Here is a 55,377-nt window from a genome sequence, read left to right as displayed (position 1 = left end):
ATTAGGGGGTTAACCCGATTATTTTTTGTTTAAAGGAATGTATGAGAGTGCAAAAAATAATTATTCTCAAGCTCTTATGTGTTTTAGGGTAGCAGAGAGAATGTTGGACAATGTTGAGGATGAAATAGAAAAAGCAGAGTTTCATTATAAACTAGGCAACCTCTATTACTTCACTAAAACAACCTTACTCTCTTTCCATCACCTTTCAATAGCTAAGAGCATCTATCAAGCCTATGAAGAATACAAAATACAGTCTATTAACTGTACTGTGCTGCTTGCACTTAACTACATAGATGATGGAAGGCTTATGAGAGCTGAAAGGATGTTAAAAGCCTCTGCTGATAGATTAATCAAGATGAATGAGTATCACTTATTATCTGCTGTTTATTATGATTTAGGCTTTTTAAAAATCCAAGAGGACAAACATACTGAGGCTATCCAATACTTTAACAAGTCTTTTGAAACAAATGATCTGAAAAAGAATGCTCCCATAATGTACTTGCAGTGTATTTATGAGTCAGCAAGGTCAAATTATAAATTAGGAAATGTGGACAAAGCTCTTGAATGGGTACAAAAAGGTTTTGAATTTTCGCAAGAGACAAACAATATAAATTTTTCTTTGAAGTTTTCTGTTCTCAATATTTGTTACACGGCTCCTCTTGAGGGTGTGGATCAAGTCAAAGAATTTATCAACAGACTGGAGGCAAGAGAGGCTTATGTAGACATTGAGGCACTAGCTGAGGATGTGGCATATGTTTATATAGCTTTAAAAAATTACAAAGATTCCACATACTTCTTGGAAAAAGCCATAAAATCAAGTAAACTAACAGGAAAGGAGGTTTTATAATGAAAAAATTGGCGGTAACAGCTTTCATCACTGCAACTCTTGGGCTTGTTTTAGCAGGTGCTACAGGATTCATTAATGAAACATTCCACACAGACAACACAATCAACTTACTTGCATCAAGGGGAGCGGGTTCATAGCCACACAAAACAAAAAAATACAGAGAGGCTTATACAGTCTCTCTGTACCCATCTGTATTCACTTCTATAAAAAAAGAAACATGCGCTTAAGGATCTCAATAAATAAAGCACATTTGTTGTTGACACAACTTAAGAAATTTCAAAAAAGACAACTATGATTTGGTTGTCTTTTTTTGTTAATTGACTTAATCAATGTAATGCATTACATTGACAAGAAGTATACCATTGACTATAATAAATGGTGAAGCAACGACACAATAAAACAACATAATAATGATATATTAGTTAGATTAATGAAATGCATTACATCTTAGACAAGGAACATAAGCCATTTTATTAAGCAAAAGTATTGCAAATTAGTTTTATTTTATAAAAAAATGCATAAAATAAAAAAGACCCGACTGCTGGGAACAGTCGAGTCAATCGCACAAAGCAGGCCAATAGCGGCCAAAGCTCTTTTGTGTCTTTTCTATTGAAATAGACTACCCCTGTAACTTTCCAGGTCTCAAGGGTGGTCTATTTCTTTTTTAGATATGTCAACAATGCCAGAATGAACATTCCGAACATAAACATCAAAGTTAAACTCTGATAAGTTGACATTTTTCTCACCCCCTTTCTATCGGGAGTGAGCCAGACCGCCCTTGAGTGAGCCGCTTTGTACAGCATTTAGTATACCATATAACTGGGTTTTTGGGAAAATTTTATTATCTAGAGGTAAAATTTAGATTAAGTAAAAATGTGACCTCTACATAATAAACTAAAAGAGGGGAAAAGTCCCCTCTAAGCTGAGTTACATTTGTTTTAAAAAATCTCTAAGCACCTGCAGCAAAACTGTGGCGTCCTCTTTGTTCATATCCATGACCTGTTCAGTTGCTATCCCATCGTTAACTTCAAATTTTAAGATAGGCTCCATTAGAGTAGTTGTTGATGCTTGATCGACATTAGCCTCAGTATTCGAATTATCAGGAGAAGGAGTAGCATCATCTGAAACTACAGGGGGAATAACAAGGCGAAGTGTTATAGACTTATCCTCACCAGTGTCAATTTTGACTTCCGAAAAGTTTGAAGGGTACGGGGAGTATGTAATTGTTGTTTTCATCAAATCAGCCCTTTACGATTATTCTCTTGGCTCTTCATATTCCATTGCTTGTTCGCTATCAGAGATACCTTTTGTTGTTGGGTCTTTGATGATTCCTAAGAAAGACAAGTAAATTAAGACTGTATCTACAATGCCAAGAGAGATTTTAAGCGAGTTGTCTAATTGAGATAAATCGATGTCCATTATACCCAAGCCAACTAACCCTGCAATTAATCCCTGTATCATAACTGCAGTTTGTGAAGCTAATGCAGTAAGAAAAAGCTTATTATTGAAACGAACCTTCCAGTTGATTTTAGTCATAATATCAATCTCCTTTTCTTATTTAAGTCCAAAATGTATAAGCAACCATGCACCGACTAATGTTGCAATCACGGTTGGTAAAACTTTGTACATAAGATCTTTACCGAACTGACCTGGGTCGATTTTTCTATTGGAATCTGATTGCTCAAGAATGCCCACTCGATTATCGAGCTTTTCATATGATTTGCTTAAATTTTTTAAGCTGTTATTCATCTCAGTCAATGTGACAAATTGTTCTCGCGATTGTTTTTGAGCATCTTTGTTTATTTCGATTTGTTGTTCCATAAGGGTTGTTAGTCGACTCATGTCTTCAGTTCTTGCTTCTAAATTTGTAATTTTTTCTTGATGATTTTTCATTTTTTCTTCTAAGACACTTAGTCGTGTATTTACATCTACTTCAGCCACAAATTCAACCGTCCTTTATCCTTAATAAAGAAGGTGTACGTCATCCCACGTTGTTCACCTCCAAAAGAAATAGAGGATATTCATTGATCAATTTAGATCAACAAATATCCTTAAAGATAATTAAAGATCAGTTAGACTCTTGTTCCAAACTGACCTGAAACGTAACCGCGTTTGCCATTGTAAATGACTTCCCAATAGCCTTTAGGGTTATTTTTCCCTTTCACTGATCCAGAAATGTCAATTTTGCTGCCAAGTTTAACTGTACCGATATTTTTGGAGTTATTACGGTCAGGTTTGTCCATTACAATTGCAGCATTTGACACTCCTACAATTTTAATTTTTCCCACTGATTTAATGGAAGAAGAACCAGAGCTGGATTTGGAAGCTGTTGATTTAGAAGGGGAGGAGGCCGCTTTCACATTGCCTGAAACTTCAACGTACTTGTCAGAAGCAGTGATGTAATATGTAGCTCCTTTAGAGTTTTTAACCTTGTACTGATAAGCACTTCCAACCTTCACTTTTTCAACAACAGTAGGGAAACCATAGCCTTTATTTACCGTGCCAACAACATCTTTGTCTTCCCATGAAGGTTTAGAATAAAAACGAAGTCCGTCAACTTTTGATTTAAGGGAACCACTAGCAGCAGAAGATGATGAAGAAGAATTTTTGTTGCTTGAAGGTGCTGTTGAGTTGGAAACTGTCTTATTCCCAAGTAGGCTATCAACTTTTTTACGGAATGCAGCGAGCTTGCTTGAGTCACTTACCCAAGGAGCAGGGCAGTTCTTGTTCGTTACATCATAGTGACGGACGATTTTATCTGTAGACAATTTGAATCTTTTACAAAGATCAGCAACCAATTCAGCAGCGTTCTGCACAGTTTCATCATGAATTGTACCGTTTTTCTCTACGCACATTTCAACACCAATTGCTGTTTGGTTAGCATTTGGTTTAAGGAAGCTCACATAGCATCGATTTTGATCGTGTGCATGATAAGCCATTTCGTTTTCGGGGATAATGTATTGTGCTTCGTTTCGGTCTACGAAATAGTGTGCAGAAGCGTATCTTTCCGCGGCAATACAAGTGTCATTAAAATAATTTCGTTCATTTAGCGCCGTAGCACCATTGGTTGCAGTCCAGTGCATCACAATTCCTTTCACGCCAGACAATTTAATACCAGGACGAGTAAATTTGTTTACTTTAACGAAATTTTTCACAACTTTAACCAAATTAAATCACTCCTATTTGTTTTTGAGCATTAAAAAAGAGACTGGGGGGATTCCCAATCTCTTTCATTCTCACGTATGCTCTTGTTTTCTCTGTTTTGCTAATATGTATTTTGAATAAAATCTAAATTTTATTTAAAATTGAATCACCTCCTTTAAGTCTTACCTTTTAGCTTAGCAACTTCATCCTCTAAAGTTTTCAATCTCTCAAACAATTCAGATGCGGTGAGAATGTTTTTCCCATCTGTGACCGCAACAGTGTAGATGTCTTCCCATTTATCTTTCTTTTTGTTGTAGAAACTTAATGTATTCATCTGAACCTCCAATCGTCCAAGCGACTTATCTAATAAAGCAAATTGCCACTCCATATCCATCCTTTTTAAAGTATGGTTTTGTAATCTCCATAACTCTCCAAGTGGAGTTCTCTGATTTTGTAGCTATTCCGTTATTTGCTTCAATGCAATCTCCAACTTCGACAGTTCCATCAATGCGAATATACACCTGTCCAACAAGTCCTACGATATTCCATTCAGGTCTTTGTTCTCTTGGTATATAATCTTTTTTTGACTTCCATTCAGGGTTTTCAACAGGCATTTTGACGTATTCGCCTGTTTTTTCATCAAGAACATCTTCATAAATAAGACCGCCGAACTCATTTTTTAAATAACGATCTTTCCAATAAACCTCAGCGCTTCCAAGTACAGTTCCTGCTGTTTCAGATATAACGCCGAGCATAAATTCAGATTTTTGAGCAGGTCTTATTTTATTTTTTTCAAGGGTAACGATGGTTCCAGAAGGTATGCTTTTGCCATCAAGGCTTTCAAAATACTCCGCGTAGTCACTGAATGTTGCTCCACCATTGATCTTCCCTGTGGCGGAGATGTCTCCATTCATAGAGTTAAGCATCCACTTTATATTTGAACGTGAAGGGGTTTCTCCATATCCGCCAACAACCATATAGCGATCATTTCCTCCGAGCTTAACCCCACCAGAAGACAGAATGGTTCTAGAGACATTTTCACCTTCAATATGGGAATCATTCGAAGACATGACTGTGCTACGGGAACCATCAACAGAGCTTCCGCCAGATGAAGAATAAACCCCTGTTCGAACTCCTTTAGCCTTTGCTCCTCCAGTTGTTCCAATAGCTGCAGATGCTTCTCCAGTAACTTCTGGCGTACCTGAAGAAGCGGCGATAAAACCCGTCGATGTTTTAACATGTCCAGAAGTAGTGGCAGCTCTTGTCCCACCTTTAAAGTTGTTTGGAACATATGAGTAATCATAGCCAGCGATTGTTGAAGCTTTGCCATACTTTTCAGCAGTGACTCCAAATATGTAAGCTTGAGAATTCGAGCAATAAACACCAACACTATCTTTCCGACCATACCCGATTAAGCTTGCATTGGTTAATTTTACATTCTCTGTTTTGCTGCCGATTCTTACACCGACTCTCGCTGATTCAAAGGAATTGATATTGCTTATATTTACGTTGTCAGATTTTTGACTTCCTCCGATCACGTAAATGTCTGCTTCAGCCGTCTTGAAGCCAGAAACGGAAATATTGTTTAAATTAATGTTTCTAGATTTAAATTGAGTTGCAATTGCAGGGTTTCCTTTGTAGTCATAAGAGGGATCTCCAATTGCTGTGAAGTTGTTTATATTGACGTTGCGAAATGCGGAGATAACCAGAGCTCTTGGAGACAGTCCTTCATATAAACTGTTGAAAATAGGGTTAAGAACTCTACAATTTGTAGCACTAACATTAAAAGCACTTTTTGAAACTGGATCTGAAGAGCGGTGGAATCCAATATGTCTGAAGTCAAAGCCTCGGATATCATTCTCAGAGGAACAATTTACAAAATGAACATCTTGGGCTGCAGGTGCTAAAGCGTGCGCTTTTACTTCAAAACCTCTGCAATTTTTTCTACTATAACAGTTCATAAGCCATGCATGTTTAGAACCATCATCGATTTCAAAACCATTTGTGTTACTGCCTCCAGCACGGTGAGCCGAACCATTTCCATCATATGAGTAACAATTAGAGATGAAAATGTAGTCGGAAAAGTGAGTTGTGAATCCATCATCCCCAAAGTTCCAAGCTGTACAATTGTCGATCCAAACGTACTTAGAACCTTTAGGCTGATAGTATTCAGCACCATCTGAGGAAGAGTTGTACTTTGGAGAGGTGACATCAAAACCATGAAGACCAGCATCTTTGGCGTGAACTTTATTAATCCAAACAAATTGACTATTGGTGATGTTTACGCAACTTGCATTTGGCCCCGATCCTATCTTGTTGTCTTTTTTATTTAAATTCCAATCAACGAGAAGATTTTCGATCTGGATATATGAGTTACCATTTGTATAATCTTTGTTTGTGATGACATGTGTAGTAGGAGGGGTTTCAGGGTGAAGTTTAATCACTGACTTCATACCATTACCATAAAGTTTTGTGAAAGAGGGAAGTTTAACTCCTTTGACCATGTATGTGCCATCAGGAACGTAAATACTTGAAAATCCACTTCCTATAGCTTTCTCAAATGCAGCGGTATCATCAGTTACTCCGTCTCCTTTTGCTCCAAAATCTTTAACATTAACGCTTCTCATATTGAATTCATTAATGATTTTATCAACCAGGGTGTCACCAATAACCTTAAACTTTGATACATCGCCAATAATCTTTTCGACGTTGCTGATCTTATCCGAAACATTGGTGATTTCTTTTTGAAATTCAATTTTGACATTGATGATATCTTGTCTAACGTCGCCGATATTGCCTAATACCTCTTTAAATTTTTCTGTAATCATTGGGGCTGTCCATCTTTCCCCGTCTGAACTTATTGCTTCAAGTTCAATAGAGACCCACTTTTCCAAGAGTGGATCATAATATTTTAAATAATTCATTACATACCTCCTGAATTGCTATTCGATCTTGAGCCATATTTGATTGGTAAGGGGGGCAGTCTCTGATTTTTTGATTCTTGCTGCAAATGGAGAGACAGGGGCTTGAAGCCATAAGTGATTAACGTTGTTAGGAGGGACTTCGCTGACGATTACATTGAATCCATCATAGGCATCTGACACATCAATATCGATCCAGTCAAAGCCATCCCATCTCCATTCAATGTGTGTGTCTTCAGCAACAACTGTCCAACCGATTTGAGGGTTTGGATATGTAGTCATGATATCTGTGTATGTATAAACTTTAGGGAGGTATATCTTCCTTGTGTTAGCCACCACATCTTCATAATCTGAAGTAGCATACTTAGTCCATTTTGTAACTTCTCTTGATTCCTCAGTTGCTTCTTCGCATTCTTCCGTAGCTTTTCGAGTTCTTTCAGTCAATGAGTCGAGTGTTTCTACAACTTCATTTCCGTCGCGTTTTGTCCAAATACGTGAGCCTGGGAAGTAATAAGCACCTTCACCGCTGTATTTAAATTGAAGAGATTTCCCTTCATTTGAGGCATTAAAATAGACAACTCCATTAAGGTAATCAACCCTAAAGTAGTCGTCTTGTAACTCACCGTCTTCAACTTCTTTCCACATCTTGTCATCCCCAAAGACTTCAACCCGCATTTCCCTGTTGGGGACTTCCGTTAATTGAGCTTTTCCGTTATAAACCACCTGTGTTTCATTGTAAAGCTGGTAAGGATCATCAATCGATCCTTTTCTCTTCTTAGAAAGAATAGGATCATTATAAAGTTTTGGAGTATCTTCCAAAGGATCACCTCCGTATTAATTTTGTTTGAATGCTTCCCAGATATATTTAATGTTTAATTTATTTCCACGAGTGTTACTATCTGAGCCGGTAATAAAATAATTCAAATCCAATGACCCATATGTTTTATCGCCGCCTTTAAGGAAGGAACCTACTTCTCCATTTTGAATTGAGTAGCCACCTAAACTGTTTTGAATGATAAGTGTTGAATCAGTAGGGGAAGTAGAATAAATCTTGACCAAAGTAGGAATGAAGTTTAAACTGATTGTTCTGCTTTGCTTTCCGTCACCGATGTACTCTCCTGTTGCATATTGAGGGGAAGAGGGGAGATCAGACTTGAGAACATACGCAGATGAGTCATAACCGCCGAGTTGAGTTGCACTTCCTGTAATTGAAGCATTAATTGTTCCTGTTTCATCTCGAACAGCTATTGTATTAGGAGTTGAAGCCAATTCAGCAGTGTAGCCATTCAAGGATTCAGCAGATGTGACGGATTGCTCAATCCACTTTTCACCGTCAAAAAATTCCTGTTTATTTGTTTTTGGATTGATCCAAACAGTGTTTACATCCGGATTTTCTGGTCTTTCCTCAGAAACAGCTTGAATTAATCCATTCACTCTCCCTTTGACCTCAGCAATAGCAGAAGGGAGGTAGGGGTTTTCAGAAGCATGTTTCGATTGAACAATATCTGAAAGAATAGCTCCTGATCTTTCAATATCAGCATCAACTCTTCGATAAGCTCTTACACCAAGCGTGTAGTATTTATTTGATGCTAATCCCGTGAATTTATAGGAACGCTTATCATATTTGACGTTGACTAATTCCTCATGGCTCATTTTAGAACCGAAAACATATTCGTCAGAGGATTCGCTGGAATAGAGATATACTTCAAATCCATCTATGTTGTACTGATCTTCATCAGATTTTGGATACTCCCATTTCAACACAATGTCAACTGATCCATTATCGTTGTATTCATGAGAGATCGCTGTTCCATCTGATTTAACTGTAGGGGCGGCGACAGGAGTAGAAATTCGATCATTCCTGATGTTGAAGTTTTCCGCAGTCTTCATCCAATCAATTTTTCTAACAGCATAATCATTGTCGATGTGATTTATTGTATAAACGAGCTTAACCATTTTCTCTTTTACAGTCTCAACACGTTTTGAGTTTGAAATAGTCAAATTGATTTTATTGGATTCAAAATCAAAACTCATTTCGATTACTTTTGTTTTAACATCGATGCCTAAACGGTCGTGTTGAACTCGAATAATATCTCCAATAGAAAGCCGATTCCAGTTTTGATGTTCACTTATGATGCCAAAGAAGTTTACAATACTCATTGTGATATTGACTGGTGGGGTATTTCGTTTCTTCATTTCCTCCAGACCAGCTTCATAAAGATCAGTTTCATCATAAAGGTTGTCATTTGACCATTCTTGTTCATTGATAAACTCAGCCAACTCTTCTTTGAGTTCATCACTAAGATGACTTTCGAGAGTCAACTTTCCCTTTAAAAGTGTAATTTTATCTTGAATATCGGTAAGCAGCTTCTCTTCGGCTTTGATTTCATCCTTTTTAGCTGCAATCTCTGCTTCTTTTGTATCTCTTTCTTTAATCAATTCAGCAGTGGGATCTTTCGCTTCAGTTGCGACTACAATCTTATCCAAAATAACTTGAAGCTCTAAATCAAGCTGCGCCTTTTGAGCTTTCAATTTGGCCAATTTCTTTTCTTCTTCAGTTTGTCGAGCAAGAAGGGAGGAGAACGATTCTGTTTGAGAATCGATAAACTTATTAAAGTCAAGAATTGCATGACATAATTCATCACTCATCTCATAGCTATGAGATATTACATTTCGATCTTTATCTCGTTCAAAAGGGTAGAGGTAGTATGTAAAATCTTCAATGTATGCTTGTCCAGTTGGATTGGCCGCGTTAATTGAAAGATCATCTTTACCAGTCACATAAAGCCTAGTGCAAACTTCTTCAAGTTCCTCAGTATCTTCAATGGTATCTAAGTATTGGCCGTACTTAATTCTCATTCCTTTATATTTTGATACTTCATCTTCAGTATAGAAATGAACCTTTTTTTCTATAGTGTCAAACACCGGAACAGCTTCAAACGTTTCACAAATTTTCATTAGAAAATCTAACTTGGTTGATGATGTGATATCAAAACTCCTGAATTTTTCATTGAATAGTGGATTGATATACCCGGCTTTCCAGTTCGTATTTGCAAAACAATCATCAGTTACCTGTTTCATGTTATAGGAAGTGACTTCGTACCTTCTGACTTTCCGGTAGCTTAATTGATGAGCCAAAGACATACAAGTAAATGTAACTGATTCATTTTCTGCCCCTGATTTTTGCTTAGTTTTGATGATAAACCACTCATCCTTGAAATTATAGGCAGACAATTTCACCAGTCTACGGAGCTTTAATCTCTTTAGATGGGGGTTCTTAACCCATTGTTTGTCTATCTCAATTTTCAAAGGCACAGTGAAGGAAAGCTCATTAATTTCGCCTAACTTTATAGTCAAATTAACGTTTGAGACATCAACCAGGTTGGCGATTTTCTTTTTATTTGCTTTGGCTAGGGAAAGTTTGGGCTTTAATAAATTGAATGATCTTGATACTTCTTGAAACAGTACTGCCACCTCCTAACGATATTTGAATCTATAGTTGAAAAGAATTTTACATCTGCCTGTCACTCTAATCCGGTTCATTCCATAGCCGAGTTGAAGGTATTCTTCATTAAAATTGTCGTAACGCTCATCACCATATTTCGATGAATCAACGATTTCTTTTTCACCAGTAACTGCAATGATTTCTCCATCATCAAGATCAACAAACTTAGAAGGGGAGGAGAAGTTACTTAGATTTTCAATTTGAACATCGCCTTTACCGATCTTTTGAATTTTAAACGATGGAACAATGGTGCATTCACCTTTATTGTTGATTTCAATTGTAATGTCTTCCTTAGAAGCATCGTACAATGGAGTGGTTATCGATCTACTGTAGGCATAAGGGGAATCGCATCGCATTGTTAACCTGACATAGCCCTCTTTGCTTGCGTTATGAACTAAATCATTTGTATCAACAGGCATAGCATAATAAACGATGTCTAAGTTTTCACTGAAAGATAAAGGCTGGTATGTATCAACATCCAGCCATCGTTTAATGTCAGCGAGTCTTTTATCATTCCAGTAATCTACAATATAAAAATTAAGGTTGAATTGTTTAGGATCGCGTTTTTTTCCTTCATAAAAGGGAGTGTCATTTCCTTTTATGGTTGTCTCGTTTATTGAAGAGGTAGCTAGAAATGTTTCTTCAACTAAACCGCCTTCAGTATTGACATTTTCAATCCCCATATCTGTTGATTTTCTATCTCCGAAGAAAAAGTAACGGCTCTCTCTTATCACTGATGTTTCTCACATCCTTTCTAAAAAGAAAGAGCCGACAAATTTTGCCGACTCTAAATTTTCACTCCTCTAGCTGATGCAATGTTATACACTTCTCCTAAGAATTTCTCTGCATCAGCCTTAGAACCAGTCATTTTATCCACGTTAAAGTTAATATTGATTGTTTGATTGCTTGTCGTTTGATTAGGTGCAGTAAAAGGGGAAGGGAGCGTAGCTTTTGTTGGAATGTCTCCGAAGATGTTTCTAGTCAGCTCAACAATTTTCAGGACATTGCTTGTATCAGATTTGTTCAATACAAGCTCTTGCTCATGAAGCATAGCAAGCTTTCCTGAGCTTCCCCATTTTCCGGTATACCCACCAACATCAAAAGAGGAAACCTTCTTGCCAGTTTTATTTCCGGCAATCACGACATTTAAAGCATTGGAAGCTTCTTTAAGTTTATCGATAAGGTTGTTTGAAATACTCTTACCGATGGAATCCATGTTGCTGTTGATGAACTTAGTGAATTCATTAAGCTGTTTAGCAATATCGGTTATCTTACCATCCAAAAGTTTTTTCTCAAGTTCCTTAAAGGCTCGATCATCATTAACAAGGTCATCATACTTTTTGTTGATTGATTCTTCATCTTTTTCAAGCTGATCTTGGAGTGCTTCCTTTCGTTTCGTGTTTTCACGATCTTTCAGAAACTCTTCAAGGTCTTGCTCTTGTTCCTGAAGCTGTTTATCCAAATCCTTTAATTTTGCTTTGGCTTCATCAGAATCATCTAAAGACAGCTTATTGATTTGATCTTTTGTTTCCTGAATGGATTCCTGTTTCTCTTTAAGGGACTTCTGGAACTTGGCTTCATCGTCTTCTTTGTCAATTTCATCAATGATGTTTTGAGTTGCTTTTCGATGGGCTTCAAGTTCAATATCACGCATCTTTTCGTACATTTCTTTATAAATAGAAACGACTTCATCTGCAAGTGATTTGTAAATATCCTTAATGGACTTCTTGGTGTTATAAAGCTCAAGGTTGTAGTCCTTTTGTTTATCTTTCCAGTTTTCAATTTCCTCTGTGATTTGTTTCTGGATATCAGGAAAACCTTTAGCTGCCTTTTTCTGTTCCTCAAGCTGTTTGATGTACTTTTTGGCTTCAGCTTGTTGCTGTTGAATCAATTTTACTTGCTGACTGTAGTACTTGACTTTTTGATTGTCATCCTCAGTCATCTGAATCTTGATATCAACATCTTTAAGCTTACCCTCAGTTTTCTTGACTGATTTCTCGATGTTGTTGAGCACTTGATCAACTTTAGATTGAACAAGCTGACCTTGTAGCTCTCTGACTTGATCCTCAAGGGAGATTAAATCTAATTTGGCCTGTTTCAGTTCTTCTCTAAGCTGATCACGTTGAGCATAGTTGAGCTTTTTGTTTGTTTTAAGCTCTTTGTTAATCCAATTGAGCTTTTCCTGTTGAATTTTCCGCTGCTCATCGACAGCTTTCTTTTGCTCGTTAGTGTATTTACGGAACTCTTTGCTGTCGGTGAGGTAGTGTTTAGCTAAGGATTCGTTTTTAGCAATCTTAACTTCTAAATCTGATTTGCGTTTATCAAATTCATCGAGCTTAGATTGAACTAATTCATATTGGAGCTCTTGAATTTGATCATTTACTGAGTCTAAATCACCTTGTAGACCGATTAGATCAGACTTTGCTTGGGCAATAGCCTGTTGTCTTTCAGCTTCAGATTGAGATAGGTCAGACGTCAAACCTTTCATGTACTTTTCTGGATCGATTGGTATTCCGTTCTGCTCAATCTGTAAATGAAGGTGATTTCCTGTTGAATGCCCAGTGCTTCCGACTTTACCTATTGTTTGACCAGCAGATACAACATCGCCTTTTTTGACTTTAAGGCCTTTCTGCATGTGCATGTATTTTGCAACTGTCCCATCATCCTGTTGAATGACAACCCAGTTACCTGCTGTTTTAGAATAGGCAGCGGTAATGACTTTCCCAGCTTTCAAAGCTTTAACAGGAGTACCTGCTTTAGCTGCTAAGTCTAATCCTTTGTGGGGGGAGGAGCGGAGACCACTTTCTTTTTGGCCAAACTTTGAGCTTACTCTGAATCCATTTGCGCTTGTATAGTAATTAGCGATTTTTGATGTCGCAGTTGATAAGCTCTTATTGTAGTTAGAAAGAATGATCTTAACGTAATTTTGTGTTTCTTTGAAAGGAGGGATACCTCCATATTTAATAACGTTACCCGGCCCCGCATTATAAGCAGCCAGCGCTTTTTCGATGTTGCCGCCAAATTTATTGAGCATCTGAGCGATATATTTTGTACCGCCCATGATGTTTTGATAAGGATCATACGCATTGTTTACACCAAGGCTCTTAGCAGTACCAGGCATGAGTTGCATTAAGCCCATTGCTCCAACGCCAGAACGAGCTTTTGGATTAAATCCAGATTCCTGTTTAATAATCGCGGCAATTAGAGCTGGATCAACACCGTATTTACTTGCTGCAGCATTGATGTAAGAAGAATACTTACCTGAATATGAACCACCAGAATAATAAGAACCAGATGATGATCCAGAAGAGGAAGAGGAACTAACAAGTCCAGTTTGAGGAATGTAACCAGATTTGATTTGCTGTTTAAGCAACTTGATCTGATCTTGCATTAGCTTTTTCTTACGTTCTAATGCTTTGATTTCCTTATTGATCGCATCGCGATATTTTTGCGACCATTTCGGATAGTCGTTGGTTTGTTTGTTGAATTTCTCGATTTCCGCGTTTACTTTTTCAAGTGCTTCTTTGTATTTATCAACGACGTATTTGGATTTCTCGGTTTCTTTACTGGCTTTTTCTTGTTCGTCTGAGTATGTTTCAAGAGAGGTTCCGACTTCATCTAGAGAAGTAGAAGTGATTTCAGAAATCTTTTCAATGTTTTCAAGGCTATCTACAAATTTCTTGTAATTTTCGTAGTTTTCCTTTGCTCCACTTATATGTTGAATGCCACCGTGATTTATGTTTTTTAGGGCTTCCTCATATGTTTTTTTAAATTCAGCAAGTTGTTCCTTAGCTTCTTTTAAAGAGTTAACTTTAATCGGATCTTTAGATCCATCTTTAGGCATCATAGATGTGAATTCATTGGCTTGAGCTAATATTAATTGCTTGACGGCATTTATTTTGTCTTTATAAGCTTTTATGAATTCATCTCTGCTTTTTATTACAGCTTGGCGGTTAATATGAACCATGCCATTTTCTACTTTAATTGCCTTACTCAAACTTTTTTCTTTTTGAATAAGTTTCATTGCTTCAGCGGCTGATATACTTTTTCCTTCAGCCATTTTTTCAAGAAGGTCATTATAAATAGAAACTTTATCAGCTACTTCATCATAACCCTCTTGTTGAAGCGTGGATGCAGCATAATCACTTTGTTTGGAGTCGATTAACTCTTCAATAATGTTTAAGGTTGCTTCTAAATCACCTTTGGCATCTTTAAGTTTTTGACTTAAATCTTCAACTTCTCCAGTTAATTCATTTACACCTTCGCCATTTTCATCCCAAGTAACTTTTGCTGATTTAGCAGCATCTTTAGTTGAATTAATTGAATCTTTCAGATCATCATAGGAAAGAGCAAATTTATCAATTTCTGACTTTCCTGATCCATATGTTTTTAGAAGTTCCTGAAGACCGGAGTTCGCTTTTTCAAAGGCATTTTTATCACCTTTCTCCAAAGCGTTTTGGATATCATCCATTAAAGAAGCAACGCGTCGTGAAAAGGAATCAAGTTCTTCCGGTTCAAGTTTTGTGAAATCTATAGAATTGAAAGCATCTTTGAGTGATTTTGTAACCTCTGGGTTGATCTTGGCCTTATTAAAAGCATCAATGGTTTGAAGAACATCTTCACGTATTTTAGCTGCAACACTGGACAGATCTTGCTGTGCACGAATAGCTTCTTTTTCGTATTTATTTGCTTCATTTTTATAATCCAAATCAGACATAAAGGGATTCGTGATTGTATCAAAGAAGTTTCTATTTTTCGGATCGCTCATCTTGTCCATTTGCTTGGATATCTGTTGGTACGATTTTATTTCGTCCTTCAGTTTTTGAATATTGTTTAAGCTATCCTCAAATGTTTTCTTTGAGTTGTTCCTTATGTCTTCTTTATTTAAATCGGCAAGTTGTTTTGTATATTCGATTGCTTCTTTTAATGCATCATTGTTTTTAATGATGGCACTGCCTTGGTCATTATAGCCTGAGATCAAATTTGGAAACGTCTGAGCCAATTGTTGTGTCACTTGAAGGTATTCTTGTTCTTGATCAGCGGAAAGGGTACCTTTATCTTTTGCTTTTTGAAGTTCCTGATATTTTTTGATAAGTTGATCAGTTTGTTCTTTGTTGGTTGTTATAGCTTCAACGCTTTTCTTTTGGGACTCTTCAAATTCCTCTTGCTTTTGCTTAGCTTCTGAAAATGCTGATACGATTTTTTCGATAGCAAAGCCTATAGCCATGAAAGCAGCAATAGGAAGAGCTGCACCAGCAAGAAAAGCTCCTGCAGCTTTAGCTGTTGTACCAAGTGTTGCAAAGGATATCTTTAATGCTTCGATAGATGTCCTGGCAGTAACAGTCGAAATAGAAAAAGTCCTTATGCGAGCGGGCAAAGTTGAAAATAATTCAATTAACTGTCTACCGCTTGCCAAAGTGCTTGTTCTTAGGGTGGAATTGAAGAGCAAAAAAGCCGTAGTGGCTGCTCCCAACACCTGTGGAAGAAAGCCGATTGTCTTTGTAATATCTGCTCCAACTTGGACGAGACCCTTTAGGGATTCTGTTAGCGCAACAATTCCATCTGAAATTACCGCATCACCCGCAGCTAAACTAAGTTCTGTCCATGCGTTTGATAGGCGGTTGATTCTAGCTTGTAGGCTGTCTGAATATTTTTCCTGTTCTTTCCATGCACTCCCGGTCGATCGGGCGGCTGTAGTTGCTGAATCTTGAGCAATCGAGAAGTTGTTCATTAAAGCGTTAACCTTTGTACCGTTCCTTTCGGAATATTTAAACGGAGTAGACCATATCTTTGCCTCTTTTTTAACTAAAGGGCAGCCAGCGCTTCGTAAGCAGGAATTTCACCTGCAAACTACTCCCAAAAGGGATGGTCGTTGCACCTTCATTTGCATGTACTTCGCAGCATGATGCAAACACTTGGCACAGGGTCATCATATCAACTCTGACTTAGATTTTCCCTGTTAGCAATGTGATTAATAAGTCATTTCCTACTTAAATCTAAGCGATCACATTACACCCTAACTTAGGTTCACTGACTTTTCACTAGCTAATTACTTAACTAGGCGACTATTGATTAATCGAGAAAGCTGATAAATGCCTGCTACACCAATACTTGTATTTTGTTTTTGAGCATCGCTTAATGAGTTCCATTTATTGGCAACTTCTTCGATTAGTTCACTTGAACTTTTGGCTTCTCCTCCAGCTTTTTTGACGGAGATTCCAATTTGATCTAAAGCTTTTATAGAACTTTCATTGTTTCCGATCCTTGCGAAAATTGTTTTTAATGCATTCCCCACTATGTTACCAGATTCACGAGTGGTACTGGCCACTGCTGTGGTATATCCGATTAAATCGTTTAAATCCACCGAAAAGGTTGAAGCGGTCGCGCCAGCCTTCCTAATGGAGTTCGCTAGATCTTGTGTTGTTACCGCATAGTTGTTATCGACTTCATTTAATTTCGAAATTATACCCTCGGTTTCCCGATATTTAAGTAGGGGACTAGACTATATCTTCATCCCAAAGGGATGCTCAGCACTTCGAGCAGTAGCTCATAATCTGTCTGCTCTACACCATTAAGGTTAGTCGTTACACCTTCCTAAAAATAGGCTTGGCACGGTATTGTCATAGGATTTCACCCTTAGAGTTTCACCGTTAGCATCCTTTGTTTAAGGACACACCCCTGAGCAATAGGGTTCACTGAGTTTTCCATACCTCATTGCTAAGGTAGGCGACTAATGTTAATCGGCAATAGAAATCGAATCTTCAGCAGCAACATTAAAGTTCAACATTGCACTTGTTAAAGTATTAACTGTCTCATCTACTGACAGATCTGATACGTTTTGAAGTACTTCAGCAGTTTTTGTGATATTACCCAATTCAGACTCATCAAAACCCATTCTTCCGAAAGAGCTTGTCATTTGAAGGATGTCTGTAATTTTGTTCGAGAGCTGATCTCCAGTTTCAACTGCTTCTTGCAGCATCTCATTAAATTTGTAATCAGGCTCATCCATAACCCGACGAATTTCAGTCATGATTGTATCAATTTGGATGACTTGATCAACTATATTTTGTAAACCCCGAAGCGGTGCATAAAACATGGTCATTCCAGCAGCCCACACAGGTATGCGAGAGAAACTCACTTGTAGTTGTTCACCGAAACTCATCGTCTGTCGTGTTGTAGCAGCAATATTGGATGACATTTCTCTGAATTGCATATTAAGACTTGCCATCTGATTTCTCAAATTGGGAGTTCTTGCAGTTAGCTGATTAACTGAATTCAAATACTGTTGAATCTGCTGATTGCTTGCATTACTTAATGAGTTACCATATCTGTTTTGCAAATTTTGAGTATTTACTTGAGCTTGTCTTCTATAAAGTTCAAGCTGTCGTTCAAGCTCTTTAGTCTTTGCAACGGCCGAAGATTTATCATCAAGCATCTTAAGCTTAGCTCTTAGTGCTTCGATCTGCTCATCTGATTGAGCTAAATTTATTCTTCGACCAAGAGAGGAGAGGGTGACTTCTGAAAGTTGTCCTTGCTCTCTAAGTTTTTGCAAACTTGCTCGAAGTTGATCAATTGCTTTCCTCTGCTGATCCAGATTTGTAACAGTAGTAGAGCTCTTGACATTACCATTTTGGTCAAGGTTATAGGTAATGTCCTTGAAATTATCACGATTTTTCTGAGTTGATCCTGTTTTTACACCTTGAGCATTTTGACGTTCAATTATCTTTTGAACTTGGCCGAGCTTCTGAATTTCAGATGTTAACTTTGCTGTTTCTTGAGCTTCTTGGCGAATCTTTTGATTGCGGTTATCAATTGTTTTGATTTCTCGCTGAAGTATTTCACCATTCTTTTTATGCTGCTGGATTATCTTTTCAGTCGTTCCGTCAGCATTCTTAATGACTGTTTGTGTTTCTTTGACTGTCTGATTGTAATTCTTAAGATTTTTTTGATATGTTTCAACTGCAGAAGAGAATTCTTTGAGGGTTTTTAATGCGGCAGCATCAATGTTTGTTTTGAGCTGAAGGGAGTTTAACTTAGATTGTAATGTTTTAAGCTGCTTGTTGATTTGTTCAACCGATTGAGTAGAAGTATCTGCAACAGGTGTCACTACAATTTTCAATTGTTGACTCAACTAATAATCACATCCTTTCAAAGAGGAGAGAGTGGGGGAGAAGCGGAAATAAAAAACTCTGCATTCAAGCAGAGTCAAGAAAATCACTTATTTTATGTATAGCAGTTCATCTTCTTCATCAATTTCTTCCGTATCCTCAATTTCAAGCCCCATATTAGAGGCTTGAAGGGTAATCTTATCACCGTCAAAATTGGTTAATGTTATTTCTTTCAGCTCTTCAAATTCACCAAAATCCAAAAGGTCATATTCGGTAAATTGTTTAGCTTCATCTTCTGAGTTTCCATGTGTTATTTGGCAAGCGGCTATAGTCAATGTCAAGTGATTAACGTATTTGTTCATTTTTGTCACCAGTCCCTTTTAGTAAATATAAATTAAATCGCTTTGCTTTTAGCCAACTTACCTCGTGTCTTGTTGTGTTTAATAGATTTAATGTCTAACGCAATTTTTTTCAGTAAATCAGATACCACAGAAACAAATGCAAAATTTAAATTTTTCTTATACCTCAATTCCCGCTCAGTTAATACAATTTCAATTTTTCTCATCACTTCAATACGTGAATCAGTTACGGACTTTTTCTTATCTTGTCTTCGATGCTTTGAAGATCGTTTATAATCTAAACGAATTTTATTTTCTTTATAATAAGCAATGCATTCCTTGTATAGATCATGTAGATTCTCAATCCCGCAGTTAGAAAAGGTTTCTTCGAGCATGTCATAATTGAATAATTTTTGTTCTCTAGTCGCATCATCTGCTACATACATTCCATTCATTCTTATTGAAGGAAGGACTTCGTGTGTTACCCATCTTTTGAACTGTTTTGCTTCTGGTTTACGGCTGCCGAGAATCAAAGTGTATAGACCGGGTTCATTCACGATATTTGTGTTACCCTGACGCCCTATGTTGAACATAGCCCGTTCATCATCCTCCAATTTTGATACTGCTTGGGTGGCGTTTTTAATCCCTAAAACATCGCAGACATCTTTCGCGACAAACCAGATTTCACCATCATCTGTTAATGTTCTAACATTGTGTCCTTGGTAGTTAAATACTTTTTCAAATTGATTCATTTTCGATACTCCCCTTTACCAAATTCATCCCAAGATATTTTTACATTATGTACCTTTACTGTTCCTAATCTTTTTCCATTCTTGTGTACAAGAGTTAATTCACTCAAATCAACTCTTTCATCTGAAATGGCGTAGTATGACTCTAAAACAGCCAAATCTTTTTTGTTTGAAAGTGATGCTCTGGAAACTTCCAATTGGATTGTCCCGTACACATGATTTTTACACACTATCTACTCCTCCTTAGCTCGCTACAATGCCACTAATTTTTTGCTTGGACACATGTAGGCCAATCTAATTTTGTGAAACTTATCGTATTAAGTTAAACTCAATTAGTTAAACAAATGATATAACATTTATGGTTTAACGTCAATAGTTAAACTTATGTTTTTATTTTTTGGGATTTGTGCTATTATAGAAAAGAGGTGATAGAGTTTGATTCGATTTAAGCTTGACAAGGTTCTAGATGAACAGAATAAAACAATGTATTGGTTATCAAGAAAGACTGAGATTAGACCTAATACAATAAGTAAATGGGTAAATAATGAGCAATTAGATGATAAAGATAAAGTAAAAGCTATTAACATCGAAGCTTTGGATAGAATGTGCAGTGTTCTCAATTGTAACGTCTCAGATTTGCTAGAGCACATCAAGGATACTCCCAAGAACGATTAAACAAAAACTGTTACAATGATGATATACTCAATAGAAAGAAGTGAATGGAATGGATAATCAAGTTTTGCAAGCTATTCATGAAATGCAAAAGGAAATGAGGGAAGGCTTTAAAAGCGTAAATGAGCGTTTAGATACAATCGATAAAACATTAGCGCGCATAGAGGAAAATGAGCCTGAAGAAATCATGTCCATGCTTAAACTAATCAATAAGAACATCGAAAGTGACCATAGATACAACGACAAGAAGTTCTCTGAGCTTGAAAGAAGGATTCATGCATTAGAGGAACGATTGAATAATTAAAAAAAGTCGCCCAATTTAATGAGCGACTTTTGCAGCATCACGCATGGCCAATTTAAAATATCTAAACCATGTGTCAATTTCTTTTATTGCTTTTTGTACTTCTGGAGAGCTTTTTTTGTGCGCTGTTTTTAAATCGGGGTCATAAAAAACTCCACTAAAAAATGCAATATCATGGTATGGATTATCGTAATCTTCGACTGTAATTCTGAGATGTATGGATTTTATAAATTCTTGTGCTGAACTCGAAGCTGTACCTCCACCTATGATAGCACCGACACCACCGCCAACAGCACCACCAATAGTTGCACCTAAGGCGGTTTCACCTTTAGATACCTTTGTTAATGTTTTATTATCAATAACTATCTCCACATCTGCAATGTCATCAAACGAATATTCCTTTATAGTAGGGGAGACATTTTTGTCGTTTAAATCCTCTAAAGAAATATTCGCGATTTTAAATTTCTTCTTTTTCTCATCAAAAAATATTTTTGACGCATATTCACTCGAAGTGAATACTCTTGAATAATTGTCGTCTTTAATATTTTCCATTGTGTTTTTGCGTAATGTTTGATGATCAATTAATTTACCATCTGAGACGAAAGCCCAAACCAAAGCTAACACAATAGGAATACCTATAATAAATAATAAAATCATATTGAACCACCTTATTCATCAGATACCCACAAGTATGACACAAACAATTAATGAGCGACTTGATTTGTTTTTCGTATGGCTAATTCCAGAACACCTTGCCAATATTCAGCTTTCTTTAATGCATAGGACACAGTGGAGTCATCTTTGTTCCACCCTTTATCAATTCTTCGGTTTAATTTATCTCGGGTAGGGAGGAAGTCAATATAATAAACTGGATTTTCAAAATCTTCATTTGTAATCTTTAACCGAACTCTTTTCACGGTGTTTATGCTTGTGGTATCCGGGGAGCTTACTCCTATAATTGCTCCAACTCCACCAGCAATTGCGCCTCCAATTAAAGCTCCAGCTACTTGTTGACCCCGTGAAGCTTTCATAATCGTTGCGTCATCAATGAGTATTTCTGAATCCACAATTTTATCAAATGGAATAGCAATATCATGAATCATCCCATTTGGAGACATTCTATATATTTTAAATAACTCTTTTTCTGAGTTGAAGGCGATTTTCATTTTCCCGTCAGGATTTATATACGATTTATTTGGAGAAAAATCTAAATCGAACTGCTCAAGATTTCTTCGATCACTTTTTTTTTATTTCTTTTCGTTTCTTTTCATCTTCCTTTTGTTTGTTCATCCCTATAAACCCAATTAAAAAGAAAATAATAAAGCCAGAAATAATCAAAAACGCAGTAAACACACCAAACCACCTCATCAAACAATATGCCTACAGTATACCACAATTTTCTTCCACAGGAATGTTTATCTTGAACAGAAGAGAAACACTATGCACGCAATATTTGACTAATTAAAGTAAAATCGACTGTTGATTCTCGTTCCATATATTGATATATTTGGAATGAAAACAATTGATTAGGAGGTCGAATATGGCAAAAAAGTTTATTAAAACTATTGTCTCACTTTTGATCTTTGCGTTGTTTATGAATGTTCTGAGTCCATTATCACAAGCAATTGAAGGGGGGAAAGAGGAGCAGGACGTAAATTCCACCTCAACTTTCAATACATTGAATGATATTGGACAGAAAAGCTTTGATGGCATATCTTTAATTTCCACTCTTAATAAAACAGAAATTCAAAGCTTGAATAATGAAGAGTTTGAAAAAGAATTTGATTTTTTGATAGCAGATCCGGTATTTCAGGAACTAGAACAAGAACTAGCTAAACAAGAAGTTAAGGAAGCAGAGATAAAACCGATGTGGATACCAATAGTTGCTGCTGCCTTAAGGGTCTTAATTAGCAAAGTTGGCAGATCTGGGATGAAAAAAGGTTGGGCGATTGCGAGGCCATATGTCCAAAAAGCTTTAAAAGCGCCTAGTAAATATAAGATCGATGGCCCCGGTGGTGGTGGCAGAATTATTCAGGTTCGTTTAAAATCTACTGGAAAACCAATTTTCAGATTAGATTATTATCCAGTTAAGACAGGAGGCCCCTATAAACTTCATTACCATGTGCCGCCTAACATGAAAAAACATCATATCATTTTCTAAAGGGAGGGTTTCCTAATGAATTATGATGAAACGCAACATCTACATATTAGTTACAATAAAAAGGGATTAGATCTTGAAGCAGTAGGATTAAAGAGACTAGATGTTGATGTTTGGGACGTTTACTTTAACTTTCAGGATCATACAATGGATGAGCCGCCTTTGAGGTTTTCAAAAATCGATCCATTTGGTTGTAAGATATTTTCAATAACAAGTAAAGATTTAAGTGAAGATGAGGCGACTCAATACTTCGAACTTTGGATTAAACATGAGTTAAATAAAGCTCTCTAATTTAAGCTCCCTCGCTTTTTCAGTGAGGGAGCTTTATAGTACGTTGAGAAAGAATAAACACAGCCCAATTTTCCTTTCATAGATCTTTATCTTGAGCAGAAGGGAAGGGTGTCGATTTAAACTACACCCACTGTCGGTTTAACCGACAAGTCTTTTAAACTTTTAATACTGTCATTTAAAATGACGGTATTCTTTTCATCTTCATCTACAGAAATCAAACAGAGGGGGCAATGGTTATTCTTTATTCAACGCCTCAATAAAACGCTGCCTAAACAATTTTTCTCTCCTTTCAAGTTCATCACAATCATCTCCGCATTGGCTTATGAGAGCCGATTCAGCGAAAAACCATTCTTCAAGAACCTCCTCAAATATTTCTAAAACTTCATATTTTTTCATGGGTTTTCCACCTGCAATTTCAAAATTAAAAGACACCATTAAGATGCCTTTTCTTTTTCAGCTTAAAATGTTACTTATCTGATTTAACCTGTTCAATCAAGTCCTTTAAATATGCTGCTGTATCTGATATTTTCTTATCCTTTCTGATGCCCCTATACATGATATAACACACTGTTAAGGCAGCAATACCATACAATAAACAATTAATATAATTTTCCTCAGAAATTTTTGTAAGGTTTACTTTAAATAAGATTTGTAAATTAACAAGAGCTGTACCAATAAAAACAGCGCCTATAGTCCATAATTTAGTATGATCAAACTTTCGCTCAATTCTAGATAGTCTAGCGATAGCTGCCGATAAGTCTGTTGTAGATAGGGATTTCAAAATTTCAATTTTCTTTTGGTGAACCTCATGGTTATAATTCACCTCTTCAGGAAATTCTCTTTTAATAAATTTTATGAGTTCTGGGGTTTTGAGCTTAATTAAACTCTCTTCTAAATATTTTTTATAATATTCATCAGCACTCATTGAAAAATCACCTCATAGTGATTATCGTACACAAATGGAAAATTTTAAAGAGGGGGAGGGAAAACCTCCCTAAATTGTGGTACGATTAGAATGATTACCAAACGAGGAGAGATTGTTATGGAAAAAAGACCAGATAACAGAGCAGCAGAAATTAGACCAGATAGTAGACCGACTGAGAATGCAATGAACACACCAAGACATGCGCAAAATTCAGCCGATAAACCTTTGCTAATAAAAAGGGAACCAAAGCCTAAGAATTAATTTTCATTTTCTTCGGTTTCATAAATTTTATTATAAGCTGCCATTGCGGAATCTGTATCGTAGATAGAAATAATAAAACCTGTCTTAGTATCAATAAAGATGTTGGCTACCTCAACATCTTTATTATCTTTTAAAACTTTTGTCCATTTATCTATATTAGTGAGCAGTAGGTTTCTTTCTAATTCCACAGGTCTGGACACTTTTTTTATTTCTCCATAGATTACTTCATCAGGATTATCAATTTTTCTAAATGAAACGAGCTGAGCATCATTTTTAAGAAAAGTCTCATTCCAAACAGTTGATGTTCCTGAAAGTTCAGCAGTTCCACTTCCTCTCCTCACAACATTCACTAATCTGATCATCCATCTGTAACCGAACCTTGACACGAACCAAGAAAAAAGAAAACTGAAGATAACACTGAACAAAACAAAGTAAACCAGGAAACCAATATTATTTGATAATTCAAGAACGTCACTTAGAGTACGAACTGATAACCAAGGATTATTTACTGAATTTGCATTTACAATCATTGCTGTTAGCTGATAAATGCCTAGCACAACCATGCCAACAGGGAACCATAAAATCGCGCTTATAGCTGCTATCTCAAAGTTTATATGTTTACTTGCTGGATGTAATCCGAAAAGTTGAATCCAAAAATAACTCAGTAATCCTGGTAAAGTAAAAATTAAAATTGCTACGAAGTTTTCCATCCTGACACTCCTTTAAATTAATTTTACAGAAAAATGTTGGGTAATTCACCTACAATTTCAAAATAAAAAAGACACCCATTAGGATGCCTTCTCCATTTCAGATTTCACTTGTTCTAATAAACTTCTATATTGAGCTGCTTGTGAACGATAATTAATGCCTCTTTTGATACCAAACAATAATAAACAATAGACAACAAAAGATAACATTAAGCTCCAGCCTAACCAGTAAGGATCGGAAATAAATCTATAGTAAATTGAAATTTGGGTAACTAACAAAACAGAGCCTGCACTCAATCCGGGAATTATTTTCGAGTTATCAGAAGACTCCTCGATTTCTTTCATCCTTCCAATTCCCAATATAATTATGTCTAAATCTAAGCCCCTAATTCTTTGTAATTCAGCTTTTTTGCTATTATTTGTCCAATAACCAAAGTAATCGTTAATATACTTAATTACTTCTTCATCCGCCCAATTCAGTAAAACCTCGTCCAAATCCTTCGCTTGTTTATAATTATCTTTTTTCCAAAATAGCCAACCTGTTTGAGCGTTTACTTCAATACGATTATTAGACCGTATTTGGGGAGTAGGGGTGTCTTTTTCAATCTCTTTTTCATCCGTTTTATCAGCCTTAGCTTGCTCAAGCAATGCTTTAAAGTAACTGGCTGTTGTCATGTCTCTTTTATCCAATCCAACAGCAATGAAAATCAATGAAACTGCAAACACCGTGAATGTGAAGTAAACTCCACTCCCAAGAGGTTGTTTGTCATCAACGAATACAACTTTGAATGCACCAAATAATAAGGTCAATATCACAACAAAAAGCGCAGCAAATTTCGAATGATCAAAACTCGATTCAATTCGCACCATCCGAGCTATTCCAGAGGAAAGATCATTATCACTTAACTTTTTAAGAGCCTCATACTTTCGCTCTTGTTCGGAATGGGGTTGCCCCTTTGCAGGAAACTCTTTTCGAATAAACTTGGTTAATTTTCTTAATTTTGCTGTTGCCAACTGATCTTTAACGATTTCACTAAATTCCACCATGTTCACCTCGAATCTATTATCGGGCAAATGTGGAAAATTTTAAAGGGGAAGATAAAACTGAAGACTGAGATGTGCTATACTTTAATTACCAAAATGCAGGAGGTTTAACATTGATTAATTTTGACCCTGAAAAATTCAAGGTTACCCTAAATGCTATGTCAAACCCACCAAATCCTAAGGATTCAAAAATAAAAGACTATTATGCCGACCAAGATTATGCAAGCTTTAATATTGACTTTGAAAATGTAGATATCGCCTTGCGTATTGCTGGACTGTTAGGAAAACATGCTACGAACTTTACCATAACCACTTGTCATTTCCCTGATACAAACAAAATTGATTATATTCAATTTATGATTTTTAAAATTAATGACCCAGAACTTTTAGCATTAATAGATGGACTATAAAATAACAAACATCAGCTCTTTTCTTGTCGTTGGTACAAAACTAGTAAGAGAGGGGAAATATCGATAAGTGTTTTACATATTTTTGATATTGTATATTATCACAGTATTGCTTCTTAATTCTTTATATGGTTTAAGTAATGTAGTATTAACAGTTTTATTTTCCATATTTGTTTGTGCTTTAATGATTCATCGTATTATTAAACGAAGTAAAAGGTAATCCACATAAGACAAAACCCCCACTGAAAGGTGGGGGGAGTGTAGTTCAAATAGTTCTGTAGTTCGGTTGGAAGGAAGATGGGATTAACTCACTTATAACCGAATCTCAATTATTTCATTTTCATCTCTTCAATCCACCAATCGTCTCCTTTGTGGAGAGTACGTTTTAAGTGGACAATAAGTAAAAATCCCACTTATTATTAAGTGGGATTGGTTATTAATCGGTGCATCTCTGTAAGGATGCACTCTTAAAAAGCGATTAACATTTTTGTTACTATTATAATACATCTAAGTTTATATTTTGTCAATGGTTGTTTTAAACTTGATGGTTTTTTTCTTTTAAAACCTTTATTTCATCTCTTAGTTCAGCAATTTCTTGTTCCATATCATTGATTTTTTGATACTGTAGGCTATAAAGCAATGAAAAGGAAGTTTCAATCACTTCTTGAAAAATTGATCCCACTAAATAAATATCTTCATTCAAAGAGGATATCTTATTCAATAATCGCCCTTTACTTATAATCCTCAATTCATCCATTACAATAGCTGATTCAGATTCAAATCCATCAGCAGGAGTGACCCTCCTGTAACGTTTAAGTCCAGAAGGATTTGTTATTGGATGAAAAGCATCTTTCACTTTGTCGGGACTTGATGTAACAGGCAACACGATCAATTTGTTTTCAATTTCATCGAGAATTAGAACAGGATGACAATAAGCAAATTCAAAATTTAGCCCTAAATCGGCTAAAAAGATTTCCCCTTGTTGTGGTGTTACTATATTGTTCCTTTCCTTATATTGATTGTACCGCCTTCTCTGAATCCAGTTCTGTAGGCTTTTTGTTATTTCTGACAGCTCATCTTCATTAACTTTATAAGAACAGTGATTTACAAAGTTAAAAGATGCGAGGAGAAACTCTCTCCAAACTTTTTCTGAATCAGAAGCTTTAATATTATTTGATAGATTGTTAAATTTGCTAAAATCTGGTTTAATCATTTGATCCTCCCAAAACTTGATGAATAATCGATTCGACAGAATAGGAGGAAATACCTTCTTTTTTTACAAAATTTTTATTTCACGCAAAAGCAAAACCCCTCATGAAAGGGATCTTGATTTTGAATAAAAGAGTGATTTTACATAAATATTTGATTCTTTTCTTCTTTAAAGTCACGAAGATCATAATGTTTGATTGTAGTGGAAACATCCTCGTGTTGAGCAATGTATTTGCTGACAAGTTCAATCTTGATTTTCTTGACTTCGAGTAAGTAGGTGATACAAGAGGCTTTAAAAAGGTGAGGGTTAATTCTGCGGCCAAGAATGTCTGATAAAACATCGGAACAAAAATAATCAGCCCACGTTTCTGACATTTGTTTTGGTTGTCCACCGTATGTAGTGGTAAAGAGGTATTCGTGGTCATATCCACGTTTTTCGTGCCACAGCTTTAAATATCTTAGAGTTTCGGTGTTAATCATATATTCCAATACCTTGCCTTCACCACTACCTTTACCAAACACTTTATGCGACAACACATAGGGTTGTCCGTCAGGGATAGGGTAATCTAAGATTTCTGTCTTAAACTGAATAATTTCAGCTCTCCTAGCTCCTACGTTAAAAGCAGTTGCAAGCCAGGCCATTCCTAAATAATTCTCATCTTCTTCAAGCGCATTCATCATTGTTTGATAGTCTTCATATGTAATCTTTACTTTCTCATAAGTGACTGTCTTAGGAATAGCAGGGAGGCCACGAGTAAAGTTCCTGAATGTTTTATAATTGTCATCATCTTCAGCCACGACGTTTTCAATATAGTTGTTTAAAGAAGAAACACCAGCTTTTTTAAGCGCAATACCACTAGAAGACATACCTCTATTTTTTAGGAAACTTTGATACCTAATGAAGTCACGTTTTGTGATTTTGTATAATTTTTTTCCATTTAGAGAATTATGCACCCACCAGAAGAATTGCCGAAGGGAGGAGGTGTACTGTTTTCTTGTTTTATCACGGAATGAGTGAGCGTCCAAAAATTCTTGTGTTAAATTTCTGTGCTCTTCATCAACCTGAGACCACATTTCATCAGTAACTTCAGGCAGCTTCTTTGCACGGGGGCGTATCATATTTTTCTTAATTTCTTTTGCCATTAATCCACCACCGACTATTTTATTGTCTTATATCCGAGCCTGTTCACATCCTTGGACACAGCTTCAACTAAGCGGCCATCCTTTAAAGCTTCAGCAGTGTTAGCCATGAAAGGTCTTGGTTTTCCATATCCATAACCATGTTCATCAGGGAACTGATAACCTTGCCCAGTTTCAACAATCGTTGCAACGTCACGGCCATCATCTTCGCGAATATTATCCAATGAGATCCCGTTTACTTCATCTTCAGTTACGAAGGAGCTTTTTAACTCATGAGTTCTTTCATAAACGAGGGGATCGTATACGTCGTAAACATCTTTTTCAACATGGTCTTGTCCTGTTTTGATTAACGTTTGCTTTGTGCTGCTATTTGACTGTTGGATGGCCTTTAAAGCTCCTTTCTGAACTAAAATGGCGAGATCTTTATAAGTCGCCATTAGCTGTCCTCTTGAGTAAGCTCTTCAACTTTTTTTAGGATATCTTCATTTATTTTGTCTGCATTTTTATCTGCTGCTCTTGATATAAACTCAACAAAACCATTAGCAGCATCTTCAACTTTTTTTAAACTTTCTTCAGGGAATGAATCATGAATAGTTCTGATATGCTCGGATTTAGCAACTTCTTCAAGCATTTTAACCTTAGCTGTTAAAGTCTTAGGCATATCAGCAATATCACTAAATTCAATAACTGTATAGAGATAAGCTAGATCTCCAGCGCCCAAATCAGTTTTAACTCCTTTTTTCGACTGGATCTCAACATAGTCACTAATAAGAGTTTTAATCATCTTGTTTATCCTTGTTGGATCGAAATTCGGATAAATATAAGTGTGAAATTGATTATTCAATTCAATTCTTTGCTTCTCGTTGTATTTTTTATTATCCTCTTTAATATGACTGAGCGTTAATTTTTGCGTTGTCATCATGTTTCCTCCTTCTAAATCCAAAATAAAAACACCTCTTAAGGTGTCACACACATTCCTAAATCCACACTGACATTAATGAACGGTTTATCATAACTTCTGCCTGTAATTTCTTCATACTCAGCAGGAGTAATATGACCCCACTCAACGTAATCTCTCATAATAGAATCGTCTTCATAGCAGCCCCAATCATAAAATTGTTTAATCGTAGCATAATCAGGATACTTCATGATGCGACGCTACCTTTCAATTTTTCAATTTCTGCTTGAACCTGAGCTAACTGATAGGAGAGTAGTGCGTTTTGTTTTTTCAATAATTCCAATTCACTTGGTGCAGGTTTAGACGGTTTTATTTGCTCGATATATTCTGGTGTAGCTGCTTCGACCCACTTGTCTTTTTCTGGATCGTATTTAGGATCGATTAAATTACCGGAAGATAAAGTTGATGTACAATTAGGCGGAAGTTTTTCGCCAGCTTCAAGGTTAACATCGATGTCACCTTCACCAGCATATTTGAAATTCTCATCATAAAAAAGAACATGCATCTTAATCCCTCCTTACCATAACGGAATTCCAAGATTAAAGGAAACCCTAGTTACACTAGCAGGATCATTAGCGTTTACCCCGTCATAACGAAGATATCCTTCTGTAGTAAAAGCAAATCGAGCTGTTCCATAAGAGCCAACAGTAGGGACAACCAAATCAACCAATTGGGTAGGGGCATTGGCAAACTTTGCAATGTTAGTTCCAATGGCAGGTAAAGATCCAAATGATCCTCTTAACCAGATTACGTTATTTACTACAGAGAATTTAAAAGGATAAGTAGAGTCTTGTTGTGCTCCATTGATTAAAGTAACCATATTCCAAGTTGCAGATATGTCTACATCCGTAAGAACTCTTTTCCAGCCTTTAAAAACCCCATCCGTGTGAGTGGTTGCGTGCCATAGAGTATTATCATAACTACGCCATGCAAATATTGTTCTTCTACCCATTCCAGTCTCAACTACATCATAATTAAACCAAGAGGCATCATTTGGTGCAGGATTGTTTTTCACTTGGGTACCTGACGCATAATAAAAACCAGTGGGTAAAGTTATCAAGTCCGTTCCATCCGCCAATTTTGTACGGGTTCCGTTGTCACCAGTTATTTTGTATAGCTGAGAGTTATTCCACTTTTCACGTTCTGCAGAAGTAATGTGTACAGTTGTATTATTGGCATGTGCGTCTACCTTCGCTTGAGCTCCTGTAGTCGATTCTATAGGAATCCAGTTAATTGCCGTCTGATTTCCGTTATAGTAAAACCACCAGGCATTGCCACTTGCATCTGCGGCATATCCCATGCCTATTCCAGCTTGTCCTACTAACTGCATTCCTCTAAGACTACTCTTGGAGGGGGAATCTGTAACAGCGTTCGTACCAAAAAAAGAGACAGTTCCGACGTCCTTCAAAGCATCATAAAACGTTCCAGATGTAAGGTTTATTTTTTGCGTGCCCGAATCGGCTGTTATTTTAAAGAGTTGAGCAGCGTTCCATTTTTTTCGTTCATCAGAAGTGATATGACGTGTGTTATCTGAATCGTGTTTATCAAAGTCGGACTTTGCTGCCTGCTGTATGTTATCAACGTTTCCGAGGCCGACCTGAGCTTTTGTAACTGAATGTGGATTTTCTTTGTTATTCGCATGATCATCTGTATAAGCTTTTGCAGCAGCTAAAGCAGAATCTAAATCAGAAGAAGAGGGGACAGTAATGAATTCTGTCCATCCTGAAGATGGATACCAATGACGAAGATAAATTCTTGGATCATCACGATTTCCAGCATGAAAGAAAAACTGAGCGAATCGGTATTTAGTTGTCTTTATATTTAAACACTCGCCATAGGAACTTGGATAACCAACTGAACCCGATGATAGATGAAATGTTGAAATTCCCATTGGATAGTTATCTCCAGAGTAAGAAGCATCTTGAAATGGTGATGGGTCACTAATGATCGTGACTTGCTCTGATGTAACATTATGAGGGTTTGATTTATTATTTATGTGATAATTCATCAAGTCTGTAAGCTGATCGATTGTTGACTTTAATTCTTTTTCTACATCAAGACTGTGTTTTTCGAAACCAGAAAACGTCCCTTTAAGGTTTTCAATCTTAATTTCATTTTCTTTGTTCTGTGCTCTTGAGAGATTATCCATCGTTATGTCACCGCATTTCCTTTGATGGTAATTGAACCACCATTAATCTTTGTCACTTCAAGTAGAACTGCGGTCTTCCCAGCAATGTCGAACTCCCAAATTTCATCAATGCCAAGTGTACTAGCGCCAAACATGTGATTAGAAGAGTTTATTCCTTCAAGAGTGATCTTTTTCGCATCTTGAGTGACAGCATAAAACTTAACTTCTCTTGAAGTGCAGTCACCTGTAATCTCTACTGTTAGTGTTCGATGTGACCCAACAATGAATTTTTCTCCTTCCCCGGCTTCAGTGACGGAATCGTGAAAGGTGAAGGGGGTAACTAAGGGTTCAATTTTTCGAGGCAATTTCTTATAATCGCAAACTGACATCTACAGCCTCCTTACATTGATTTGTATAAAACTTGTATTTTATTGAAATAAAAAAGAAGAGGGGAGAAGTCCCCTCGTCATTATTTTCAGTAATCGGATAGTACTTTTAGTTAACTAGATGTTCCGCCTTTCAACTCATCGATTTGCTTTTGTAAACCATCTAAAACGGCCTTTACTTCGCTGTTTAAGTTAACCAGCATTACGCTGCCGGTGCCAATATTGTTACTTCTGACAATGTTGTCACCAAGCATTTCATGAGTAATGCTTTTTTCTTCAATAACAGCCGGATCGCCTTTGTCACCTTTATCTCCCTTATCACCTTTATCACCTTTTGGCCCCTGTGGACCAGGTTCACCCTGCATTCCTTTAATGTATAATGGATTGTCCTCACTGTTATCTTTCAGATATACGGGAGTTACTGGTTTACCTGTGCCATCGTTCTCTGCAGAAGTGAATACTCCGTTACTTTCGTTTAGAAATTGTTCTGCCATAATAGAATCTCTCCTTATTTATGTTTTGAATTTTGATTATTAGTCACCAATATCTACAGCTTTTGTTTGGGTTCCTGTATCTGGAGATGGGGGAGGAGTTACAGGTGTGTTGGTTTCAGTTCGAGGCACTCGTGCGAACCTACCAATTTTACCTTTGCTGTCTGCTGCAAGAACTTTAAATGAAAGCTCTGGTGTATAAGCAGAGCCGTTCTCAAGAGACATTTCAAATTCTCCAGATGGTGCAACCTTGTCGAATTGAATATAGAGGTCACTATAAACCACACCAGTATCTGGATCATACTCGATAGTGTGATATTCAAGCTCGTACATTTCAGAGAATTTGTTCGTGTTGATTTCTACTGTTTCACCAGTTACTTCAACTTTGTATACTGCAGTTAGTACATCTCCCTCTTTAGCAAAATCTTCAGGAACCGCAACTACGCCATCTTTAATTTCAGCTTGTACAGCTGCACCTTTGCTGTTTTTAAGTGATACCGTACCAACAGGAGTTTTCTGTAGTTTAACTGTCTTATCTGTATCAACTGTTACATCTTCGCGTTCAAATACATTGAATTTGTTTTCTTCAATTGCAACCCCTTGAGTCATTGCCATGAATTCCATGTCAAAGAATGCATTTTTAACTTTTGCATCAATTGACTTATCAGAACGAAGGAGATAAAGAGTTTTGTTTCCAATACCACCTTTTAACTCTTCTTCTGAAATTGATTGAGAAATAGAAGCCAATTGAGCTTCGGCAGCAGAAATTACATGTCCATCGGATTTTCTTTTCCAATAGACATCTGCTGTATCATGAATAACTGTTTTTTTGGTCATTAAATATCCTCCTTGAATTTAAATAAAAAAAGACTGATGATTAATCAGCCTTGAAACAACCTTTTTAAGTTTTTGACTTGTTCATCTGTCAGTGCATGACTCTCTTCTTTAAAGAGGTCAACATGTTCACTCCAGTGTTTAATATTTTTACCTGCTTCAGGGGATACTGTTGCAAATAAAATAGATGTATCGTAATCCTTGATCCTATCAATGCGATAAAAGGTCATATACATTTGATACATTGTCATCTCTGCAATTTCTTTGTATGGGACACCTGTAAAGGCCATAATTGAACTAATCATGTCATACACTTCAAGCAGCTCTTGTTCTTGTCTTTTTAACCTTTTGCTTTGCTCGATTCTTCGTTGAACTTCTGGATTTGGACTAATCTTTTCTTCTTTGAGACAGTGCATTTCTATAATGAGTTTTCTTATTGAAATGAAATTATCTCGATCAATTAATTCAAATATATCCTCATTCTGGAAGACCTTTTGGAACACTTCAGAATAAGCCTCATTGAAATTTGGTAATTGATTAACGATATCAAAAAGAGGCAGCTTCTTCATTTCTTCAATAAGCTCGTTTAATTCACCGTTTTTATTAAGCTGGCTATATCTATAAACAATCTCATTTTTGCTCATCTTTATTAAGTTCAGGTATGCCGCATAGTCGTTGTAATCCTTCATTTTGAGGAAATGGCACTTACCAATAGGAGTGTCAACGGGGATACCTAAGATAAATAGTTCTTGAGAATTTTCGTTCATTTCATTGCTCCGAATGTGAAAATCATTTTATAACCCAAATACCCAGCAGGTGGGTTTCCGATCAGCATTCTTTTAGGAGCCATAGCCTTTCCGAAGCCAGCGATATTTTTATTGAAAAGAAGCTCAGATAACCTGTCCAAAATTTTTAAAGATCTAAATTCATTTTCTTCATATGTCTCAATATGAGTGTAGACATCAATATGAAGGTCTTGATCCATAAGCAAATAGCTTTGATTCGAGGGCTTTGATAAGCCACTTCCCAAATACATGCATACTCTACAGATTGGTGATTCAGTAATGTCATCGGTTTTGGGAGCTCTTTTGAAGATTGTCTTGAAAATAGGGGGGATAATGCGGACTTTTCCATCTTCTTCAACAGTTGTTTCGACTTCATAGCCTTCTAAGTCCTGAACATCAGGGAGGTCAGGGGAGAGGGGGTTGTCCTTATAATACAGAAGCCTGTTGAGCTCAGAATCATTAATCAATGTTCTGAAAATCTTGGTCATGTGTTCAACCATATTGCTCATGCACTACCATCACCTCTGACTTTCTTTTTAGCAATTAATTTTATTGTGCCGTGATCTCCATAAACCTTAGAGTAATCAATGTCATTAACAAGATAATCCTCACCAAAGAAAGAGAGGAGGAGCCCAATTTTAATTTTGTCGTTATTTACATTTGGAATTGTGATGTTCGCTTGGCCGTCAGGGAGGTTCACAGCAAGGTCAGTCCCATTTATAGATGTGGATCGTTCAAAAATGCAGGGGATTTCAATAACCTCTCCAGGCACTTTAACTTTGATTGGTTTTCCAGTAACTTCGCTTATCTTGTCTGAATCAATCCATTTGTCATTAGCGGTGATCTTTATTGAGGAGTTGCACAGTCTAATTTCTGCTTTTTTATAAATTTTATTAAAGCTTGGGAATGTACTGATTAACCATTGCTCAGTACCCCATTTAACAACTCCTCCAATATAGATATCTTCGGGCAGTCCAAGAATGTATTTAGTCATTCCATCACCATTGGAATACTTCGAGGTAATCAAACACTGTATCGATTCTTTCCCGTCAATTGATACAGTCTCGGATTGAAATCCTTTTAGACCAGCCTGAAAAATCAATTTTCCATCATGTTCAATTTTTTTATTAGCATCAATCTGATAATAATTTCTAAAGTCCTTCATTTAAATCACCGGATAGGTATTGACCTAATCTTACGATTTCAGCACTCACGTCCAAAATGATTTCACGAATTTCAGCCAGTTCTGCATCAGCAAGCATTTTCTTATTTAGATGTTGCTCTACTTTATAAAGAACTGAGTTGTTTTTCTTGCTTAATCTTACGCAGTGCTCTTGTAATGAGAAAGGTGCTTGTCCTTCATCAAAGGGTTGAAAAACACTTTTATTGCTCATAAATAGTCCACCTCTGTATTCATAATGAGGCGATCAATTTCTGCTTTTTGCTCTTCGATAGACTTTCCTAATGAATTGATTTGTGTACCATAGTTAGTAACGCCAACGTCTTTTGCAAATGGCTGCCATGTTGTCTGGAAAAAAGTCTGTTCATTAGTTAAAAAAATTAGACGTAAATAATGAACGAGAATCAATAAATCATCCTCGTTCATTACTCTATTTACCGTTTCGGTTTCATCGTTACACTTTATTTTTTTGTCGCGAAGTCGATTGTTGAATCGAAGAACTGCATTCCTTATAGACTTATAAATTAGCGTTTCGTCTGTGGGTAAATTGATATCAGACGTTTTGCAGTTTAGCAAGAAAAACTCCCAAATTTCATCATAAGAAGTCATTATTGAACCTCCTAGTCAAAAAGCAAGGAAGGATCTTCGACACCCATCCATTCAGCTAATGCTTTAAGTTTCCCAGCAGGAATATCATCACTGAATTCAGAGGCAACATCAATAACAAACTGTTTTTCCGAGTCAACTGTTATCTTTTCAAGTTTACTTTTCATTTGTGCAATGTTACCTGTTTTGATCATTTTTGTGATTTCTTCTTTTGTGTGGGTGTTATTTGAATATGTCTCTGCATCAACAATAGATTCTTTAAGTTCTTTTGTTGAGTCATCTTCATCGACAATAACCAATTCACCTTTATCAAAGCAGACGCTGTTCATTGTCAACCATTCAACGACCTCTTTTGGCACTTCTTTAATGTCAGCCTTACCGTTTTTGCTTCCTGCCCAGGTGTATTGTTTATGTGTGCCATCTCCAGTGTCTCCAACAAAATAAGAAGTGTTTCTATATCGAGCCAATTTAACTGTTTCAGCCATTTCTTCCTCCTAATAAATCCTTATTGTTATATTTAAATCCTTAAATAGATACTGCTGCTTGCTCCTCGATAATTCCAATTGCCTCACCAAACAGAAGGTTGACAGAAGCAGATTGAGCAATTTTCATTTTGACTCTTTCGTCTTCGATATCCTGTTCTGTATATTGGCGAAGTCCACCATACTCAACAATTGAAAATGGTTTTTGTGATACACCACCAGCAAACATGTAACCTTTATTTACAGGAAGTTCAACTTTTGAGTTAGTTGCATCAGTAAATGGGTTTATGAGGTTTACTGCAGTGGTTCTTCCAATTGTAGCAGGGTTTAAGGCAGTCAAAAGTTCATTTTTAATGCCATCAGTTAGAAGGTTTTTATATGTAGAATCTGTAGATTGTTGGAAAGCAAAGTAATCAATGAGTAGGGAATCGGCGATGAATACCGGTCTACCTCCATAACGTTGAAGAACAGAGGCAACTTCACTGTATTTTTTTAGTGTTAGGTTTGAACCAACAGAAACGTTTTTTGGTGGGATTTTTCCTTTAGCAATGGCAGCCGCAGTTAATTGATGAATATTATCCAAATACAAACGAACTTTTGCATTGGCAATATCATTAACTAATTTGTTGAAGTACTCAACAGAATCAGTTACAAGATCAAGTGGCTCGTAGTAAAAACCAGTAGATAGGGTTTGAGGAACAGCAGGTACATTCTCCCGACCTTCAACTCGAACCAGATCTACGCCTGATCCACTAGCAGACCAAATCACTTTTGCTTTGTTTTTCTTAGGGATTCTGATTAGTTTTAGATTCCCAGGCTTCTCTTGTTCGAGATTTGCAAATAGCGAAAGAAGATTCGTTACCATCGGTTTTGCGATCTCATCAGCTTGTTGAACAACAAGTGTATTAAACTGATGCAACATGGAAGGATCAGGAGTAACAGTTCCATCACCAAATACTTTTTTAATATAAGTTTCGATATCTGATTTATCTGTGGCTTTCATTTTATTGTTAACCACACGGCTGAATAAGCCTTTAATTTTCACAGTGTCAAGTTTCATATAATGTACTCCTTTTCAAATAAGTGTTTGTTCAAATTTATGTATTAATCACCAATGTCTACGGCTTTAGTTTGAGTTTCTACACTTGTTCCTGGGACTAATCCTGTTTCTGATCCTGTGATTACTTCGAGACGTACGAGCTTTTGTCCCATTGTGTATTGGAGATCATCCTCGCTGTTTACAACAAGGAATTTAGCAGAAGAGTCTGCAAAGTCAGCATGTGGTGAAGCGGGGTCACTTAAAATGTATTTTTCAGTTTTAATATCAAAGTGAGCCACTTGTCCTCGTTTAACTTCTTTGACGCCTTCATTCAAAGAAAAAGCAGAAACATCAAAACGTGTGTATCCTGGTTCCAAAATAACGATACGAGCATGTTCACCTTTAGCATTATAGAAATCAGTCAAGGACTCGCCTAAATAACGAACTTCTGGAGCTGCAATTAAATAAGCTCTGTGCTTTTTGTCGGAAAGTTTTTTTACAATGCGGTTTCCTTCTTCATCAAAACCTAGTTCCACAAGCATAAAGTTATCGATATCTGATCCAGACACCTTAGCACCGTGAGCAAGAGTTTTGATTTTTAATGAATTCAAGTTACCAGTAGTGTGGGTGCCTACCTCTGTTAGGGCAGTTTGTAGTCTAGTAGCCATTTATAAATCCTCCATTTTATTTTTTAAGATGAATATCGTGATTCAAATGAATCGTCATCTTTTAGTAATTTTTCACGTTTGCTGGACATCTCTCTAATAAAAATTCTATCTTGATCAGTTGCATGATCTACAAGATCAACCAACATTGAATTCAATTGAAGAACTGCTTTATCGGTTTCTTCGTTTTCTTTAGCAGATGCCAGAATAAGATTTTGAACTTCTTCAGTTTCAAATTTTTCTTCAGCATTGAGAGCTTCAAATTTAGATTTATAGAATTCTTTCTTTTCTTGGATTCTTTTTTCGAACTCTGCTTTTTCATGTTTTTCTTTGAACGGTTTTAGCTCTTCTACAGCAGAATTTAACTGAACGAGTTTTTCGCTTGCTGCATTAAACTGCTCTTCAAGCTTAGCTTTACTCTCCTTGATTTCATTAAATTGCTCGGAGAGCTCTGAAATTTTTTTGTTTTTCTCATTCAGTTGACTTTGGATATCTTCGGGGACAACTTCTTCCCAATTTCTTTTTAAGAAGACTTCAGTTTTAGAGTCCAAATCAATTGTCAAAGTATCCCCATTTTTGGTGTAGTTAACTTTGTAATATTTGTCGTAAGAATTATCTTCAGACCAGCTATAAATGTTTACAATAAAGTATGTATCATACACATCAGCAATATATGATTCCTCGTTTGATTCAAGAGTTGGATCAAGCTGATTATAGATAAGTGATCTTATGTCTGAATGTGATAATTCAAAAACCTTTTTGAATTTATCCACTTTTTCACCTTCCTTTTGTTTTTCTTGAATAGCGGCTTGTGCTACTAATTTCTCAAATTTTTGCATCTCATTAAAGCTCACCAATCGAGAGGAATCGTAAGCGGGGAGGACGACATCGTATTCACCACGCTTTTCAGAGTTCAAGATTGCGTGACCTTCTAAATAAATGGGCGTTTCAATGTACTCAATTCCATCTTTAACAGAGTAATTTGAATATAGAATTTCACAGCTTGTGTTTATATTGATGCCCCGCGAATACCATTCCAACAAAAGTTCACATGCATCACTGAATCGCGAACTCCATAAAACTGCATCTGCGGCCAAAACTTCTTTTTTCCCTTCTGCGGTATCGATCTCCATAATGTATCCTTCAGAAGTAAACACTCCGATTGGGGTAGTATCTGTCTTAACTTCAAGTTCACCGTGTTTATCAGTGCCTAAATATGCTTCATGCGATCCAAGAGCGTCAGTAGCTGTATTGATTCCTTCAACCTCATGATATTTTGCAACAATAGGCTTATTGATAATTGTAGGGGAGGCGTCCAAGGCAACTTCCTTAGAAATCACTGTATTGTTATGAGATGTCTCAAAGTCAAAAATGATAAAAGTGCAGGGGAGTTTTGTGGGATCATCTGTTTTCTTTATCTCATTAAGCTGCAATTGAAAAATTTTTTTCTTTTGTTCTTTGGTCAAACGTTTCTTCACCTCCTTTCAAAACACGCTCAAATTATTCTGGTAGAATGTTTCCATTTGATGTTGCAGATTTAATAGTGTTTTCATTAGTGCTCTCATCTACAACAGGGTGTCCAACTTCATTGCCTGTATATGTATAGGATGTTTGATAAGGCCTTATCTTATCTTGAAGATTTAACTCATCTGTTTCATATAAAGTTTGTTCCAAATAACTTTCCCATGATACGCCTGCAATGTTGTCGATAACATGTTTAATTGACCATCCTTTATCATTAAGCTTAATGAGAATGTCCATCTTTTCTTTAAGAGTTAAAGGCTTATCTTTGTCATAGTTCATGTAATAATTATCTTTTTGACCTGCAGGAAGGATAAGGTTAAAGAGTTTTTGATATACTTCTTGTTCAACTTCCTCCATTAAGACGCCAATTCTTTTGTAAAAGGTATCTAAGTTTAATGAGGACGTTGCATAGTTGCCACCCTCACCATTTAACAGAGAACCTGATAAACCATAAGCGGATTGTATGTCACTGTTGATATGATCAAACTTCGCTCCGTCTAATCCATCAGCTTTCACATCTGGGAATGCTAAACTTGCAAAGTCGGGGATTGAAACAACTGTAACCCCATCTTTATTGTTTTTTTCTAAAGCAGTTTTAACTCCAGAGTGTACTTTTTGTTTTACTGCCTTTGGAAGTTTAAGGTTTGTGTATTCACCTTTTCCCTTATCAGTCCCGATAGTTAAAACCGCAACTGCATTAATGATTTTATTAGCAATTGCCCTTTCAACATCTTTGAGTTTCTTTTTATGTAGAACATCATACAATCCTGGTGTAACCCATGATGTACCTAATCCCTGATTTCTTTTTAATGTTCCAGTTCGAAGTGGAAATGTCCGTTCTTGAGGAAGTTCCTTGTATCTGTATTTCTCACGATCTTGAAGGAAGTTTTCATAATCGGAATTCTTAATGAAAGGGGAAAAGCTGTTTAGCAGCTCTTTTCTATAGTCCTCTTTAATGTTGCTAAAATACTCCATATCGATTAAACAAACCCAATCACCGTTTCTTCTGAAAGCTGGAAAAACATATTTAACGCTGTCGAACACAAAAGGGTAGGGGGATTTATCGTCTCCTAGCCAAATTCCAACGAGTGTTCCTGCTGCTGCAGTTTGTTTTAGCAAGTCGCGTGTTAATCTTTTATGCTTTACTCTATGGAGGGCTTTATTTAAAAGGGATATGTGTTTATCAGAGGACTTACTTTTCGTAAAGGAATCAATTTTATAATTCAAAGTGGGGAGGGCTTCAATTAACTCAAATAGTTGATGAATCTCAGCGGTTGAAATATAGAAATATTGAGCAAGATCTTCTATCTCTTCCTGAAATTCATCAGGATCAGAAAAATATTCTTTTAACTGCTTTGCATCTACTTCGCTTATAATACCTTGAGAAAATAAGTTAGAAACAAAGCCAGATGCAAAAGTAGACACATAGGTGCTGTAATCGTTCAGCAGCTTTTTGTACTCCTCCGATTCAATATCGATTTTTTTAATATCAGTCATACTTCACCTCATTTCTTTTAAAAGTAGACAAGGTCATCATCAATGTCATATTCTGTTTGTTTGTTGAGTTTTCGTTCTAAAAGGGTAGCAACATAATTCCCATAAGCCACGGAGCTATATCTGTCTTTTCGTTTGCTCTTAGGTTCTTTTAGCTTGATTTGTCCGTTATCACTGTATTCAGCTTCAAGGTTTATCATTTCATTGATCAACAAGGTGATTTGAACATAAGATGAGACAAATTTGGCCTTGGTTTCTTCTGGTAAGGCTTCGTATCCCTTGAATCGCTTCAAATACTCTCGACCTTCATTTTCATTTATAGGGATTTTAATTTTTCCTCGTTTAAATCCGTCTTTAAGAAGAACTGCAATCTCACTATTTAACTGAGCGTTACCTTTTATGCTGTAAATGAGTTTTTCGGCATTTTGATACGTGCAACGTTCAGCCATTTTTTCGTCATTGATACAAGAGAGTGGTTCATATTCTTTAGCTCTTTCTTTATCATATAGAGGCTGACAAAGAGCATCATATACACCTAGACCAATGCTTTGAGTATCTAGAACAATATAGTCACATGCATAATCTTCAAATAATTGTCTTATCCTTGTTGCTTGTGAACCTGTGTGTCCACCAACTATGCTCTCCATATAAACAATGTGTCTATCATAACCATTCGAATTTGGAATTAATCTAAAAATAGTGTAAACACTGGCGTCATTATCTTTACCAGCCATGCCAGCAATGTCGTTGCTAATTAACCTTACTTCACCAGGTTTTTTATTTTCAAATTTAAAATTTGAATCTTTAATGAGGTCATAATAATCAGGTGGAAATAGGGGAGAGGCGAGTTTTCGATTTTTTTCGAGATCTTCAAATTTAAAATAAGCTTTTTCTGATTCTCCAAACCACAATGCTTCCATTTCCATTGACCAGCCAATTGGGTCAAAGTCCTCTTCAGACATTTCGTCTTTTACTTGATCTTTATCAAGCAATCCTTCTTTAATGGCAATTTGATAAGGAAGACCACATACAAAATATTTTGATCCTTTCATCATTGCATTAAAATAGGTGACAAATCTATTATATGACCAGTGAACCTTATACCAACAGGATGATAAGTAAATTTCTTTGTTTCGTTCTTTTAGATGAGCATATTCTTCTTTTTCAAGATATTTTGGAGACCTTGGAGCGGTAAGAAACTTTCTCAATACTTTGCTGATGATCTCAAAATCGACCATTCTGAACTCGTCCACAATCAAAAGGTTTGCACGTTTTGAGCGAGCTCCGTCGTTTGATGCAACAATTTTAATCCAACTACCATTATGGAATTCAACCCTTGCGTCATTAGTTGAAGTTTTTAAGTCCTCAATTTCTCGTCTTAAATTCTGAGACTCTTTTCGCAAATCATCAATCTTTTCAATAACTTCTCTTGCTTGTCCTTTAGTTCCTGAAGCAATGACTATCTTTGTGCCAGGAAATAGTATGGCTTGAACACAGCAGTACACCGACGTTAACCAAGTTTTACCCTGTCCACGACTAGCTAAATACATAAAATAATGGTTATGTACCATCATGTAAATCAAAATACATTGAAATAGTTTAAGGGTTATCCCTAAGTATTCTTTTACAAAACGATGGGGATTTGCTCGATAAAAAGAAGCCCAAGCACCAATACCATCCATTAGTCTTTCAGATTTAGATTTCTTGTTGAAGTTCCTGCCTTTATTGAAGAGGTTAATACCTCTGCTGTGTTTTTTACGATCTGTTGTGAAGTTACTGTATGAGGCCATTTTCTGTTACCTCGTCTTCTTCGTCATCTACAGGCTCTTCAACAGTGTGCTTTTGCATTTCGCTCCAATATTCCTCTGAATACTCATTCTTGATACCAAGCATCCTCGATAAGTGACCTAAGAAAAATACTTTTATGTACTTACCGATCTTATCAGGATCTTTCCAGCGAGGCTCAGGTTCTGGAATTGGCCTTTCGTTTTCATATTTCTTTATTAATGTTCCGAAGGTCTCTTGCTCAACGCCACTAGCCCCTGATTCTTGAACCGGCTTCAAATTACTTGAACCCAATAAGTCTTGGAGTGTTTTTTGTTGCTGATCGACTTTCTCTCCATTTTCACGGCGCTTACGAATATCCAACATTGTAAGACAGATTTGATTTATAAGCAGTTCCATTCCTTTAGAATCGCACTCATACCGATTTGTAAAATCAATATACTCATTTTGAAGCCACAAATAGTCCTCAACCGATAAACCGCGTCCCCAAAATTGAATAAACTCCTCAATATCTTCTGGAGTTACATCTTCATTACTTTTAGCGAGCAGCATTTTTGTAGTATGTTCTTGATCATCTTTAAAATCATATTCACTGTCTGACCAGTTTTTAGAGATGAAATCTTTCATCCCAATGTTTTTCATGTAAACACCAAAAACATTGGCATCGCCATTCTTAGATTTTGTTTTAGCTTCCTCAATTGAAGCTGTCCAAATATCATAAATAAAAGGACGATCAATCATGCGTAAAATATTTTGCACATGTTTTAAGTTTTCAGGATCTTTTTTGTATTCAGTTTGAAGACATGTCTTGCAAACTGTCAGCTTCCCAGTAGCAGCAGTAAATAATGATTCAGACTTGTAAAACTGAGTTGGTACTTGAACTTTCCCACAGCAAGAGCACATAATTTTTTGAGTAGCCATTAATTCACCTCCAATTGTACAAAACAAAATAAAAAACACGTTTTATAAAACGCCCAGCAATAGGAAGGAGGGGTGCAACCTTCAATCATCACTGGGCGTTCTAAAAAGGTGTTTAAACTAAAGAAGAGAGGACATCATCATGATGAAATCCTCCCTTAATTTCAATACCTTGTCTCTTAATTTGTTGTAACTGTTCTTTTGAAACAGTGCAATCAAGATAGACTCCGTTTGGAAATGTTTTACCTTTTAAGTCATTAACTGAGAATATAGTGCAGTTAATCCCTTTTTCCCTTGCAAGTCTGCTTTCATAAATTATTGTGTTGACACCTACAATAACTGGGATACCATTTTCTTGTGATAGTCTAAGAAGCAAAGTTGTTTTACCTTTTCCTCGATCAGAATCGCCAACAATAACAAGTTTAGAAGTTGTGTTGCGAAACCTTCTTTGCAATTCTTGGTCTACATCATTAAAACTGACATATTGCAAACTATCAGAGTTTGAGATAATTTTTCCTTAAGCTGCAATGCTACCATACCCTGATTCAATGCTAAATTTTTGCTGGTTTCTATCAACTCCCATATATTCATGCATTTTGCCTAAGACTTTGCTAATCTCCTGATCACATCTATAGCCGGACTGTTTCAATTTAATAAGTTGCTCTAAATGCCTGTTCATCAGTTCAATTTCTTCTGTTTTATCCATCTTCATCATCCTCATCTGTATAAAATTAAAGATTTATTCAGATACACTTAATATTTTTAAACAAACCTTCTTTTGTTTTATCTGCATCCAATGTTCCATTTACTTTTAAATTAAGGGCTACAGGTCGGTTCCCAGCCAACTTTTCAATTAAAAACCTTCTTAGTTTCATTTAAATCCTCCTAAAGTTTTTTCTCAAATCAAACTATGTATGTATCTTCAATATCTTCATCATTATATACGATTAATTTTGAGAAAGGCTTTATCATTCTAATGCTTAAAAGGAATAGCATTGTCGTAGTAAAACTTTTTTACAAGGGGTTGAATCCTCTCTAACTCATTTAACGTAAAACCGTGTTTTTCACACTCTTTACAAATCAATGTTACTAAATTATTAAAAGCTGATTCTCTTTCATTGCTCATGTTTACAACTCCTTTTAATCTAATTTAATATGTAATCATACTGAATAACCCGGCCTTTACCAGACTCATAAATTGAAAGGTTAGCTCCAGCTTTAGCACCCGCCATTAGACCGTCACTATACTCGTCAGAACCCATTACAGAAGGGAGTTGAATAACTTGAATATTATGCGTGGCTGCTTCACCTACGGTAAGCATGTTTCCGTGGTGGAAGTGGGATACATATAAGTAATCATAGAATTTTCGCTTCAACTGTGAAATGTCACGAATAGCGTTCTTTTTATTTTTTAATTGGTGACCATGACAAGCTGCAATTTCAAACTCCAGTAATTTGAAGTCTACGATAGCTTCATCTTGAAGCGGAACTTCAATTCGCTCATTGTCTTTAAGCATGTCATGAATATATGTGGCAATGATACGCTCAACATCCTCTTTAGGCATTTCCAAACGACTTGAATTATGTAATCTTAACTCTGTATGGTTAGCAGAAGGGATATGTATGTACTTGATCTTTACGTATTTAGAAAGTTCTTTAAGCCACTCAACCTTATAACGTGAGTATTTGATAACTTGATCAATGAAACCGTACTGCAAAGCCGTCAGTTGAGATACCCGTAATGCCATTCCTTCAACACTGTCAGCACCATTTAGTACGACCAATTCATCTAGGCTTTCTTTTTTTATGTATTCAATAGTCTCAGAGAGAATTTGGTTCATACGTTCAAGATAAATTTGCTCGTTGTATTCATTGTTGTAACTTTTAAATTGTTTACCAAAGTGTTCATCACCAAAGCCGAGGACAGCAGCTCTTTTTTTCTCGTTCTTTTCCAGTGCTTGAAATAAGGGAGGGGGAAGAGTGCCGTTTTCTTTGATTGCTTGGGATACATTTTCGTAAAGGAGTTCTGTTCTGCCTTTTATTCGTGTTTCCTTATGAAATTCATGTTTAACGGCCTGAAGTTTCTTTCGTTCTTCCATAACTTCAAGCTTTTTAATTTCTAATTCGATCAAGGCAGCATTTGAATCTGCTGATTTTTCTTTTTGGTATTCAACGCCTTCAATGAAGTTTTTGAACCATTTCCTATAAGCGGATTCTCCTTTATTTTCACCAGTTTCTTTGTTAATAAGCTCCTTAATTTCTTCCCAGTTTAAATCGTAAACATCTTTATTGGAGCAAATTCTAATTTTCCATTCTTTTAAATTCTCATCAGGGCGGCGCTTCGTTTGAATAGGATCGATCATTCAATCACCATCCTACTCAGCTTCTTTAACAGGAAGCTCATTCTCTTCCTTGATCGTGATTGACACGTTTTTCCCATTAAACTCATATAATCGTTCTTTTAAATCATATGTGTATTCATCTTCTTTTGTTTGTTCAGTTATTTCCATTGAATCCATATCTAAAAAACCTTTTAAATTCACTTGATTAACTTTTTTACTTGATCTGCCTTTTGCCATATAAATTTTTCCTCCTTGTTCTCCTTTTAATTGATATATAAACTTAAATAAATTCCTTCGGAAGTCCGATGATCCGACAGCATCGGCCAATCCGAAAAGAGGGGATGGAGGGGAATAATAAGAAATGAATAAATCGGATAGGTGTTGAGGGAAAACACCCGAAGGAATTTACAAAAAATAAAAGCCCCATCTCACCTACATAAGTAGCTCACGTAGGAACGCAAGCCTTCGGATCGACAGGGAATGTGGCTGATTACGGGTTAGCCAAAACCTTTAAATCGGCAAAAATTTAAGTAAGCCGAAATAACAAAAGACGCCTTTATAAGACGTCTTCAGGAACTCCTTCTACACGTGGCAGATGAGCTAAAAGTGAAGCAGCAGAGAACAGAGTTAAAGTTATTTTATCGAAATATGACCACACTAAATATCTAACGTCCGTCAAATCGTAAATCACGTAAATCGTAAGCTGTTAAACGTTATCCGTTTCCCATCCTACAAATAAATGTTGTAATTTTATCGGTATTACAGTTCAGATACGCTCTAAACCAAGGCGGCTCTCTACTTCTCTGATGCTCCGTGCTGATGATTTTACATCAGCTATCAAGGTGAAATCAGTTTCACCCTCATAGCTAAGGCAAAAGCCCAGCATTTATAGATACTTTTCAGCAGCCTCAAACTCAATTTCATAGTTATGATTTGCTTTTTCAATTGCATTTGATAAGCGATTCGCCATTCTTTCAAGTTTTAATCCTTTAGATTGCATTTTTTCAGGATCAAACATTGCTTTACGATAGCTAATAACATCAGAGTAAGATGATAGTCGTTCAGTTTCTTTAGAACGGCCGTAGCTTTTAAGTCTATTAGCTTCACCTCTAAGTTGCTGAGCTAACTCAAGAGCCTCAGTAATAGACAATTCTTTTTCATCCCATACAACTTTAGCATTAAGGTTAGCTTCGGACATTAATACTACCAGATCTCGATAATCTTTTCTAGCCTCTTCCAGATCAGATGTAATTTGATCTGCACTTTTTGTAGGTTTGATGTATTCTTCGCCTTTATCATACTCAACATATGCAACACTGTCACAGAGTTCCTGAATACGTTTAGAAATAGTATTTCTTAAAGGAAGAGCCTCGAATAGTGCGATTTTTGACATTTTCTATCGACTCCTTTTTAGGAATATAGACTGATTTTAATATAATTTTGATATATTGCCAACTATTACACATTATCTCTGATAGATTATTTTTAGAAGGGGACAAGACGCATCCAATCCCCTTAAGTGCAAGCCGAAGCTGTACACCGCAATTAATTGGTGAGCTTAATTGTCCCCCATGATAAGACTGCGATGGGTTCGCCCGTCTTTATGCGCTTAGGTCTTATCGACAATATCCAGCCCGATAATAGCCACTTGCCTGTCTCCTAGAGATACAGACGATCGATCTAACCTCGATCCCTCGCAAATGACTATTATCCGACCCACTTCAAATGGAAGTGGAGGGAAAAGGAGTAATTATTCTAAGGGATTAACCCAATACTCCTCATATACTCTTCCTCTGAGGCGAAGAAAAGCTCGATCTGTTCTTTGGTAATCGTAATATTGTGCTTCTTTGCATTTTTTAATATTACTTTTTCTAAATCATCATAGTTAAACTCAATCAACAGAATAATTCTCCTTTTAATTATTGTTTGATAGCATCTTTAAGAGCTTTAGCAGCTTTAAATGCTGGTGCTTTTGTTGCTGGGATTTCAATTTCTTCCCCTGATTGAGGGTTGCGCCCCTTGCGTGCAGCACGCTCTCGCACTTCGAAACTGCCAAAACCGTGCACTTTAACTTTTTCACCATCTTTTAGAGCAGATGTGATTACATCAAATGTTGAGTCAACAACCAATTCCGCATCTTTCTTCGTTTGTCTTGTAGCCTCTGCAACTGCACCAATTAGTTCTTTTTTATTCATTCTTATTTCCTCCTAAATGTAAGTTTAATTTTATGTATCCTTCCATATAATAAAAATTTATGTATGGTTCAAAAACGCTTATATATCAAGGGTTTTAGCGTTTTTCTAAAGCGTTACATTTCGATATTTTCTTACTCTTGCCCTTGTTTTTTCTTTTGCTATAACGGATGCACAAGAAGGGCAGTATTTAGATTTGTTACTTTTAAATCTAAATGGAGTATGGCAATTAACGCATGGTTTAACTTTCTTTTGCCCAGTGTGTAGATCGTAATAAAGGCCGATGCTGTCAAACGAGCTTATTTTAATAATTGTTTCCCCACCAGGTTCAATACCATAGATAAAACTTAATTTAATGAATCCTTTGTTTCGAATCTCAACAATGTCTTTCTTGGCCAATTCTCCAATGTTTTGATGAAGCTTGTTGGCAGTTAGCGAAGTGTGAGAAGCATCTAAAAGTTCTTTGTATCTTTTGTTGTTTCCACCAAAATAGTGTTCTGTTGTATGCTCACCGTATCTGATGTGCTGAACAGTTGAATATAATTTTGCTAAGGCAAGAAGGGTAAAGCAGAGCTTTTTTTGTTGATGGCTGATATCTAAAGAATCAATAAATCGAAGTTCATTCTCGGTTATATCAATTTCATCTATATTGATTAAAATATTTTCTTTTTTTCTTGCATGATTGAGTACTGAATTAATTTTTTTGTAATATAGCACCCGGCTAAAATTCTCTATGTTTTTTTCACAGAAATCATAAAGGAGTTCTTCTCGTTTTTTAGGTTTATATCCTAATTCTTTATAATACTTGGCCAATAGCTTCAGTTCATAATTTAGGTTCTTTGAAATAAATCCATTTTCAATAATTGCTTCTGCATATTCTTTCTCTTTAAACTTAAATTTGTCTATCATAGACACACCTTTCTTAATGAATAATGTTTATTAAGGTAATTAATATCGCCATCTTGATCCAAAACAGGGAGGAAGAAACTGTCTTGTTTTCTTTTTACGTTTTCAAATATGTATTGGCCGTATAAATGCCATAGAATCTCTTTATTGGAGCTCTTCTCATCAACATAGAATAAGCGAATAAGGTAATTAACTGCTTCATAAACATTGGAGCAGATATCATTGATCTTTTGCTTGAATAATTCTAGGGAGTTTGAGAAATTGTTACATAGCTCTGCATCATAGAGATTCTTATCAGATTCATTACTTGTTCCAAATGAAAACGATTGATTAATGCTCTTCTTATGTTTTTGGTATGCCTTCATTATTTTTTTGTAACGCGATTCATCAAATTCAATAGTGTCATCCATGTAAAGCTTGTAAATCTCATAGTCAATATCCTTGTTTACAATGCTTCTTATACCAAAATCAACAGATTCAATGTATTTACATAGCCTATTCATTACACAGTCGCTTTCAATCACAGGGTTAAACCTTTCAAATAGCTTAAGGAATTCATGTTGCTCTTTTGTCTTTCGTTTTACTTTCCTTAGCTCATCAAGACTAATTCCAAACCTTTTCTTGCAAGTGATATCGTAGGTTTTGACATGTTTTTTGTACTTGTTCTTTGTGCCTTTATACAAATAAATAAAGAAGTAGGGATGTTTATCCAATAGGATTTTATTGTGAAATTCCTTTTCTAGTTTTATTTTCTCCGGATCATCTTTTTTGATCTTTTGATAATTGATCCAACGCGAAGGAATTCCTTTAACTTCTCTCCCAATTTTTGCTTTGTCAATTTGAGCACTTTGCAATTTCGTACACATTTTTACACGGTTCAATGTAGTCAAATATTCATCAGAATCAACGTCTAATTGTGAAAGAAGGGCATATCCACTCGTGCTTTTATTTGTAATCGAGCCAATGATTGAACCAAACGAAAACAGGTCTGCATTAAACAAATCTTCCTCTGTTAAAACCTTTTTAGTCGAAGTGGGAGGGGTGTATGCAACTGGTAGCTCATCTTTATAAACTCCTCTTAATACTGTTCCATTGGACGTGGTTGCAATAATGTCATAGTCAAAATCACTACCAGCCCAGTTCATTGTTTCAGATCCATGCACATTCACAATGATGCCTGTGTAATTGTATCTGTACCAATAATCCAAATCCTCATTTCGTTTTAGATTCAAAATCAAATGTTCGCTGCGATAGGTGAGGGGAGCACGCATACTGTCAACATATTTGACCCCTTTTTGATTCCAATAATTTGAGTAGTATTCACGCTTACCTAAAAGCCCTGTTACCTCTAACCCACAAACGTGCTGCATCATTGCATAGGGATCGCTAACAAGCGTCTGAAAATTTCCGTCTAAGATAATATCCCCTAAGCAGCCACGTTGGATTTTCTTTTTCATAAGGTCATATATTTTCTTTTTTATGTATTTGTCATTGATTAACTGGGGATTTACGATTAAGGACTTAACCCAATGATTTTCAGATTTCTCTAAGTAATTCATGATTTTTTCGTCTGTAATGTCAGTTCCAAGCAAGAACAGAATGGTGTAATATATGTCCCCTGAATTAACACCAGTAATCCAATTTACAAACTTCTCACATATCTTTTCAATGTCCTCGTTGTTAAGGTTCAATGTCTGCAAAAATTGATAATTCATTTTCAAAATGTCTTTATCTTTTTTAGGACTATGCAGTGATACTCCCCATTTTAAATTGTTCTTTTCGCAATTATGTTCATAAACTTCAATAGAAGGGAAGCTGTCCCAAAGTTTAAATTGGCTTTCGGTAAGGATTACATCGATGTCTCTTAAGTCAACAATTTTTGGTTTCCCATTTGCGTCCTTATATGAAGTTCTTATTCTGTAATTGCCGTTATTGACTTTTTCACAAAAATCATGAATTGGGAAGGTGTTAAGCATTCCTTTGATGAAGTTCTGTCTGATACACCATTGTGCAGGCACATAATCTAAGCCTAATTCATCTGCCCATTTTTTCGCCATTTCATAGTTTATCAAGCCTTGACCATCAAAACGGTTAAATGATTCAACAATATCTTTAACTTCGATAATGTCATCATCTTCATAATCTGTTTCAGTTACAAAGTTTACTTTTACTTTAGTGTCGCTATAATAATCAGGGACTAAACAAAACCGGGGAGCGCTAACTACTTGAGTGGCGCTGCCAGCCAATCCCTTATAAGCATTAAACTTAGAAGGGACTAGGGCTTTATTTAAATCTCTTCCGTTATCCAGGATTTCATTGAGTCTTTTGGATGTCTCTTCTTCGATAAATACGACAGTGGACACTCTTGCTTGACCTGCAGAAGAGGAGAAGCGGACAAACCGTTTGTTATTTAAGATTAATCCATTTTTATGTAAGTCTCTATAATGGCTGTTGTGATCCATTTTGATCGTTATGTATTCTGGCACGAAAAGCATCTCATTGATTTCTGATTGAATTTCTTTTAATCTTTTAGAGATTTCTTGAGAATGCTCTTGTTTTTGTAAATGTTCTTTTTCTTGTTGAAGAGCCTCAAGGTGATCATAGTCGATGAATTGATTCTTAATATCTCTTATTGACCTTAAAATTTGATTATCAAATAAGGCAATTACCTCGTTGTATTCCTGTGCTTCTTGAAAGGAAAGAGTAATGTTGTATCCAAATTCCTTTAGGCGTGAAGAATAAAATTTATATGTATAAAATTGTTGATTGTCCAATACGCACCCCTCCTTTTGTGATCTGTATTTTTAATTTGTTTAAAATTCAATCTCAGTTATGTATGTTGCAATCTGATCAAGCAAATGGTGAAGATCCTCATTACTCATATCGGATGGACAAGAAATAGATGACATATCTTCAATCCAAGGATTCCTCTTGATGATCGATTTAACGTGTTTCACTTTTTCTTCTGAAGAAAGACAAATATTATCTCCGAATTCATATTCAATCAATATTTTTAATTTATTTAATTGTCTTTTTGAAACAACAGTGTTTTCACTGGAAACAGGTTCTTTTCTAATAAACATATATTCTTTTTCACTTAATCTCTTAATCTTGTTTCTGCTGTTGCCAACAAAGGCTGCTTCCCCAATGTTGAGAGCTCGGTTTAATGCTTCTCGCTTAATGTATGTATGACCGTTTTCTTTGATTTGAATGTCTTTTGTTAATGTATATCCTTCTGTATTATGTAGTAACATGCTTCTCCTCCAAAATTTTCGATTTATTTTTCATTGAATCACACTCCTATTGAATATTCTTTAGGGCGTATAACACTAATCAACTGATCTCAATTACATACCACATCACTCCCTGCTCACTCTTCTTGTATTAATTATATACTTTTAATTTGTTTATGTCTATAAGTATTGAGCTAAATCTCTAAATTCTTCATCCAGCTCAATAATTTCAAATATACGGATAGTTCATCATTAATCTTAAAGCATAGGAAAGTGATGGGGGAGAGTAGCAATAATCCTTTCCATTATTTTTAGACAAAAATGAATGCTGCCTTGCTATCCTAGAACTTGAAAACCAGGATGAGTTTCCAATATATTGTATTGTATGATATACTTGGAGGTAGGAATATCAATATAGGGGAGAGGGAGTGGAAAGATGCAAAAGAAAATCATTGGATTTTTGGTCTTAGCTTCTTGTCTATTAACATTTAATACAGCATCTAGTGGAGCGAACTTAGATCAAAAAACCGTTGAGCAAATATTGGATAGTGCATGGGATAAGGATGAATTTGGTTTGATTAGTTATGGAATTGGAGAGACAGAACCAACTATATCAATTAGTATTGATAAAACAAAAAATGAAGCAAAACTTCGTGCATATTTAAATAAAAATTTATCTGAAGAAGCAAAAAAGAAATATGATATTGAAGTATTTAAAATGGATATTAAAGTGCTAGAAACAGAACATCAAAAGTATCTAGAGAGCTTAAAACAAGAAAAAGCAGGTCATGAGTAAGCCTGCTTTTTTACATGATTAAAAGAATTTAATCATACCATAAAGAAGCTGTCTTTATTTTAACATTTGTGCTCGAGCTTCCATCATTCACAAATTTGAAGCGATACTTCTTACCTCTTTTCATGTTGTACACATTAAAATGCATTTCACCTACCCATCCGCCCGGTAAAGAGACTTTTTGTGCTTGGCTGCCAGGCCCTCCATTTTTATCATAGACTATAATTATAGAAAATGGTTTAGCTGTACCTGATGGAGTAACAAAAAGAGTAATTGGATTTTTAAAAGCTTTACCGTAAGTTCCTCCACCAAGCCAGTAGTTATAATAAAAGTTAAAACTACCGGATTTAAATGTTTTACGAGTTACCTTAATTGGATTATCTTCAGGTTGTTCTCCCGTAAGTCTAATCATGTCTTTCAGTTCTTCCAAAGTATAAGGATGAATCTCTTCCCCATTTTCACCATAGATTTTGATTTGTTTTGCAATCTCTTCTTTTTTTGCGTCAAGATCATCTGATGTTAGAGCTTTTGTCTCAGGAGTCGATACAATTGCTGTCGCTGCCTCTACTTTGCTTGTCCCAATCAAACCAAAAAGGGAGATACATAAAATAGCTACGATTGACCAAAACGTCACATTTCTTTTCATGTAAACAGGCTCCTTTGCTCATTTTTTGACAATACCAATGTAACATAAATAGATTGTAAAAAAAAGACATATAATACAAAAAGTTTCCATGATGTTGAAAATTTCTTTTGCTGATAACCATGGCTTTTATAACCTCATACTCTCAATTCTGACAAATTCAGTGGTTTCTAAAGCGTAACTGAAATTAACTTGAAGAGAATAGGGATATTATTATTTTGGCCGGAATAGGCTGGATCAAATCAAGAATGAAACGAATTGAGGAGTTGATTGGAAAAGGAAATAAGGAAATTCCTCAAAAAGAGGTTTATCAACCAAAAACTCGATCAAGGAATGATTTAATGAAAAGTAGAGTCAGTGAAAACAAAATGCGGGACAAAAAGAAGTCATATTGATGCCTTAAAGAAATTAAAAAGGTGAATACAGTTTGGTGGAAAGAGGCAATCTTATCTGAACGCCTCTTTTTTTGCTACAATAAAAAAATGAACCAATGAATTATTTTTTATGCAAGTTCTTTTCTTCTTCCTTAAACTCACCATAAATTTCTTCAATAAAATCAATCGGAAATCTATAACCAGCATATCTTAGCAATTCTAGATAGGTTGATTTCCCTTCGAAATATCTTTTTGAATATCCTTTTCTTTTGCTTAAATTTGAAGCTAATTTAAATTTTGGATCTGCAAAAATGACTTCTTTCAATTCCCGAATTTGTTTTTCAATATCTTCACGATGTTTTTTGTCCATCTCATCTAGCTCTTCTACAGAGAACCCTTGTCTTACATTTTCAGCAATTTCATCATAATCTAGACAATCATAGTCAGGTAAATCATCTCGATCTTCATTAAAGGCATAGTTATAAAATAAGAAACCGTCTTTTACGTAAAATAGGTTTAGGCGTGAGGGTGTACTAAAATCAGCTTCATCAATTAATTTCTTATATTCATCAATCTTCATCTGCATCCGGGCTCTTATTGGCTCAGGATATCTATATTTGTATTCATTAGGGATCTCATTAGGGAAAGTGAAATCAGATTTATCTTCAAAATCATAATAATAAAACAGCAATTTGTTCTCCACATGCTTATGAAAATCTAAAAAATCTTGCTGATTTGAAATCTCAATTTTATTGTTTGCTTCATCCATTCCAATTTCAACTAGGGAAAAACACATCTCTCTTGCTAAATTCTCCAATTCTTCTTTGGTTAGAACTTTACCTTCCAATACAACAACCTCCTTATTTTCATTAAATCGGGTTAACCCCCTAAT

The 55,377-nt window shown here is 35.9% G+C and carries 63 protein-coding genes and 4 pseudogenes; 9 read left to right on the top strand and 58 right to left on the bottom strand.

Translation table 11 applies throughout. The annotated features are described in order from the left end of the window. Positions 1–19: 19 nt before the first annotated feature. Both AB447_RS11530 and AB447_RS26260 read left to right on the top strand, forming a co-directional pair. Positions 20–847: pseudogene (locus AB447_RS11530) on the top strand (tetratricopeptide repeat protein); the annotation flags it as partial. Beyond that, a complete protein-coding gene (locus AB447_RS26260) occupies positions 847–984 on the top strand; it encodes a hypothetical protein (protein WP_164918151.1) in 138 nt (45 codons plus the stop codon). The pseudogene AB447_RS11530 and the gene AB447_RS26260, both read left to right, overlap by 1 nt. 516 nt (positions 985–1,500) lie before the next feature. Here AB447_RS26260 and AB447_RS27250 read toward each other — a convergent pair. From AB447_RS27250 to AB447_RS11460, 16 genes and pseudogenes are all read right to left on the bottom strand, one after another. Next, entirely contained in the window at positions 1,501–1,584 is an 84-nt protein-coding gene (locus tag AB447_RS27250) for a putative holin-like toxin (protein ID WP_006640231.1), read from the bottom strand. Between the two features lie 190 nt (positions 1,585–1,774). Next, a complete protein-coding gene (locus AB447_RS11525; RefSeq protein WP_048354003.1) occupies positions 1,775–2,083 on the bottom strand; it encodes a hypothetical protein in 309 nt (102 codons plus the stop codon). A gap of 18 nt (positions 2,084–2,101) precedes the next feature. Continuing rightward, positions 2,102–2,383, bottom strand: coding sequence for a phage holin (locus AB447_RS11520; RefSeq protein WP_048354004.1), 282 nt, complete (start codon positions 2,381–2,383; stop codon positions 2,102–2,104). 18 nt (positions 2,384–2,401) lie between these two features. Beyond that, positions 2,402–2,788 carry a hypothetical protein gene (locus AB447_RS11515; RefSeq protein ID WP_021837858.1) on the bottom strand — a complete coding sequence of 129 codons (387 nt, stop codon included), beginning with the start codon at positions 2,786–2,788 and terminating at the stop codon, positions 2,402–2,404. Positions 2,789–2,919: 131 nt separating this feature from the next. Next, positions 2,920–4,014 carry an N-acetylmuramoyl-L-alanine amidase gene (locus AB447_RS11510; RefSeq protein WP_048354005.1) on the bottom strand — a complete coding sequence of 365 codons (1,095 nt, stop codon included), beginning with the start codon at positions 4,012–4,014 and terminating at the stop codon, positions 2,920–2,922. 152 nt (positions 4,015–4,166) lie between these two features. Next, positions 4,167–4,325, bottom strand: a complete 159-nt coding sequence (locus AB447_RS25800; protein WP_156415981.1) for a hypothetical protein — start codon at positions 4,323–4,325, stop codon at positions 4,167–4,169. A gap of 25 nt (positions 4,326–4,350) precedes the next feature. After that, the gene (locus AB447_RS11505) at positions 4,351–6,915 is read right to left on the bottom strand and encodes a peptidase G2 autoproteolytic cleavage domain-containing protein (protein ID WP_057957574.1); all 2,565 of its coding nucleotides are present in this window, start codon (positions 6,913–6,915) and stop codon (positions 4,351–4,353) included. An 18-nt stretch (positions 6,916–6,933) separates the two neighbouring features. Then, positions 6,934–7,731, bottom strand: a complete 798-nt coding sequence (locus AB447_RS11500; RefSeq protein ID WP_048354007.1) for a hypothetical protein — start codon at positions 7,729–7,731, stop codon at positions 6,934–6,936. A gap of 15 nt (positions 7,732–7,746) precedes the next feature. Further along, positions 7,747–10,386: a phage tail spike protein gene (locus AB447_RS11495; protein WP_082634646.1), complete on the bottom strand. Its 2,640-nt coding sequence runs from the start codon at positions 10,384–10,386 to the stop codon at positions 7,747–7,749. 3 nt (positions 10,387–10,389) lie between these two features. Beyond that, positions 10,390–11,151 (bottom strand): distal tail protein Dit, encoded by a 762-nt coding sequence (locus AB447_RS11490; protein WP_048354008.1) that lies wholly within the window; start codon positions 11,149–11,151, stop codon positions 10,390–10,392. A 53-nt stretch (positions 11,152–11,204) separates the two neighbouring features. Beyond that, positions 11,205–16,157 (bottom strand): annotated as a pseudogene (locus tag AB447_RS27245) (transglycosylase SLT domain-containing protein); the annotation flags it as partial. Positions 16,158–16,493: 336 nt separating this feature from the next. Beyond that, positions 16,494–16,892 (bottom strand): annotated as a pseudogene (locus AB447_RS11480) (phage tail tape measure protein); the annotation flags it as partial. A gap of 264 nt (positions 16,893–17,156) precedes the next feature. Next, positions 17,157–18,548: pseudogene (locus AB447_RS11475) on the bottom strand (phage tail tape measure protein); the annotation flags it as partial. Between the two features lie 87 nt (positions 18,549–18,635). Next, the gene (locus AB447_RS11470; RefSeq protein WP_048354011.1) at positions 18,636–18,887 is read right to left on the bottom strand and encodes a hypothetical protein; all 252 of its coding nucleotides are present in this window, start codon (positions 18,885–18,887) and stop codon (positions 18,636–18,638) included. A 32-nt stretch (positions 18,888–18,919) separates the two neighbouring features. Next, positions 18,920–19,615: a BRO-N domain-containing protein gene (locus tag AB447_RS25225; RefSeq protein ID WP_082142528.1), complete on the bottom strand. Its 696-nt coding sequence runs from the start codon at positions 19,613–19,615 to the stop codon at positions 18,920–18,922. Further along, positions 19,612–19,842 carry a hypothetical protein gene (locus AB447_RS11460; RefSeq protein WP_048354012.1) on the bottom strand — a complete coding sequence of 77 codons (231 nt, stop codon included), beginning with the start codon at positions 19,840–19,842 and terminating at the stop codon, positions 19,612–19,614. Before AB447_RS11460 ends, AB447_RS25225 begins: the two co-directional genes overlap by 4 nt. 205 nt (positions 19,843–20,047) lie before the next feature. Here AB447_RS11460 and AB447_RS11455 point away from each other — a divergent pair, with 205 nt between their 5' ends. Both AB447_RS11455 and AB447_RS11450 read left to right on the top strand, forming a co-directional pair. Beyond that, positions 20,048–20,287 carry a helix-turn-helix domain-containing protein gene (locus tag AB447_RS11455; RefSeq protein ID WP_048354013.1) on the top strand — a complete coding sequence of 80 codons (240 nt, stop codon included), beginning with the start codon at positions 20,048–20,050 and terminating at the stop codon, positions 20,285–20,287. Positions 20,288–20,336: 49 nt separating this feature from the next. Beyond that, positions 20,337–20,588, top strand: coding sequence for a DUF3734 domain-containing protein (locus tag AB447_RS11450; RefSeq protein WP_048354014.1), 252 nt, complete (start codon positions 20,337–20,339; stop codon positions 20,586–20,588). A gap of 15 nt (positions 20,589–20,603) precedes the next feature. On the opposite strand, the gene AB447_RS11445 is transcribed toward AB447_RS11450, so the two are convergent. Continuing rightward, positions 20,604–21,242 (bottom strand): hypothetical protein, encoded by a 639-nt coding sequence (locus AB447_RS11445; protein WP_048354015.1) that lies wholly within the window; start codon positions 21,240–21,242, stop codon positions 20,604–20,606. Between the two features lie 47 nt (positions 21,243–21,289). Beyond that, positions 21,290–21,751 carry a hypothetical protein gene (locus tag AB447_RS11440; protein WP_053075385.1) on the bottom strand — a complete coding sequence of 154 codons (462 nt, stop codon included), beginning with the start codon at positions 21,749–21,751 and terminating at the stop codon, positions 21,290–21,292. Positions 21,752–22,125: 374 nt separating this feature from the next. Here AB447_RS11440 and AB447_RS25795 point away from each other — a divergent pair, with 374 nt between their 5' ends. Together AB447_RS25795 and AB447_RS11430 are read left to right on the top strand one after the other, a co-directional pair. Next, positions 22,126–22,746 (top strand): hypothetical protein, encoded by a 621-nt coding sequence (locus tag AB447_RS25795; protein ID WP_053075386.1) that lies wholly within the window; start codon positions 22,126–22,128, stop codon positions 22,744–22,746. A 15-nt stretch (positions 22,747–22,761) separates the two neighbouring features. Next, positions 22,762–23,034, top strand: coding sequence for a DUF3986 family protein (locus AB447_RS11430; RefSeq protein WP_048354016.1), 273 nt, complete (start codon positions 22,762–22,764; stop codon positions 23,032–23,034). A gap of 234 nt (positions 23,035–23,268) precedes the next feature. Here AB447_RS11430 and AB447_RS26255 read toward each other — a convergent pair whose 3' ends face one another. Then, entirely contained in the window at positions 23,269–23,430 is a 162-nt protein-coding gene (locus AB447_RS26255) for a hypothetical protein (RefSeq protein WP_164918152.1), read from the bottom strand. Between the two features lie 70 nt (positions 23,431–23,500). Further along, on the bottom strand, positions 23,501–23,959 hold the full coding sequence (locus AB447_RS11425) for a hypothetical protein (RefSeq protein ID WP_048354017.1): 459 nt from the start codon (positions 23,957–23,959) through the stop codon (positions 23,501–23,503). A gap of 117 nt (positions 23,960–24,076) precedes the next feature. On the opposite strand from AB447_RS11425, the gene AB447_RS25790 reads away from it, so the two are divergent. Continuing rightward, complete coding sequence (locus tag AB447_RS25790; protein WP_156415980.1) at positions 24,077–24,220, top strand: hypothetical protein; 144 nt, start codon at positions 24,077–24,079, stop codon at positions 24,218–24,220. Here AB447_RS25790 and AB447_RS11420 read toward each other — a convergent pair. Together AB447_RS11420 and AB447_RS26815 are read right to left on the bottom strand one after the other, a co-directional pair. Then, entirely contained in the window at positions 24,217–24,930 is a 714-nt protein-coding gene (locus AB447_RS11420; protein WP_057957572.1) for a hypothetical protein, read from the bottom strand. The two genes, AB447_RS25790 and AB447_RS11420, sit on opposite strands and share 4 nt — an antisense overlap. A gap of 78 nt (positions 24,931–25,008) precedes the next feature. Next, positions 25,009–25,974 carry a hypothetical protein gene (locus AB447_RS26815; protein ID WP_241494770.1) on the bottom strand — a complete coding sequence of 322 codons (966 nt, stop codon included), beginning with the start codon at positions 25,972–25,974 and terminating at the stop codon, positions 25,009–25,011. A 110-nt stretch (positions 25,975–26,084) separates the two neighbouring features. On the opposite strand from AB447_RS26815, the gene AB447_RS11410 reads away from it, so the two are divergent. Next, positions 26,085–26,381: a hypothetical protein gene (locus AB447_RS11410; protein ID WP_232517671.1), complete on the top strand. Its 297-nt coding sequence runs from the start codon at positions 26,085–26,087 to the stop codon at positions 26,379–26,381. Positions 26,382–26,913: 532 nt separating this feature from the next. Here the strand turns inward: AB447_RS11410 and AB447_RS11405 are convergent. The 34 genes from AB447_RS11405 to AB447_RS11260 form a co-directional block, all read right to left on the bottom strand. Then, entirely contained in the window at positions 26,914–27,591 is a 678-nt protein-coding gene (locus AB447_RS11405; RefSeq protein WP_048354018.1) for a type II toxin-antitoxin system PemK/MazF family toxin, read from the bottom strand. A 137-nt stretch (positions 27,592–27,728) separates the two neighbouring features. Then, entirely contained in the window at positions 27,729–28,730 is a 1,002-nt protein-coding gene (locus AB447_RS11400; protein WP_048354019.1) for a tyrosine-type recombinase/integrase, read from the bottom strand. Positions 28,731–28,744: 14 nt separating this feature from the next. Continuing rightward, a complete protein-coding gene (locus AB447_RS11395) occupies positions 28,745–29,164 on the bottom strand; it encodes a hypothetical protein (protein WP_048354020.1) in 420 nt (139 codons plus the stop codon). Continuing rightward, a complete protein-coding gene (locus AB447_RS11390; RefSeq protein ID WP_057957571.1) occupies positions 29,164–29,646 on the bottom strand; it encodes a hypothetical protein in 483 nt (160 codons plus the stop codon). Before AB447_RS11390 ends, AB447_RS11395 begins: the two co-directional genes overlap by 1 nt. A gap of 38 nt (positions 29,647–29,684) precedes the next feature. Further along, positions 29,685–29,876, bottom strand: a complete 192-nt coding sequence (locus AB447_RS11385; RefSeq protein ID WP_046132693.1) for an XkdX family protein — start codon at positions 29,874–29,876, stop codon at positions 29,685–29,687. Then, positions 29,873–30,190: a hypothetical protein gene (locus AB447_RS11380; RefSeq protein ID WP_048354021.1), complete on the bottom strand. Its 318-nt coding sequence runs from the start codon at positions 30,188–30,190 to the stop codon at positions 29,873–29,875. Before AB447_RS11380 ends, AB447_RS11385 begins: the two co-directional genes overlap by 4 nt. 12 nt (positions 30,191–30,202) lie before the next feature. Further along, on the bottom strand, positions 30,203–31,834 hold the full coding sequence (locus AB447_RS11375) for a hypothetical protein (RefSeq protein ID WP_048354022.1): 1,632 nt from the start codon (positions 31,832–31,834) through the stop codon (positions 30,203–30,205). A gap of 2 nt (positions 31,835–31,836) precedes the next feature. Then, on the bottom strand, positions 31,837–32,202 hold the full coding sequence (locus AB447_RS11370) for a hypothetical protein (RefSeq protein WP_048354023.1): 366 nt from the start codon (positions 32,200–32,202) through the stop codon (positions 31,837–31,839). A gap of 110 nt (positions 32,203–32,312) precedes the next feature. Beyond that, the gene (locus AB447_RS11365) at positions 32,313–32,693 is read right to left on the bottom strand and encodes a hypothetical protein (RefSeq protein ID WP_048354024.1); all 381 of its coding nucleotides are present in this window, start codon (positions 32,691–32,693) and stop codon (positions 32,313–32,315) included. Positions 32,694–32,732: 39 nt separating this feature from the next. Beyond that, positions 32,733–33,527 (bottom strand): hypothetical protein, encoded by a 795-nt coding sequence (locus AB447_RS11360; protein WP_048354025.1) that lies wholly within the window; start codon positions 33,525–33,527, stop codon positions 32,733–32,735. A gap of 44 nt (positions 33,528–33,571) precedes the next feature. Next, positions 33,572–34,291 (bottom strand): hypothetical protein, encoded by a 720-nt coding sequence (locus AB447_RS11355; RefSeq protein WP_048354026.1) that lies wholly within the window; start codon positions 34,289–34,291, stop codon positions 33,572–33,574. Next, complete coding sequence (locus AB447_RS11350) at positions 34,288–34,818, bottom strand: hypothetical protein (RefSeq protein WP_046132687.1); 531 nt, start codon at positions 34,816–34,818, stop codon at positions 34,288–34,290. Before AB447_RS11350 ends, AB447_RS11355 begins: the two co-directional genes overlap by 4 nt. Then, positions 34,815–35,474 carry a hypothetical protein gene (locus tag AB447_RS11345; RefSeq protein ID WP_048354027.1) on the bottom strand — a complete coding sequence of 220 codons (660 nt, stop codon included), beginning with the start codon at positions 35,472–35,474 and terminating at the stop codon, positions 34,815–34,817. The genes AB447_RS11350 and AB447_RS11345 overlap by 4 nt, the downstream gene beginning before the upstream one ends. Then, on the bottom strand, positions 35,461–35,703 hold the full coding sequence (locus tag AB447_RS11340) for a hypothetical protein (RefSeq protein WP_006640197.1): 243 nt from the start codon (positions 35,701–35,703) through the stop codon (positions 35,461–35,463). The genes AB447_RS11345 and AB447_RS11340 overlap by 14 nt, the downstream gene beginning before the upstream one ends. Continuing rightward, complete coding sequence (locus tag AB447_RS11335; RefSeq protein ID WP_006640196.1) at positions 35,700–36,098, bottom strand: hypothetical protein; 399 nt, start codon at positions 36,096–36,098, stop codon at positions 35,700–35,702. The genes AB447_RS11340 and AB447_RS11335 overlap by 4 nt, the downstream gene beginning before the upstream one ends. A gap of 11 nt (positions 36,099–36,109) precedes the next feature. Next, positions 36,110–36,580: a hypothetical protein gene (locus AB447_RS11330; RefSeq protein WP_006640195.1), complete on the bottom strand. Its 471-nt coding sequence runs from the start codon at positions 36,578–36,580 to the stop codon at positions 36,110–36,112. Between the two features lie 40 nt (positions 36,581–36,620). After that, the gene (locus tag AB447_RS11325) at positions 36,621–37,637 is read right to left on the bottom strand and encodes a hypothetical protein (RefSeq protein WP_048354028.1); all 1,017 of its coding nucleotides are present in this window, start codon (positions 37,635–37,637) and stop codon (positions 36,621–36,623) included. A gap of 44 nt (positions 37,638–37,681) precedes the next feature. Further along, positions 37,682–38,284, bottom strand: coding sequence for a hypothetical protein (locus AB447_RS11320; RefSeq protein WP_048354029.1), 603 nt, complete (start codon positions 38,282–38,284; stop codon positions 37,682–37,684). A 23-nt stretch (positions 38,285–38,307) separates the two neighbouring features. Beyond that, on the bottom strand, positions 38,308–39,747 hold the full coding sequence (locus AB447_RS11315; RefSeq protein WP_048354030.1) for a coiled-coil domain-containing protein: 1,440 nt from the start codon (positions 39,745–39,747) through the stop codon (positions 38,308–38,310). A gap of 34 nt (positions 39,748–39,781) precedes the next feature. Next, the gene (locus tag AB447_RS11310) at positions 39,782–41,302 is read right to left on the bottom strand and encodes a hypothetical protein (RefSeq protein ID WP_048354031.1); all 1,521 of its coding nucleotides are present in this window, start codon (positions 41,300–41,302) and stop codon (positions 39,782–39,784) included. Positions 41,303–41,319: 17 nt separating this feature from the next. Continuing rightward, on the bottom strand, positions 41,320–43,089 hold the full coding sequence (locus AB447_RS11305) for a terminase large subunit domain-containing protein (RefSeq protein ID WP_048354032.1): 1,770 nt from the start codon (positions 43,087–43,089) through the stop codon (positions 41,320–41,322). Then, the gene (locus AB447_RS11300; protein WP_048354033.1) at positions 43,073–44,005 is read right to left on the bottom strand and encodes a hypothetical protein; all 933 of its coding nucleotides are present in this window, start codon (positions 44,003–44,005) and stop codon (positions 43,073–43,075) included. The genes AB447_RS11305 and AB447_RS11300 overlap by 17 nt, the downstream gene beginning before the upstream one ends. 112 nt (positions 44,006–44,117) lie before the next feature. Then, positions 44,118–44,456: a hypothetical protein gene (locus tag AB447_RS26810; protein ID WP_241494769.1), complete on the bottom strand. Its 339-nt coding sequence runs from the start codon at positions 44,454–44,456 to the stop codon at positions 44,118–44,120. A 63-nt stretch (positions 44,457–44,519) separates the two neighbouring features. Continuing rightward, a complete protein-coding gene (locus AB447_RS26805; RefSeq protein ID WP_241494768.1) occupies positions 44,520–44,708 on the bottom strand; it encodes a hypothetical protein in 189 nt (62 codons plus the stop codon). A 37-nt stretch (positions 44,709–44,745) separates the two neighbouring features. Next, the gene (locus AB447_RS27240) at positions 44,746–44,877 is read right to left on the bottom strand and encodes a hypothetical protein (RefSeq protein ID WP_258320549.1); all 132 of its coding nucleotides are present in this window, start codon (positions 44,875–44,877) and stop codon (positions 44,746–44,748) included. A 98-nt stretch (positions 44,878–44,975) separates the two neighbouring features. After that, positions 44,976–45,128, bottom strand: a complete 153-nt coding sequence (locus AB447_RS26250; RefSeq protein ID WP_006640186.1) for a hypothetical protein — start codon at positions 45,126–45,128, stop codon at positions 44,976–44,978. Positions 45,129–45,147: 19 nt separating this feature from the next. Beyond that, complete coding sequence (locus AB447_RS11290) at positions 45,148–46,365, bottom strand: hypothetical protein (RefSeq protein WP_048354034.1); 1,218 nt, start codon at positions 46,363–46,365, stop codon at positions 45,148–45,150. Between the two features lie 12 nt (positions 46,366–46,377). Then, a complete protein-coding gene (locus AB447_RS11285) occupies positions 46,378–46,581 on the bottom strand; it encodes a YonK family protein (RefSeq protein ID WP_021837902.1) in 204 nt (67 codons plus the stop codon). A gap of 649 nt (positions 46,582–47,230) precedes the next feature. Beyond that, the gene (locus tag AB447_RS11280; RefSeq protein WP_057957570.1) at positions 47,231–47,737 is read right to left on the bottom strand and encodes a hypothetical protein; all 507 of its coding nucleotides are present in this window, start codon (positions 47,735–47,737) and stop codon (positions 47,231–47,233) included. A gap of 362 nt (positions 47,738–48,099) precedes the next feature. Then, positions 48,100–48,243 carry a hypothetical protein gene (locus AB447_RS26245; RefSeq protein WP_172796342.1) on the bottom strand — a complete coding sequence of 48 codons (144 nt, stop codon included), beginning with the start codon at positions 48,241–48,243 and terminating at the stop codon, positions 48,100–48,102. Between the two features lie 20 nt (positions 48,244–48,263). Beyond that, positions 48,264–48,539 carry an HU family DNA-binding protein gene (locus tag AB447_RS11275; RefSeq protein ID WP_048355942.1) on the bottom strand — a complete coding sequence of 92 codons (276 nt, stop codon included), beginning with the start codon at positions 48,537–48,539 and terminating at the stop codon, positions 48,264–48,266. A gap of 105 nt (positions 48,540–48,644) precedes the next feature. After that, the gene (locus AB447_RS11270; protein ID WP_048355941.1) at positions 48,645–49,445 is read right to left on the bottom strand and encodes a hypothetical protein; all 801 of its coding nucleotides are present in this window, start codon (positions 49,443–49,445) and stop codon (positions 48,645–48,647) included. Then, on the bottom strand, positions 49,442–52,216 hold the full coding sequence (locus tag AB447_RS11265; RefSeq protein ID WP_048355940.1) for a hypothetical protein: 2,775 nt from the start codon (positions 52,214–52,216) through the stop codon (positions 49,442–49,444). Before AB447_RS11265 ends, AB447_RS11270 begins: the two co-directional genes overlap by 4 nt. A 39-nt stretch (positions 52,217–52,255) precedes the next feature. After that, entirely contained in the window at positions 52,256–52,696 is a 441-nt protein-coding gene (locus tag AB447_RS11260) for a hypothetical protein (RefSeq protein WP_048355939.1), read from the bottom strand. Positions 52,697–53,111: 415 nt separating this feature from the next. On the opposite strand from AB447_RS11260, the gene AB447_RS11255 reads away from it, so the two are divergent. Beyond that, entirely contained in the window at positions 53,112–53,471 is a 360-nt protein-coding gene (locus tag AB447_RS11255) for a YolC/YozM family protein (protein WP_048355938.1), read from the top strand. A 28-nt stretch (positions 53,472–53,499) separates the two neighbouring features. Here the strand turns inward: AB447_RS11255 and AB447_RS11250 are convergent, their stop codons facing one another. Continuing rightward, positions 53,500–54,114 (bottom strand): hypothetical protein, encoded by a 615-nt coding sequence (locus AB447_RS11250; RefSeq protein WP_048355937.1) that lies wholly within the window; start codon positions 54,112–54,114, stop codon positions 53,500–53,502. Positions 54,115–54,606: 492 nt separating this feature from the next. Next, positions 54,607–55,377, bottom strand: a 771-nt coding sequence (locus tag AB447_RS11245; protein WP_206555223.1) for a hypothetical protein, incomplete at its 5' end; no start/stop codon positions are given.

This window comes from Bacillus glycinifermentans (assembly GCF_001042475.2).
In the GTDB taxonomy this organism is placed as follows: domain Bacteria; phylum Bacillota; class Bacilli; order Bacillales; family Bacillaceae; genus Bacillus; species Bacillus glycinifermentans.
This window is presented reverse-complemented; position numbering and strand designations above follow the sequence as displayed.

Bases quoted from the DNA above. Each gene is read 5' to 3' on its own strand.
- AB447_RS26260 (WP_164918151.1), top strand. From the start codon at position 847: ATGAAAAAATTGGCGGTAACAGCTTTCATCACTGCAACTCTTGGGCTT.
- AB447_RS27250 (WP_006640231.1), bottom strand. From the start codon at position 1,584: ATGTCAACTTATCAGAGTTTAACTTTGATGTTTATGTTCGGAATGTTC.
- AB447_RS11525 (WP_048354003.1), bottom strand. From the start codon at position 2,083: ATGAAAACAACAATTACATACTCCCCGTACCCTTCAAACTTTTCGGAA.
- AB447_RS11520 (WP_048354004.1), bottom strand. From the start codon at position 2,383: ATGACTAAAATCAACTGGAAGGTTCGTTTCAATAATAAGCTTTTTCTT.
- AB447_RS25800 (WP_156415981.1), bottom strand. From the start codon at position 4,325: ATGAATACATTAAGTTTCTACAACAAAAAGAAAGATAAATGGGAAGAC.
- AB447_RS11505 (WP_057957574.1), bottom strand. From the start codon at position 6,915: ATGAATTATTTAAAATATTATGATCCACTCTTGGAAAAGTGGGTCTCT.
- AB447_RS11470 (WP_048354011.1), bottom strand. From the start codon at position 18,887: ATGAACAAATACGTTAATCACTTGACATTGACTATAGCCGCTTGCCAA.
- AB447_RS25225 (WP_082142528.1), bottom strand. From the start codon at position 19,615: ATGAATCAATTTGAAAAAGTATTTAACTACCAAGGACACAATGTTAGA.
- AB447_RS11450 (WP_048354014.1), top strand. From the start codon at position 20,337: ATGGATAATCAAGTTTTGCAAGCTATTCATGAAATGCAAAAGGAAATG.
- AB447_RS11445 (WP_048354015.1), bottom strand. From the start codon at position 21,242: ATGATTTTATTATTTATTATAGGTATTCCTATTGTGTTAGCTTTGGTT.
- AB447_RS11440 (WP_053075385.1), bottom strand. From the start codon at position 21,751: ATGAAAATCGCCTTCAACTCAGAAAAAGAGTTATTTAAAATATATAGA.
- AB447_RS25795 (WP_053075386.1), top strand. From the start codon at position 22,126: ATGGCAAAAAAGTTTATTAAAACTATTGTCTCACTTTTGATCTTTGCG.
- AB447_RS11430 (WP_048354016.1), top strand. From the start codon at position 22,762: ATGAATTATGATGAAACGCAACATCTACATATTAGTTACAATAAAAAG.
- AB447_RS26255 (WP_164918152.1), bottom strand. From the start codon at position 23,430: ATGAAAAAATATGAAGTTTTAGAAATATTTGAGGAGGTTCTTGAAGAA.
- AB447_RS11425 (WP_048354017.1), bottom strand. From the start codon at position 23,959: ATGAGTGCTGATGAATATTATAAAAAATATTTAGAAGAGAGTTTAATT.
- AB447_RS25790 (WP_156415980.1), top strand. From the start codon at position 24,077: ATGGAAAAAAGACCAGATAACAGAGCAGCAGAAATTAGACCAGATAGT.
- AB447_RS11420 (WP_057957572.1), bottom strand. From the start codon at position 24,930: ATGGAAAACTTCGTAGCAATTTTAATTTTTACTTTACCAGGATTACTG.
- AB447_RS26815 (WP_241494770.1), bottom strand. From the start codon at position 25,974: ATGGTGGAATTTAGTGAAATCGTTAAAGATCAGTTGGCAACAGCAAAA.
- AB447_RS11405 (WP_048354018.1), bottom strand. From the start codon at position 27,591: ATGATTAAACCAGATTTTAGCAAATTTAACAATCTATCAAATAATATT.
- AB447_RS11400 (WP_048354019.1), bottom strand. From the start codon at position 28,730: ATGGCAAAAGAAATTAAGAAAAATATGATACGCCCCCGTGCAAAGAAG.
- AB447_RS11395 (WP_048354020.1), bottom strand. From the start codon at position 29,164: ATGGCGACTTATAAAGATCTCGCCATTTTAGTTCAGAAAGGAGCTTTA.
- AB447_RS11390 (WP_057957571.1), bottom strand. From the start codon at position 29,646: ATGACAACGCAAAAATTAACGCTCAGTCATATTAAAGAGGATAATAAA.
- AB447_RS11385 (WP_046132693.1), bottom strand. From the start codon at position 29,876: ATGAAGTATCCTGATTATGCTACGATTAAACAATTTTATGATTGGGGC.
- AB447_RS11380 (WP_048354021.1), bottom strand. From the start codon at position 30,190: ATGCATGTTCTTTTTTATGATGAGAATTTCAAATATGCTGGTGAAGGT.
- AB447_RS11375 (WP_048354022.1), bottom strand. From the start codon at position 31,834: ATGGATAATCTCTCAAGAGCACAGAACAAAGAAAATGAAATTAAGATT.
- AB447_RS11370 (WP_048354023.1), bottom strand. From the start codon at position 32,202: ATGTCAGTTTGCGATTATAAGAAATTGCCTCGAAAAATTGAACCCTTA.
- AB447_RS11365 (WP_048354024.1), bottom strand. From the start codon at position 32,693: ATGGCAGAACAATTTCTAAACGAAAGTAACGGAGTATTCACTTCTGCA.
- AB447_RS11360 (WP_048354025.1), bottom strand. From the start codon at position 33,527: ATGACCAAAAAAACAGTTATTCATGATACAGCAGATGTCTATTGGAAA.
- AB447_RS11355 (WP_048354026.1), bottom strand. From the start codon at position 34,291: ATGAACGAAAATTCTCAAGAACTATTTATCTTAGGTATCCCCGTTGAC.
- AB447_RS11350 (WP_046132687.1), bottom strand. From the start codon at position 34,818: ATGAGCAATATGGTTGAACACATGACCAAGATTTTCAGAACATTGATT.
- AB447_RS11345 (WP_048354027.1), bottom strand. From the start codon at position 35,474: ATGAAGGACTTTAGAAATTATTATCAGATTGATGCTAATAAAAAAATT.
- AB447_RS11340 (WP_006640197.1), bottom strand. From the start codon at position 35,703: ATGAGCAATAAAAGTGTTTTTCAACCCTTTGATGAAGGACAAGCACCT.
- AB447_RS11335 (WP_006640196.1), bottom strand. From the start codon at position 36,098: ATGACTTCTTATGATGAAATTTGGGAGTTTTTCTTGCTAAACTGCAAA.
- AB447_RS11330 (WP_006640195.1), bottom strand. From the start codon at position 36,580: ATGGCTGAAACAGTTAAATTGGCTCGATATAGAAACACTTCTTATTTT.
- AB447_RS11325 (WP_048354028.1), bottom strand. From the start codon at position 37,637: ATGAAACTTGACACTGTGAAAATTAAAGGCTTATTCAGCCGTGTGGTT.
- AB447_RS11320 (WP_048354029.1), bottom strand. From the start codon at position 38,284: ATGGCTACTAGACTACAAACTGCCCTAACAGAGGTAGGCACCCACACT.
- AB447_RS11310 (WP_048354031.1), bottom strand. From the start codon at position 41,302: ATGACTGATATTAAAAAAATCGATATTGAATCGGAGGAGTACAAAAAG.
- AB447_RS11305 (WP_048354032.1), bottom strand. From the start codon at position 43,089: ATGGCCTCATACAGTAACTTCACAACAGATCGTAAAAAACACAGCAGA.
- AB447_RS11300 (WP_048354033.1), bottom strand. From the start codon at position 44,005: ATGGCTACTCAAAAAATTATGTGCTCTTGCTGTGGGAAAGTTCAAGTA.
- AB447_RS26805 (WP_241494768.1), bottom strand. From the start codon at position 44,708: ATGGATAAAACAGAAGAAATTGAACTGATGAACAGGCATTTAGAGCAA.
- AB447_RS27240 (WP_258320549.1), bottom strand. From the start codon at position 44,877: ATGAAACTAAGAAGGTTTTTAATTGAAAAGTTGGCTGGGAACCGACCT.
- AB447_RS26250 (WP_006640186.1), bottom strand. From the start codon at position 45,128: ATGAGCAATGAAAGAGAATCAGCTTTTAATAATTTAGTAACATTGATT.
- AB447_RS11290 (WP_048354034.1), bottom strand. From the start codon at position 46,365: ATGATCGATCCTATTCAAACGAAGCGCCGCCCTGATGAGAATTTAAAA.
- AB447_RS11285 (WP_021837902.1), bottom strand. From the start codon at position 46,581: ATGGCAAAAGGCAGATCAAGTAAAAAAGTTAATCAAGTGAATTTAAAA.
- AB447_RS11280 (WP_057957570.1), bottom strand. From the start codon at position 47,737: ATGTCAAAAATCGCACTATTCGAGGCTCTTCCTTTAAGAAATACTATT.
- AB447_RS11275 (WP_048355942.1), bottom strand. From the start codon at position 48,539: ATGAATAAAAAAGAACTAATTGGTGCAGTTGCAGAGGCTACAAGACAA.
- AB447_RS11270 (WP_048355941.1), bottom strand. From the start codon at position 49,445: ATGATAGACAAATTTAAGTTTAAAGAGAAAGAATATGCAGAAGCAATT.
- AB447_RS11260 (WP_048355939.1), bottom strand. From the start codon at position 52,696: ATGTTACTACATAATACAGAAGGATATACATTAACAAAAGACATTCAA.
- AB447_RS11255 (WP_048355938.1), top strand. From the start codon at position 53,112: ATGCAAAAGAAAATCATTGGATTTTTGGTCTTAGCTTCTTGTCTATTA.
- AB447_RS11250 (WP_048355937.1), bottom strand. From the start codon at position 54,114: ATGAAAAGAAATGTGACGTTTTGGTCAATCGTAGCTATTTTATGTATC.